General features: G+C 28.2%; 48 protein-coding genes, 1 tRNA gene and 2 rRNA genes (1 of these 51 running past the window's edge). 30 read left to right on the top strand and 21 right to left on the bottom strand.

Annotated features, from left to right (window positions below; translation table 4 throughout):
• From FJM08_RS00620 to FJM08_RS07285, 11 genes are all read left to right on the top strand, one after another.
• Window positions 1-127 (top strand): 23S ribosomal RNA (locus FJM08_RS00620); the annotation flags it as partial.
• Window positions 128-321: 194 nt separating this feature from the next.
• Window positions 322-1,407, top strand: coding sequence for a zinc-binding metallopeptidase family protein (locus FJM08_RS00625; RefSeq protein WP_140031288.1), 1,086 nt, complete (start codon window positions 322-324; stop codon window positions 1,405-1,407).
• A 13-nt stretch (window positions 1,408-1,420) separates the two neighbouring features.
• On the top strand, window positions 1,421-1,819 hold the full coding sequence (tsaE, locus tag FJM08_RS00630) for a tRNA (adenosine(37)-N6)-threonylcarbamoyltransferase complex ATPase subunit type 1 TsaE (protein WP_140031289.1): 399 nt from the start codon (window positions 1,421-1,423) through the stop codon (window positions 1,817-1,819).
• Window positions 1,820-1,821: 2 nt separating this feature from the next.
• Entirely contained in the window at window positions 1,822-2,370 is a 549-nt protein-coding gene (locus FJM08_RS00635) for a hypothetical protein (protein ID WP_140031290.1), read from the top strand.
• A complete protein-coding gene (tsaD, locus tag FJM08_RS00640) occupies window positions 2,370-3,299 on the top strand; it encodes a tRNA (adenosine(37)-N6)-threonylcarbamoyltransferase complex transferase subunit TsaD (protein ID WP_140031291.1) in 930 nt (309 codons plus the stop codon). The genes FJM08_RS00635 and tsaD overlap by 1 nt, the downstream gene beginning before the upstream one ends.
• Before the next feature lie 34 nt (window positions 3,300-3,333).
• On the top strand, window positions 3,334-3,888 hold the full coding sequence (gene yihA / locus FJM08_RS00645) for a ribosome biogenesis GTP-binding protein YihA/YsxC (RefSeq protein ID WP_140031292.1): 555 nt from the start codon (window positions 3,334-3,336) through the stop codon (window positions 3,886-3,888).
• A gap of 47 nt (window positions 3,889-3,935) precedes the next feature.
• A complete protein-coding gene (locus FJM08_RS07270; protein ID WP_140031293.1) occupies window positions 3,936-5,915 on the top strand; it encodes a GGDEF domain-containing protein in 1,980 nt (659 codons plus the stop codon).
• The gene (gene rplI, locus FJM08_RS00655) at window positions 5,896-6,333 is read left to right on the top strand and encodes a 50S ribosomal protein L9 (protein ID WP_140031294.1); all 438 of its coding nucleotides are present in this window, start codon (window positions 5,896-5,898) and stop codon (window positions 6,331-6,333) included. Before FJM08_RS07270 ends, rplI begins: the two co-directional genes overlap by 20 nt.
• 32 nt (window positions 6,334-6,365) lie before the next feature.
• Window positions 6,366-7,823 (top strand): replicative DNA helicase, encoded by a 1,458-nt coding sequence (gene dnaB, locus FJM08_RS07275; protein WP_140031295.1) that lies wholly within the window; start codon window positions 6,366-6,368, stop codon window positions 7,821-7,823.
• Window positions 7,824-7,829: 6 nt separating this feature from the next.
• The gene (locus FJM08_RS07280; protein WP_211331330.1) at window positions 7,830-8,930 is read left to right on the top strand and encodes a YitT family protein; all 1,101 of its coding nucleotides are present in this window, start codon (window positions 7,830-7,832) and stop codon (window positions 8,928-8,930) included.
• A gap of 88 nt (window positions 8,931-9,018) precedes the next feature.
• Window positions 9,019-10,512 carry a YitT family protein gene (locus FJM08_RS07285; RefSeq protein WP_306769757.1) on the top strand — a complete coding sequence of 498 codons (1,494 nt, stop codon included), beginning with the start codon at window positions 9,019-9,021 and terminating at the stop codon, window positions 10,510-10,512.
• A gap of 31 nt (window positions 10,513-10,543) precedes the next feature.
• Here FJM08_RS07285 and FJM08_RS00675 read toward each other — a convergent pair whose 3' ends face one another.
• A complete protein-coding gene (locus FJM08_RS00675; protein ID WP_140031296.1) occupies window positions 10,544-10,993 on the bottom strand; it encodes an RpiB/LacA/LacB family sugar-phosphate isomerase in 450 nt (149 codons plus the stop codon).
• A 12-nt stretch (window positions 10,994-11,005) separates the two neighbouring features.
• The gene (locus FJM08_RS07290) at window positions 11,006-11,473 is read right to left on the bottom strand and encodes an L-threonylcarbamoyladenylate synthase (RefSeq protein ID WP_140031297.1); all 468 of its coding nucleotides are present in this window, start codon (window positions 11,471-11,473) and stop codon (window positions 11,006-11,008) included.
• A gap of 40 nt (window positions 11,474-11,513) precedes the next feature.
• Between FJM08_RS07290 and mutM the strand changes: the two genes are divergently transcribed.
• Together mutM and FJM08_RS00690 are read left to right on the top strand one after the other, a co-directional pair.
• On the top strand, window positions 11,514-12,341 hold the full coding sequence (mutM, locus tag FJM08_RS00685) for a DNA-formamidopyrimidine glycosylase (RefSeq protein ID WP_140031298.1): 828 nt from the start codon (window positions 11,514-11,516) through the stop codon (window positions 12,339-12,341).
• Complete coding sequence (locus tag FJM08_RS00690) at window positions 12,342-12,590, top strand: Smr/MutS family protein (protein WP_140031299.1); 249 nt, start codon at window positions 12,342-12,344, stop codon at window positions 12,588-12,590.
• A 448-nt stretch (window positions 12,591-13,038) separates the two neighbouring features.
• On the opposite strand, the gene whiA is transcribed toward FJM08_RS00690, so the two are convergent.
• Window positions 13,039-13,878: a DNA-binding protein WhiA gene (whiA, locus tag FJM08_RS00695; protein WP_140031300.1), complete on the bottom strand. Its 840-nt coding sequence runs from the start codon at window positions 13,876-13,878 to the stop codon at window positions 13,039-13,041.
• Window positions 13,879-14,007: 129 nt separating this feature from the next.
• Window positions 14,008-14,112, bottom strand: a 5S ribosomal RNA gene (rrf, locus tag FJM08_RS00700).
• Window positions 14,113-14,336: 224 nt separating this feature from the next.
• Between rrf and parE the strand changes: the two genes are divergently transcribed.
• From parE to FJM08_RS00720, 4 genes are all read left to right on the top strand, one after another.
• The gene (parE, locus tag FJM08_RS07295; protein ID WP_140031301.1) at window positions 14,337-16,256 is read left to right on the top strand and encodes a DNA topoisomerase IV subunit B; all 1,920 of its coding nucleotides are present in this window, start codon (window positions 14,337-14,339) and stop codon (window positions 16,254-16,256) included.
• Between the two features lie 6 nt (window positions 16,257-16,262).
• Entirely contained in the window at window positions 16,263-19,064 is a 2,802-nt protein-coding gene (locus tag FJM08_RS07300; protein ID WP_140031302.1) for a DNA topoisomerase (ATP-hydrolyzing), read from the top strand.
• Window positions 19,065-19,314: 250 nt separating this feature from the next.
• On the top strand, window positions 19,315-20,853 hold the full coding sequence (locus FJM08_RS07305; protein WP_140031303.1) for an endonuclease: 1,539 nt from the start codon (window positions 19,315-19,317) through the stop codon (window positions 20,851-20,853).
• Window positions 20,854-20,937: 84 nt separating this feature from the next.
• Complete coding sequence (locus FJM08_RS00720) at window positions 20,938-21,246, top strand: hypothetical protein (protein WP_140031304.1); 309 nt, start codon at window positions 20,938-20,940, stop codon at window positions 21,244-21,246.
• Window positions 21,247-21,410: 164 nt separating this feature from the next.
• Here the strand turns inward: FJM08_RS00720 and FJM08_RS07310 are convergent, their stop codons facing one another.
• A complete protein-coding gene (locus FJM08_RS07310) occupies window positions 21,411-24,125 on the bottom strand; it encodes an MAG2960 family serine endopeptidase lipoprotein (protein WP_140031305.1) in 2,715 nt (904 codons plus the stop codon).
• A 201-nt stretch (window positions 24,126-24,326) separates the two neighbouring features.
• Here FJM08_RS07310 and FJM08_RS07315 point away from each other — a divergent pair, with 201 nt between their 5' ends.
• Window positions 24,327-25,637 carry a M20/M25/M40 family metallo-hydrolase gene (locus FJM08_RS07315; protein ID WP_140031306.1) on the top strand — a complete coding sequence of 437 codons (1,311 nt, stop codon included), beginning with the start codon at window positions 24,327-24,329 and terminating at the stop codon, window positions 25,635-25,637.
• Window positions 25,638-25,694: 57 nt separating this feature from the next.
• On the top strand, window positions 25,695-26,570 hold the full coding sequence (locus FJM08_RS00735; protein ID WP_140031307.1) for a diacylglycerol/lipid kinase family protein: 876 nt from the start codon (window positions 25,695-25,697) through the stop codon (window positions 26,568-26,570).
• Between the two features lie 36 nt (window positions 26,571-26,606).
• Here the strand turns inward: FJM08_RS00735 and FJM08_RS00740 are convergent, their stop codons facing one another.
• Genes FJM08_RS00740 through FJM08_RS00780 form a run of 9 tightly spaced genes read right to left on the bottom strand, consistent with a single transcriptional unit; the run spans window position 26,607 to window position 33,580 of the window.
• A complete protein-coding gene (locus tag FJM08_RS00740) occupies window positions 26,607-26,978 on the bottom strand; it encodes a F0F1 ATP synthase subunit epsilon (RefSeq protein ID WP_140031308.1) in 372 nt (123 codons plus the stop codon).
• 2 nt (window positions 26,979-26,980) lie between these two features.
• A complete protein-coding gene (atpD, locus tag FJM08_RS00745) occupies window positions 26,981-28,456 on the bottom strand; it encodes a F0F1 ATP synthase subunit beta (protein WP_140031309.1) in 1,476 nt (491 codons plus the stop codon).
• Between the two features lie 15 nt (window positions 28,457-28,471).
• Window positions 28,472-29,341, bottom strand: coding sequence for an ATP synthase F1 subunit gamma (gene atpG / locus FJM08_RS00750; RefSeq protein ID WP_140031310.1), 870 nt, complete (start codon window positions 29,339-29,341; stop codon window positions 28,472-28,474).
• Window positions 29,320-30,903 carry a F0F1 ATP synthase subunit alpha gene (gene atpA, locus FJM08_RS07320; protein WP_140031311.1) on the bottom strand — a complete coding sequence of 528 codons (1,584 nt, stop codon included), beginning with the start codon at window positions 30,901-30,903 and terminating at the stop codon, window positions 29,320-29,322. Before atpA ends, atpG begins: the two co-directional genes overlap by 22 nt.
• A gap of 13 nt (window positions 30,904-30,916) precedes the next feature.
• The gene (locus tag FJM08_RS00760) at window positions 30,917-31,450 is read right to left on the bottom strand and encodes a F0F1 ATP synthase subunit delta (protein ID WP_140031312.1); all 534 of its coding nucleotides are present in this window, start codon (window positions 31,448-31,450) and stop codon (window positions 30,917-30,919) included.
• A 3-nt stretch (window positions 31,451-31,453) separates the two neighbouring features.
• Window positions 31,454-31,987: a F0F1 ATP synthase subunit B gene (locus tag FJM08_RS00765; protein WP_140031313.1), complete on the bottom strand. Its 534-nt coding sequence runs from the start codon at window positions 31,985-31,987 to the stop codon at window positions 31,454-31,456.
• Between the two features lie 9 nt (window positions 31,988-31,996).
• Complete coding sequence (locus tag FJM08_RS00770) at window positions 31,997-32,293, bottom strand: ATP synthase subunit C-like protein (protein WP_140031314.1); 297 nt, start codon at window positions 32,291-32,293, stop codon at window positions 31,997-31,999.
• Window positions 32,294-32,307: 14 nt separating this feature from the next.
• Window positions 32,308-33,129, bottom strand: coding sequence for a F0F1 ATP synthase subunit A (locus FJM08_RS00775; protein ID WP_140031315.1), 822 nt, complete (start codon window positions 33,127-33,129; stop codon window positions 32,308-32,310).
• Window positions 33,107-33,580, bottom strand: coding sequence for a hypothetical protein (locus tag FJM08_RS00780; protein ID WP_140031316.1), 474 nt, complete (start codon window positions 33,578-33,580; stop codon window positions 33,107-33,109). The genes FJM08_RS00775 and FJM08_RS00780 overlap by 23 nt, the downstream gene beginning before the upstream one ends.
• Before the next feature lie 164 nt (window positions 33,581-33,744).
• Here FJM08_RS00780 and FJM08_RS07325 point away from each other — a divergent pair, with 164 nt between their 5' ends.
• On the top strand, window positions 33,745-35,886 hold the full coding sequence (locus tag FJM08_RS07325; RefSeq protein ID WP_140031317.1) for an ATP-dependent Clp protease ATP-binding subunit: 2,142 nt from the start codon (window positions 33,745-33,747) through the stop codon (window positions 35,884-35,886).
• A gap of 42 nt (window positions 35,887-35,928) precedes the next feature.
• Here the strand turns inward: FJM08_RS07325 and FJM08_RS00790 are convergent.
• The 3 genes from FJM08_RS00790 to FJM08_RS00795 form a co-directional block, all read right to left on the bottom strand.
• A tRNA-Lys gene (locus FJM08_RS00790) sits at window positions 35,929-36,004 on the bottom strand.
• Window positions 36,005-36,211: 207 nt separating this feature from the next.
• Window positions 36,212-36,514, bottom strand: coding sequence for a DUF4143 domain-containing protein (locus FJM08_RS08430; protein WP_503465695.1), 303 nt, complete (start codon window positions 36,512-36,514; stop codon window positions 36,212-36,214).
• Between the two features lie 433 nt (window positions 36,515-36,947).
• Window positions 36,948-37,196: an AAA family ATPase gene (locus FJM08_RS00795; protein ID WP_140031318.1), complete on the bottom strand. Its 249-nt coding sequence runs from the start codon at window positions 37,194-37,196 to the stop codon at window positions 36,948-36,950.
• 405 nt (window positions 37,197-37,601) lie between these two features.
• On the opposite strand from FJM08_RS00795, the gene FJM08_RS00800 reads away from it, so the two are divergent.
• Entirely contained in the window at window positions 37,602-38,933 is a 1,332-nt protein-coding gene (locus FJM08_RS00800) for a C1 family peptidase (protein WP_140031319.1), read from the top strand.
• A 528-nt stretch (window positions 38,934-39,461) separates the two neighbouring features.
• Window positions 39,462-41,075, top strand: a complete 1,614-nt coding sequence (locus FJM08_RS07330; RefSeq protein WP_140031320.1) for an ABC-F family ATP-binding cassette domain-containing protein — start codon at window positions 39,462-39,464, stop codon at window positions 41,073-41,075.
• 29 nt (window positions 41,076-41,104) lie between these two features.
• On the opposite strand, the gene FJM08_RS07335 is transcribed toward FJM08_RS07330, so the two are convergent.
• The 4 genes from FJM08_RS07335 to FJM08_RS07345 all read right to left on the bottom strand — a co-directional run bounded on the left by FJM08_RS07335 (window position 41,105) and on the right by FJM08_RS07345 (window position 51,728).
• Entirely contained in the window at window positions 41,105-41,794 is a 690-nt protein-coding gene (locus tag FJM08_RS07335) for a ribonuclease HIII (protein ID WP_140031321.1), read from the bottom strand.
• 2 nt (window positions 41,795-41,796) lie between these two features.
• Window positions 41,797-42,753 (bottom strand): Cof-type HAD-IIB family hydrolase, encoded by a 957-nt coding sequence (locus FJM08_RS00815; protein ID WP_140031322.1) that lies wholly within the window; start codon window positions 42,751-42,753, stop codon window positions 41,797-41,799.
• A gap of 217 nt (window positions 42,754-42,970) precedes the next feature.
• Window positions 42,971-50,170, bottom strand: coding sequence for an SGNH/GDSL hydrolase family protein (locus tag FJM08_RS07340; RefSeq protein ID WP_140031323.1), 7,200 nt, complete (start codon window positions 50,168-50,170; stop codon window positions 42,971-42,973).
• 10 nt (window positions 50,171-50,180) lie between these two features.
• Window positions 50,181-51,728 carry a TrkH family potassium uptake protein gene (locus FJM08_RS07345; protein WP_140031324.1) on the bottom strand — a complete coding sequence of 516 codons (1,548 nt, stop codon included), beginning with the start codon at window positions 51,726-51,728 and terminating at the stop codon, window positions 50,181-50,183.
• Window positions 51,729-51,921: 193 nt separating this feature from the next.
• On the opposite strand from FJM08_RS07345, the gene FJM08_RS00830 reads away from it, so the two are divergent.
• The 8 genes from FJM08_RS00830 to FJM08_RS00865 all read left to right on the top strand — a co-directional run.
• Complete coding sequence (locus FJM08_RS00830) at window positions 51,922-52,614, top strand: potassium channel family protein (RefSeq protein ID WP_140031325.1); 693 nt, start codon at window positions 51,922-51,924, stop codon at window positions 52,612-52,614.
• A gap of 17 nt (window positions 52,615-52,631) precedes the next feature.
• The gene (locus FJM08_RS00835; protein ID WP_140031326.1) at window positions 52,632-53,960 is read left to right on the top strand and encodes a C1 family peptidase; all 1,329 of its coding nucleotides are present in this window, start codon (window positions 52,632-52,634) and stop codon (window positions 53,958-53,960) included.
• Between the two features lie 108 nt (window positions 53,961-54,068).
• Window positions 54,069-54,371, top strand: coding sequence for a 4'-phosphopantetheinyl transferase superfamily protein (locus FJM08_RS07350; protein ID WP_140031327.1), 303 nt, complete (start codon window positions 54,069-54,071; stop codon window positions 54,369-54,371).
• A gap of 8 nt (window positions 54,372-54,379) precedes the next feature.
• Complete coding sequence (locus FJM08_RS07355) at window positions 54,380-55,177, top strand: lysophospholipid acyltransferase family protein (protein ID WP_140031328.1); 798 nt, start codon at window positions 54,380-54,382, stop codon at window positions 55,175-55,177.
• 7 nt (window positions 55,178-55,184) lie between these two features.
• The gene (locus FJM08_RS00850; RefSeq protein WP_140031329.1) at window positions 55,185-56,003 is read left to right on the top strand and encodes a segregation/condensation protein A; all 819 of its coding nucleotides are present in this window, start codon (window positions 55,185-55,187) and stop codon (window positions 56,001-56,003) included.
• Window positions 55,993-56,625 (top strand): SMC-Scp complex subunit ScpB, encoded by a 633-nt coding sequence (scpB, locus tag FJM08_RS00855; protein WP_140031330.1) that lies wholly within the window; start codon window positions 55,993-55,995, stop codon window positions 56,623-56,625. The genes FJM08_RS00850 and scpB overlap by 11 nt, the downstream gene beginning before the upstream one ends.
• Window positions 56,618-57,451: an RluA family pseudouridine synthase gene (locus tag FJM08_RS00860; RefSeq protein ID WP_140031372.1), complete on the top strand. Its 834-nt coding sequence runs from the start codon at window positions 56,618-56,620 to the stop codon at window positions 57,449-57,451. Before scpB ends, FJM08_RS00860 begins: the two co-directional genes overlap by 8 nt.
• A gap of 13 nt (window positions 57,452-57,464) precedes the next feature.
• Window positions 57,465-57,671, top strand: the 5' portion of a protein-coding gene (locus FJM08_RS00865) for a glutamyl-tRNA amidotransferase (protein ID WP_140031331.1). The gene runs 96 nt beyond the window's last position; only the first 207 of its 303 coding nucleotides appear in the window; its start codon is at window positions 57,465-57,467; its stop codon lies beyond the right edge, outside the window.

Below are 57,671 nucleotides of genomic sequence, written 5' to 3' on the forward strand. Positions count from 1 at the left end.
GGGAAGCCCCCTCAAAGATGAGTATTCCCTTTAAATTCCTTATAGACTATGAGGTTGATAGGCTGGAGGTGTAAGTGCAGCAATGCATTCAGCTGACCAGTACTAATAAATTGAACGGTTTAATAGTAAATTCTATAGTGATTTATCTAAAATTGCGATATTCAGTTTTCAGGGAACAAAATTTATTAGGCGCAATGCCTAATTTTTATTTCCCAATTTTTAAAAATTAAGATAAAGTTAGTAATTAACTTATAATTTATTTATTCTTAAATTAAAAAGTATTTTTAATTCTATTAAAGAATTAATGAAAGGCAAAATATTATGGCTAATAATTTGGAATTTAAAAAAAGATTAATAAAATATATGGAAATTGAGGCAATGTCACGTTATGAAGAGCCGGTGGCACAAGAATTAATTAATTCAATAACTAATAAAAATTTTGAAATAATAAGAGATAATTTTGGATCAGTAATTTTTCATAAACAAGTAAGAAGCAAAAATGCTCCTAAAGTGATGATTGCAGCACACATGGATGAAGTTGGATTTATGGTTAGAAACATTGACCCCAAAGGTCAAATTTTATTGTCACCAATGGGTGGAATATGACCCACTACTGTAATAGGGACAAAAGCTAAATTAGTGACTGATAGTGGAAAAGAATTTTTAGGTCTGTTTGGCCATACAAGTATTCATATTATGCAACCAAAAGAAATTGAAAAGGCAATTACTAATGATGAATTATATGCTGATTTTGGATTTAAAAATTACGAAGATGCAATTAACCAGGGTGCAAGCGTTGGTGATTTAGTATATATGAGTGGTGAAACGATTTTATTTGCAAATGAAGACTTGATTGGTGGCAAAGCTATGGATAATCGTGCAGGTATTACGACACTTGAATATATTGCTAAATCAATTGAAAATTTAGAAATAGATATTGATTTATATTTAGTTGGTACCGTTCAAGAAGAAGTTGGCACAAGAGGAGCAAGAACTAGCGTTTCAATAATTGATCCTGATGTAGCTATTGCATTAGATACATGCGCTTCACACGATACTATTGGAACAATTGCGGGTAACACGGCCTTATTTAAAGGTGCCGCTTTAAGAGTCAAAGATAAAGGAACATTAATGGATCCTAAACTTATTAAATTTTTTCAAAATATAGCGCAAAAAAATAATATTCGAGCATATAAATTTGTTGCAATGGGTGGCGGCACAGATGCACATGAAATGCAATATGCAAAGGGTGGAGCAGCTACATTAACTATTTCATTACCACAAAGATATTTACATAGTCCAATCGGAGTTTGCGCAATAAGTGACTTAGTTGCTGCTGGAAATTTGATTATTGAATTTATTAAATGTTTTAATAAACAAGAATGGGAAAACATTAAATATAAATAAAAGAGGTTTAAAAATGTTAACTAAAAAATTCTGTTTTGTAAACGGCGAAAAATTAGATAAATTAATCGATTATATTTTAAACATTAAAAATTTAGAGGCAATTTTATTAACTGGAGAATTAGGCGCTGGTAAAACTACGCTAACATCACAAATAGCAAAAAAATTAGGTGAAACCAAAGCGATTATTTCGCCAACATTTAATACAATTATAGTTTATGATAAATTAGTTCATATTGATGCTTATAAATTGAAAGGCGATTTGTTTGCATATGAAGATTATTTTGAAAATAAATTAGTAATAATTGAGTGAGCTAATAACGTTAAAACCAATTTTAGAAAATTTCTCGAAATAAACGTTACTCTAGATTTAAAAGGCAACCATATTTTCGAAATAATGAAAGAAGTATATTAGAAATGGAATTATTTGTTGAAACTTCACTATCTGATTTATATCTAGCAATAATTAAAAACAACAAAATTATCGATAAAATTTGTGAAAAAGATTTAGTTAAGAAAACCGATGAGTTTTATTTGAAGTTAAATTTATTGTTTGAAAGAAATAAAATTGATATAGATTCAATTAATGAAATCTATATTACTTTAGGTCCAGGCAGTTTTTCTGGAGCTAGAATTGGACTTTTATTTGCTAGAACTATCTGTCAAATTTCAAATAAAAAATTATTTATTGTTCCAACTTATAAATTATTTGAGATGCAAAAAAAAATATTGAAACAAGATTTCAATCAAATTAAAATTAAAGCAAATAAATACAATAATTATTTAATAAAATTAAATTCAAATTTTAGTTGTGAATTAGTAGAAAACAATAATGATTTTGATAAATTTGACTATCAATTATTTGAAAAAAAATTGCCTAAATATAAGAATATTTTTACGCAATGTCTTGATGTTAATGAAGTAGAGTTGCTTTATTTACATGAACCACAAATAGGAGGCAAATAATGCTAATATTTGCTATTGAAAGTTCACATGATGATACTTCATTTGCCTTATTAGAAAATAATAAAGCATTATGAATGAAGACAATTACACAAATTGAAATTCACAAACAATATGGTGGAACAGTGCCAGAAATTGCTTCGCGATTGCATGTAAAAAATATCGGTATTTTAATTCGAGATTTGCTTAAGGAAATTGATATAACAAAAATCGATTTAATAGCATACACAAAGGAACCAGGACTTATTGGCTCACTTCATGTTGGACATATGGTTGCAAATGCTATTGCTTTACAGTTAAAAAAACCAATATTACCGTTAAATCATCTTCAAGGTCACTTTTATTCTGCATTTATTGAAAGGGAAGTCGAATATCCTGCACTCGGTTTACTAGTTTCCGGAGGTCATTCTCAGTTAATGCTTTATAAGACCAAAGACGAATATGAAATTATTGGCGAAACACAAGATGATGCAGTTGGCGAAGTATATGATAAAATTGCCAGAAAATTTGAATTAGGATTTCCTGGTGGTCCACTAATAGACAAAATTTGGCAACAAAATTGTAATATTTATATTGACACTTTTACAATTCCCCAAACACAAAACGAGTTCAATTTTTCATTCAGCGGATTAAAAACGCATGTTATAAATTTATACAATAATAAAATAAATCGAAAAGAAAAAATTAACATTAAAGAATATGCTACCAAATTTCAAAATACAATAGTTCAATACTTAAAAAATCATATGCAAAAAGCAATTGAAATTTATAAACCTAAGTGTATAGCTTTAGTAGGCGGTGTGAGTGCTAATTTTGCTATAAGGGAAATGATGCTTACATTACATGATAAAGTTTATTTACCTGAATTAAAATATTCAACTGATAACGCAATGATGATCGCTAGATTAGCTTATGAAAAGACTAGAAAATAAGGTTTTATAGCCTTATTTTTGTATAATTTTTTACATGTGAAAATATTTAAAAAGTACTTCAAATGAAAATAGCTGGAAGGAATTTGAAAATGAAAATCAAATGATTTTTTGAGGTCGCTCTAATGTTGGGAAATCAAGTTTAATTAATTCATTAGCTAAACAAAAAATCGCCAAAACTTCTTCTACGCCGGGAAGAACCAAATTAATAAATTATTTTCTTTCTGATAGTAATAAATTAGTTATTGATTTGCCAGGCTATGGTTATGCCGCAATAAGCAAAAAAGAACAAGAAAAAATTGCTAGAATAATCGATTTCTTTTTTAGAAATAGCAAGGCTCAAAAAACTGTTTGTGTCTTAATTGATTGTAAAGTTGGTTTTATGGCAATAGATATAGAAATGATTAATTATTTATACTCTTTAAATATTAAAATAGATGTTTTTATTACAAAAATTGATAAAGCAAATCAATCACAAAAATACAAAGTAAAAAAACAAGCACTAGAATTAAATCCAGAGATTAATATTTTTATGGTTTCTTCAATTAAAGCGCAAGGCATCGAAGATATCATAGAATTTTATTCATTATAATAAGTGGCTAAACAAAAGGTCGTTTTTTATATTATAATTTATATATTATGCAAAAAAAAGATAAGTTTAAATTACGAATAATTCTTGAGGTTATATTTTTATTTATATTACCTTCAATTTTATTTTATACATTGATTTTATTGCCACAGATTCCAATAAAAAATTCGATTAGATTAACTCTATCAATCGTATTCATGGTTTATATAATTTGTTTAGGCATTTATTCATGAATTTCGTTAAACTCATATTTAAAGAAAGTTACTATTGCTAGAAATTCACTAAATTTTTATATTCAAAGAGAAATTGGACAATATGGTGTAGGAGCAATTAGCTTTCTTGATACAGGAAAAATAGTTTGAATGTCTTCCTTTGTTGAGTCACGTTTTACAACAAATATTTTAGGCAAAAACATTAAAGAAGTTTTTGGCATCAATGAATGAAATAATAACAATTTAGAATTTAATTTTAAAAAAGAACATTATGAATATGAAACTCATATTTCTTTTGAACATAATTTAGTACTTATTAAAGATATTTCAATTCAAGTTAATCTGCTAAACGATTATAAAAGACAAAGATGCGTTTTTGGTGAATTGAGTATTGATAATATGAATATTTATCAAGCAACATTATCTCAAGAGGAAATTTTTAAATTATATGCTGTTGTTATTAATAGATTAGATGACTTATCCAAAAAAACAAACATTATTTATCGTCAATACGAAAACGGTCGTTTCTTTTTAATTCTAAATCAAGAAATTTTAGAACAATTAGAAACTAGAAGATTTCACGATTTTGAATTGCTTAAAAACAAACAAATTATTAAAGGTGTTAATATCACAGTTTCAATTGGTTTTTCATATGGTTTATATAAATTTAGTGTTTTAGAGCAATTAGCAAAAGAAGCACTAATTCAATCACAGGCACGTGGTGGCGATCAAATTACGGTTATGACACAAAATGAAAAACCTCGTCATTATGGATCTAGTTCAGAAATCGAAATTAACTTATCGAGAACAAATGTTAACTATTTAGCTAAAAACTTGATTGCAAAATTAAAATCAAATCGAATTAGAAAAGTTATTGTCTATGGCCACAAAGATGCTGATTTAGATGCGCTGGGCTCAGCATATGGAATATATTCGCTTGCAAAATCATATGGAAAAGAAGCATATATTCAAAATAAAACATTTGACCAAACAACCAAAATTGCTATGAAAGGAATCGTTAAAGGAGAAAAAAATATACTATTTATTTCGCCTAAGGAAGCAACAAATCTTAATGACGGTTCAACATTGGTTGTTTTATGCGATACTTCTGATGAAATGAGAATAGAAAATTCCAATGCATTTTTAAATATCATTAAGGAAAATATATTTGTAATTGACCACCACCGAATTGCGCGAAATCCTTCTTATGCAATTCATGAAAATTCATATGTTGACTCTTCTGCTTCATCGGCTTCAGAAATTGTTACCGAAATTATTGCAATAACCAACAATAAGGACAGAATAAATTCTAAAGTTGCTCAAGCATTATTAGATGGAATTTATTTAGATACAAATAATTTTCAAAAACAAACAACATCCAAAACTTTTGCAGCTGCTTCGATATTACAAGAATGAGGCGCTAAAATTAATTTATCAGTTAATGCTTTAAAAATGAATGAAGAAATGTTTGAATGCGTTCAAAAATTAACGGAAACAATTTCAGAGGTAACTGATGGTTATTATCTAGCATATCAAGATATGGAAGTTCCAATTGATATTATTTCAATTGCAGCAAATGAAATTCTTCGTGTTAATGGCAGAAAGGCTGCTTTTGTTGTTGCTAAACTCCCAAACAGCAAAAAGTATAAATTATCAGCACGTGGAGTAGAAACTAATGTTCAAAGAATAGCTGAATTAGTTGGTGGAGGTGGTCACTTTAATACAGCTGCCGCCGAAACAGAAGAATCTTTAGACACATTTATTGGAAATATTAAACAAGCGATTGTGAGTGTAAAAAATGAAAGTAATATTAATTAAACAATACGAAAAACATAAAGTAAATGAAATTATTGAGGTAAGTGACGGTTTTGCTAAAAACTATTTAATCAAAAATGGCTTCGCCCAACCTATTAATAAACAAACATTAGCAAATTTAGAAAGAGTCAAAAATAATTTAGCAGAAAATTTAGCTGCCGAAATTGCTGAAGCTCAAAAAATTAAAACAGAAATAGAAAAATTAAATCTTATTTTTACTTTAAAATCAAACGGAAATATTGTGCATGGCAATATTACCAACAAAGCAATTGCAAAAGAATTATTGAAAAACAATATCAAGATTAATGCACATGCATTAAGTAACGAAGTTTATAACACCTTCGGCAACCATAAAATATTTGTAAAATTGCATGATAAAGTAACCGCAATATTAGCAATTACTATTATTGAAGAAAAATAAAGCACAAAAAACTAAATGCAGGAGGATATAACATGGCAAAATTAACGGAATTAACCGCCAAGGAAGTTGCAATTGCAAACAATGAGTCTTCGCTACTAGGTTTAATTATTAATCGCAACGATGCTTATTTAAAAATAAGTGAAACGATTAACTATAAAATGTTTCACTTTACTAATAATCAAATTTTATATAAAGCGATTTCAAATGTTTATGCCTCTTCAAATGTTTTTGATGTTGCTAACTTAATTAATTATTTAAGTAGCGAAAAAATAATTGATCAAGTGGCTGGTTTTGGCTTTTCTTCTATTGATTATATTGGATTTTTAACCCAAAATTCAGGACATATTGATGAGATTCATAAATATGCCAAAAGCATTATTGAACAATACAAGACTGACGAACTAAACAAACTTTTAGAAAAGAACACTAAACTTATTAATTCTAATAAAGAAAAATTTAATATTAACGATTTAATTGCTAAAATTCAAATTAATTTACTTAATTTAGATATATCTGAAATTAATGCTACATATGCCCGAGTCGGTGATGTGGCCGAAAAACTATATTCAGATATTATGAATAACGAACAAACTTCTACCGGCCTTGGCTTAATGTGAGGTTTCCCCAAAATTGACGAATTAATTTTAGGTTCAAATCCTGGTGACTTAATTATTTTGGCGGCTCGACCAGCAATGGGGAAAACAGCTTTTGCTTTAAATATCGCCGCTAACGTTGCAAAAGCAAACAAAACTGTATTGTTTTTTTCATTAGAAATGTCAACCGAACAATTAGTTCAAAGAATGCTTGCTATTGCTTCATTAACGCCAATTAATTTGTTACGAAAAAAAGAAATTAAAAGTGAGAATGCAAAATCACTTTATTGAACTGTTGAAGAAATGAAGAAATGAAAAATGTTTTTGTCGGATAAGGCCACATTGACAATTTCAGATATTACCACAATGGCAAAACGCTACGCCCAAACTAATAAAATTGATTTAATTGTTGTAGATTACTTGCAACTAATAGCTGATTCAGTACATTCAAATTCAGAAAATAGGCAACAAGAAGTAGGACGAATTTCTCGTGCTTTAAAGCAATTAGCTCGTTCGTTAGAATGTCCCATTATTTCATTAAGCCAACTAAGTAGAAGTGTTGAAAAACGAGAAGATAAAATGCCAATTTTATCTGACTTGCGTGAATCAGGAAATATTGAACAAGATGCTGATGCGGTTGTGTTTTTATATCGTAAAGATTACTATAATAAACAAAAAACTGATAATAGTCAAATTTCTAATGATTCAAATCAAGGTGGGTCAGAATCCTTAACAAATGTTATTGTTGCAAAAAATCGCCACGGTGCTACTGGTGTTGTCCAATTACTATTTCAACCTGAATGTAACCGCTTTTTCTATGAACCTGAAATGATTAAAGACAAACAAAATCAAGAAAAGCAAAAATTATTTGTTTCAAAACAGGAGGAAGGATATTAATAGATAATGAAATTACAAAAGCAAAAAAATAATTATATTGAGTTTGATTTAAATCCTCAAAAAATAAATTTATTAAACGTCTGGAAAAAGTATCCTAAAAAAGTACTTTGAATGTTTGTTAGTGCATTTTTATATAATATAGCGATTGCCGTATTTTTAAAAAAAGCTGCAACAATCGCAAGCGGAACATCTTCGCTTGCACAAATAGTAACTTTTTTAGCGCCCTCAACAGCTTCATATTATGGACTATTTTATGTATTAGTTAATTTACCACTGATGTTTATTTTTTGACGCAAAAACCCCCGCTTATTTATGATATTAACCTACTATTGAATGTTATTCCAAGTTTTAATTCAATTAATATTCATAAATTACAACGGAAATAGTCCAATTGTAAAATTCATAGATTCTGGTCTTTCAATTTATAAACCAAACGGTCCTGGAAGTTATTGGGATCCATTTGGTAGCACAGTGGCTGGAGCTAATGGTGCAGTGTGAAATCGTGAAACTTGACCCGTTATTGTTTATGCTGCGCTAGGTGGTGTGTGTGAAGGATTTGCCTCAGTTATTGCTTGAAGGCAAAAAGGTTCAATCGGTGGTACATCTGTAATTTCAAACTATATCGCTTATAAAAATAAAAAACCAGTTGGAAACGTATTTTTAATTGTTGCATTATGTTTTTCATCAATTTCAACAATAATTGTGGCTTCACTTGAAGCAACCGGAAACATTGCGGGCCGCGAATGACGTAGTGAACAATTTATTGTAAGAATCATGGGAACATTTATTTATCTATTTATCTTTACAATAATTGTTAATAAATTCTATCCAAAATACAAAAAAGTGAAAATTGATATTTATACAAGAAAGCCAGAGCTTGTTGCGGAAGCATTCAAAAAATCAGGATATGTTCATTCATTTAACTTATTTGCTGGCGTTGGTGGATTTTCACATATTGAGTTTGGCAAAATTGAAACAGTTGCTTTATATCTTGAACGAGACATGATAATAGAGGAAGTTAAAAATGTTGATAAAAACGCCTGAATTACAATTTCAAATATTCACGGAATTGTTGGCGAATTTGATACCTCATATGTAGAGGTTTAGAAATTGCAATTGTTGCAATTTTTTAGTATAAAAATTGAAACAGATTTTAAATTAATATTTAAAAATAAATGTAAAAAGCATTTTAAAAATGTTATTATTTTATTTACAAGAGGCAACTATGATTAGCAAAAATCCTGACCACGAGCAAAAAACTAATTCTATTCATAAATTACTTGGAAACGATGAATATAAAGAATTAAAATACATTGAAAAATTAGCCAAGAAAAGAAATAAAACAGGAATACAAATTGATCCAAAATCTATTAATCCATATAATTTAAATTTTTTTAATATTTGAATTAAATTTCCAAAAAAAATGTTTTTTATTTTTGTTTCGGCAATTTTATATAATGTTGGTGTAGCAACATTTTTAGCAAAAGCAGCCACGGTAGCAACTGGTGTTTCAGCACTTGTACAATCAATAACTTATACAATTACTGTTACCGCGCCATATTTTGCCTATATATACTTGGCGTTTAATTTACCTCTCATAATAATTTTTTGAAAGAAAAACTCTCGCCTATTTATGCTTTTAACAACTTATTGATTGTTATGACAAGTCGTTTTTCAATCATTTTTACTTATTCCTTCAATTAGAGATTTTTTTGATAAGATATCAATTTATTATATTAATTGATATTCGCCTAAATCAGGGTATGGAAATTCTTTAAAAGCTCTAATTTCTTGAGATGTTTATGGAAATTATGCAGTTAAATATCAAGAATTGTTTAATAATTTGCCTTCTTCAATAATATTTAAAAATCATGACACATATTCAATATCAGAAATTCAATCAATTATTCAAGCATATGCAAATAAAACTTCATGAAACTCGCTTAGCTTTGAAAATGTAGCTAATTTATGAGAAGAAATGAAATCAACTAAACATCCATTAGGCAATTTAGGCGAATATACAATTTTAGAAATTGCACAATTAAGCAAATTTAAACTAGAATTAGCAAATGGATTTAATAATCCAACATGGCCAATTATAGTATTTACGGTTATTGGTGGGATTGCTGCTGGTTCGGCTGGGGGAATTGCCTGAAAAAACTCAGCAAGTACAGCGGGTAGCGATTTTATTGTCTATTATGTTTCTAAGATGAAGCAAAAAAGTATTGGCCAAATTTCTACCATAGTTGCATTATGTTTCGCAGGATTTTCAATACTTTTAATTTCGGCGCTAGAAATAGCTGGAGTACTATCAAATGGTAAACCAATTAATTACGGAGCATTACTGTTAAGAGCTATTTGCACAATTGGATACATTTTCTTATATAACTCATTACTAGAAATTATTTATCCTAAGTATAAGAAAATTAAAATTGAGATTTATACAAAACGTGCCGATGATGTGATTAGACACTTTAAAGAAATTAATTATTGACACGCTTATAATATTGATCATTTAACGGCGGGATATACTAATACAGAAACAGTGAAAATTGAAACTTTTGCCTTATATTTAGAACAAAATATGATTCGTTACGAAGTTTTAAAAGCAGATCCTGACGCTTGAATTACCGTTACAAAAATTCATAATATTTTTGGCGGACTCGATACTTCAAAAATTGAAATTTAAAAAAAGCAAGCTTTTATATGTTTGCTTTTTTTTATTCACCAACTTCATCTAATTTATTAATTCGAGGAATATGTCTATTACCTTCAAATTGGGTTTTTTCTCATTCGTTAAATATTGCTTCAATTTCATCAGAAGTTAATAATCTCCCACCCATGCATAATACATTAGCATTGTTATGCAATTTTGCTAATTTAGCTTCTTGAACATTAGCAACTCTCGCACATCTAATTTTTTTAAAACGATTTAGAGCAATGCTAATTCCGATTCCTGAGCCACAAAAAGCAACATAGCGATTATTTTGAAAATCATTATCAGCAATAATTTCTTTAGCGAAATTTATTCCAATTTCTGAATATGAAACTGAAGTTTCTGAATTTTCCGATCCTCTTAATTCAACTTCATATCCTTTAGCTTGAAGACGTTTAGCAAGTTCGATCTTTGCTAAATGGCCACCGTGATCACTTGTTATTTTAACCTTCATAATATATATCCTTTATTTTCTTAGAATTTCTCCGGTTTCGACACGAATAACTTGACTTGCCTGTTGTGTCATGTCACCAAAATTATATATGTTATCTATTTCAGGAAATAATTCTCTTGCGTTTTCTATAGTTTTGCAAACTGGTGCATTTGATAGATTACAACTAGTCATATATACTGGTCCATTTTTTTCTAAATAATCCAATAATCCCTTTTGGTTTGGCATTCTAAATCCTTGATCATTTACCACTAAGGTAGTGGCACCTGGTCAATATTTTTTTGCCAACATTTCAGCTTGTGAATTTCATTCCTTAAATTTTCTAGCTTGCGTAATTGAGGAAACTAAAATTATAAGTTTTTTTCTACGATCTCTCCCCTTAATTTCGTAGATTAAATCTTTAACCTCATTACATACTTTTCCACCTATTCCAATGACTGTGTCAGTAGTGGAAATAAATAATTTATTATATTTATTTGGCATATTTGTATTATAACAAACTATATACATATATAATGAATATATGCCAGAATTACCAGAAGTCAAAGTTGTTTGCAATGCATTAACTAAAAAAGTGTTAAATAAAGAAATACAATCGCTAAATATTATAAAATCCAAACTATTTAAAGAATATGATTCAAGTGTATTTGCAAACACCTTAAAAAATAAAAGAATACTAAAAATCACTAACAAGGCCAAATATATAATTTTCGAGTTATCAGATGAAATAATTTTGATCTCACATCTACGAATGGAAGGAAAATATCGCTATCTTTCTTCACAAACTTCAGAAATCCCGAGACATCTTATGGCTTATTTTATTTTTTCCGATCAAACGATTTTACAATATTTAGATAGTAGAATGTTTGGAACTTTTTATTTACGAGATAAAAGAGATTATCTAAATAAACTTCCACTATCAAAAATTGCGCCTGAAGTGAATTCTTTGTTCGCAAAACAAGTTTTCGATAAAATCAAAAAATCAAATACTGCTATAAAAACAAAACTTTTAGATCAAACAATTATTTCTGGTTTTGGAAATATTTATATTGATGAAGCGCTATTTACAGCTAAAATTAATCCATTAACACCATGTTCTCACTTGTCAGAAATTGATGTAATTAAAATTCTTTCTGCTGGAGAACAAATAATGAATGAAAGTTTTAAAAAAGGTGGAACTACTTTATTTTCATATGAAAGTTTAAATAATCAAATTGGCAATTATCAAAATTTTTTAAAAGTTCATAGTGATAAATTAAAATTTTGTAGAACTTGCAACACAAAAATTCTAAAAATTAAAGTAAATGGACGTGGCACATATTTTTGCCCTACATGTCAAAAGGAGCGATAAATGAATTTTGATTTTTTTCCAAAACAAATTGACCTTCACGGTCTTAGAACATCCGAAGCAATTTCCACTGTTTTAAACGCTCTATATGAACTTGAAAACGATAGTCCCAATCAAAATTATCTTGACATTGTTGTTGGTGTTGGAACGGGTGCACTTAGATTATCAGTTGAAGAGCTTTTAGATAACGAAAGCTACAGATATGAATTTACCAATTCAAATAAATCTTCTATTAGAGTCTATAAAAAATAAATAGTTAAAATACTTCAATAAATTAATGACAACTTTTTTTGTTTGAAACGAAAAAAAATTGCTTTTTTAAAAATTTCCATTTTTTTTCTATAAGAAATATTTCGTTAAATATCATTTAAATATATATAAATGAAATGAAATAAAAAATATTAGAAAATAACAAAAAAATTTTAAATTGCTTTAGCTACGTTACGATTTTGCCTATTGCTTTTGTAGCCGTAATATCAGCTAAAATTGAAACAAGCGCGAAAAATAAAAAAGTCGAAAACCAACAAAAATTTATTGAAAAACCAAAAAAGATTTTATATGTAATTTTTATGAAATTCAGAATCGGTCAAGATAAGACTAAACTATTACACAAAATGAGTTTTTTTGGGGGGCTAGAATGTAATATGAAGCGCAATAGTGTGCTTCGTATTACATTCTAGGGCACTATACAAATAGTGCTTTATTTATTTTTAGTGTCAAATTTTTCGGCAATTTTCTTTAATTTCATTAATGTGTGGTTAAAACCGGAACGTGATTTGTAAATTTTTTGCTTTATTGCAAGCTGCGTCAATTCAGACAAACTTGAATCCAGATTTTCCTTTTTAATTTTAAAAAAACGCAATTCTTCCGGACTAAATTTTTCCTCTAAATTGTTTTCCTTAATAAATTTCAAATTATGTAAAAATAAAACATTGGCCTGAGCAATTCTTTCTTGATTATAAATATCAAAATTAGTTATTCGATTTATATTATTTAAATAATCCCTTTCAATTTTTGAAACTTCAAATTCATAATATGAGTCAATAGCTTCAATTGCTTTTAGAAAGTCACAAATATCTTCTAATTTTTTGACATAAGCAATATATTTGCTACGTCTTTCAATAATCTTAAAATTTAGATTATGATCATTTAAAATCTTGACAATCGCTTTTGCGTTTTCTTCTTCAAAAAAGTTTAATTCTAAATGATTATAGACACTTTTAGAATCACTAATTGATCCACTTACTAAAAAGATTCCAGCAAAGAAATCGCGTTCTTTTTTTATCTGTGTGCTTTCAATTAAATTTATATCAATATCTATTGAATTTTTTTGACTAACTTCAAAATTTATTTTTAAGCTTAGCAATATTTTTTTTAAAAATTCATATATCTCTAAATTATTTAAAATAACGTGTGCTTGATTATTTTTAATTTTGGCGCTAGTGACAATCCCATTAAGTAAATTTAATTTTTGACTTTTATTTAATTGGCGCGCCATTATTTCTTTCTTGATATTTAAGGTAAATGATCCACTATCCATTTTGTGCCGTCCTATTATTAAGTTTAAATAAATTTATTGCCTATTTATCCTATATTTAAATTATAGAAAAATATTCTTGCAATTAATAGCTTTCATATTTTTTAACTTAAATTAAGAATAAAAAAATAAAAAAAGCAATGACCTATTTTCCCATACGGTATCGTCGGCACTGAAGGGCTTAACTGCTGAGTTCGGAATGGTATCAGGTGGAACCCCTTCGTTGTGATTGCTTATGTTTAATATTATATACATAAAAAATTTTTTTGCATAAAAAAAATAAAAATTTTTCTCCTCATAGCTTTTTTAAAATAAAACAAAATTTTCGTTCTCAAAAATAGCTTAAAATATATTTTTTTGAAATTTGTATGCTGATTTTATATTTTGGATTTAATTCAAATTTTCACTTGCTTTTCACTATTTTTTTATTATATTTTATAACTAATTTATAATTAATTATTATGAGCATGAATAATTACGACGCAAATGATTTGAAAGTACTAAAAGGACTAGATGCTGTAAGAAAAAGACCCGGAATGTATATAGGTTCAACTGATAGTACTGGTCTTCACCATTTAATATGAGAAATTGTTGATAACTCAATTGATGAAGCGCTTGCGGGCTTCGCTACAAAAATAAAAGTTGTTTTAAAAGAAGATGGCTCGGTAATAGTAGAAGATAATGGCCGCGGTGTTCCGGTTGATAAACATGAATTGGGCAAAAGTGGTGTTGAATTGGTTTTTACTGAACTTCATGCCGGCGGTAAATTTAGTGAAGGTGCATATAAAACGAGCGGTGGGCTGCATGGTGTTGGTTCCGCCGTTGTTAATGCTTTAAGTTCTAAACTAGAGGTTACAGTTTATCGCGATAAAAAAGAATATTTTACTTCATTTGAACAAGATAAAATAATTGACAAAACTAAATGTTTGGGTGCAACAACAAAACAAGGAACAATGGTTAGGTTTTGACCTGATGTAGCAATTTTTAAGAAGTCAAAATTTTCATCGGAAATTGTAAAAGAAAAACTGCGTGAGTCAAGCTTTTTAATTTCAAATATTAAGATTCACTACATTAATGAATTGACAAACGAAAATATTATTTTTGAAACCGAAGAAGGGATTAAAGAATATATCAAATTTGTCGGTGAGGGCAAACAATTTATTAGTGAAATTTTTTATGCTAAAGGACTATCAGCTAATGGAATTGAAATTGAAACTTCGTTGGTTTATACCGATAATTACAACGAAACAATTTTTAGCTTTGTAAATAATGTTAAAACTCGTGACGGTGGAACACATGAAACCGCCTTCAAAACAGCCTTAACTAAAACTATTAATGAATATGCCGTTAAGAACGGAATTTTAAAAAATAAAATAACATTTGAAGGTAATGATATTCGTGAAGGAATCATCGCTGTTGTATCACTAAAAATTCCTGAAAGCATATTGGAGTTTGTTGGTCAAACCAAAGATAAATTAGGTACACCAGAGGCTCGTGAGGCTGTGGAGAATTTTGTTTCTGAAAAATTTACTTTCTTTTTGAATGAAAAGAAACAAGAGGCTGACAAAATTATTCAAAAAATAAAAAAAGCATACGAAGCTAAAATTGCGGCTCGTAACGCTCGTAACGAAGTAAGAAAAGCAAAATCAAAACTAGAAAACAGAAAAATATTATCAGGTAAATTAACGCCTGCTCAATCAAAAAATCCCGCACTAAAAGAATTATTTTTAGTTGAAGGTGATTCGGCAGGTGGATCTGCTAAATTGGGACGCAATCGCGCTACGCAGGCTATCCTTCCATTACGAGGAAAAGTTATTAATACTGATAAGGCAAAAATAACAGATGTTTTAGGAAATGAAGAAATAGCAACAATAATTAACACAATTGGTGCTGGTATTGGCGAAGATCTTAATTTAAAAAACTCGCAATATAACAAAATCATTATCATGACCGATGCGGATACAGATGGTGCTCATATTCAAGTGCTTTTATTAACATTTTTTTGAAGATATATGAAAAAACTTATTGAAGCTGGCATGGTTTATATAGCATTACCTCCCCTATATAAAATTTCGATTAAAAATGCTAAAGGCAAACAATTTTATGCCTGAGATGACGATGAATTGCGTGACATTACTTCTCAATATACTAATTATGAAATTCAACGTTATAAAGGACTAGGCGAAATGAATGCTGATCAATTGTGAGAAACAACAATGAATCCCGAAACACGTTCAATAATAAAAGTTACAATTCAAGACGAGGGTCTTGTTGAAAGAAATGTAAGTACACTCATGAGTGACGACGCTACAAAACGTAAATCATGAATTAATTCACATGTTGATTTTTCAAACGAAGACGATTTTAAAATTAATAAGTAGGCTCATATGAATAAAAATAAACGAGAAGAACTAGAAAAAATAATGCAAAATGTTATTGAAAAAAACATGGTTGATATAATGAGCGACCGTTTTGGAAAATACTCAAAATACATTATTCAACAAAGGGCTATTCCTGATTCACGCGATGGATTAAAGCCAGTTCAAAGAAGAATTTTGTATGCAATGTGAAATTTAAAACTAAAAAATAAAGAACCATTTAAAAAATCGGCCCGCATTGTTGGTGATGTAATTGGTAGATATCACCCTCACGGTGATTCTTCGGTATATGAAGCACTAGTCAGAATGTGTCAAGAATGAAAAAGTAACTATCCATTAATTGAAATGCACGGTAATAAAGGTTCAATTGATGATGATCCAGCTGCCGCAATGCGTTATACTGAATCCCGACTTGAAAAAATTAGCGAATTAATGCTTAAAGATTTGGATCGTAATGTTGTGCCATTGGCACCTAACTTTGATGACTCAGAATACGAACCGATTGTTTTGCCTTCGTTATTTCCTAACTTACTAATAAATGGTGCAAAAGGTATTGCTGCGGGATTTGCGACCGAAATTCCTCCTCACAATTTAAATGAAATAATTGATGCGATTATTCAATTGATAAAAGAACCAACTACAAAAATAGAAGAATTGTTGCAAATTGTAAAAGGACCCGATTTTCCAACTGGCGGAATAGTTCATGGGCTATCCGGCATTGAAGATGCGCTTAGAACCGGACAAGGAAAAATCTGGCTTTCTTCAAAATACAATTTTGTTTACAATAAAAGCAACAAAATTACCGCGATTGAAATTACGGAAATTCCTTTTGGTGTTGTTAAATCAAAATTAGTTGCTGATATTGACACAATCGCAATAGATAAAGTTATTGCAGGAATTAAAGAAGTGCGTGATGAATCCGATCGTAATGGTATTTCAATAATGCTGGAACTTGAAGAAGATTCAAATCCACAAGCAATAATTACTTATTTAATGAATAAAACCGATTTACGTATTAGTTATAACTATAATATGGTCGCAATTGATAATAATGCACCTTGTTTATTAACTTTAGAATCCGCTTTAATAACCTATTTGCAACATTTAAAAGCAGTAAACACAAACGGAATTAAATACGATTTACAAAAATATAAATTAAGACACGAAATTGTTGAAGGATTTATCAAAGTCGCTGAAATATCTGATAAAGTTATCAAAGTTATTAAAGATAGTGATAATTCGAAAAAAGGTGTTATTGCCGCTTTAATGGCACATTTTGAGTTTAGCGAAATTCAAGCAACTGCAATTGCTGAATTGAGATTATATAAATTATCACGAATGGATCAAATCGAATTTCAAGAAGAAAAACTTGAGCTTGAAAAGAATATCGCTCGTTGCAATTTACTTCTAAACGATTCACGCGAATTTGATAAATTCATAATTAGTCAACTAAATGAAATTAAAAAAGAATATGGAGCGGCTAGAAAAACCGAGATTTCATTAGATAAATTAAAAACTGAAGTTGACCATAAACTACTTACGAAAAATGAAGATTTTTATTTCTTTATTTCGCAACAAGGCTATATTAAAAAAATTAGCCTTAAAATGTTTAATTCTAATGAATTTAGTACTTATAAATTAAAAGAAAATGATTCATTACAATACTATGACAAAATTAATTCACTTTCAAAATTAATTTTCTTTACGAATTTGGGAAACTTTTTTATAATAGAAGCTCATTCATTGCGAGATAATTCTTGAAAAGAACTCGGCGATCATATTTCATCATATAATTCACTTGAATCAGATGAAAGAATTATTCGTGTAATGGAAATTACTTCATTTGATAGTTATATTGAAATTGTCTTAATTTCTAAATATGGTTTTGGAAAAAAAGTTAAAATATCAGAATTTAATAATAAATTAATTTCAAAAAAACGTACTTGTATGGCTTTTAAGAATTTAGATGATGAACTTATTGATGCTAAGATTGGAAATGGCGAAAAAGACATTTTTGTTTTATTAAATAATGGTTGTTATTATCTAATAAACGAATCGATTTTTAATAGTTCTTTAGCTTTAAAAGCACAAGGCATAAAACTATTTCCAAAATTGCAAACTAAAGATAAAGTTTTCGTTTCTGCATTCGCAACCACTTTAGTAATTAATTCGGTTATTTTATTAACCGAATCAGGTTACGCAAAACAATGGAATATGCGCGAAATTCCTACTGTGCAAAGATGAGGCCGCGGCTCTAAATTATTTAATATATTAAAAAACGTAAATTTAACTCCAACATCATTTGAAGTTAAAACAACTAACTTAGAACTATTTTATACAAATAAATCAAATGAACTAATGCAATTGGAATTAGAGGATCTTAAAAAAGATCGTACTAAAGGTGACAAATTAATAAAACTCACATATGATTTTGAAAACTCGGGTTCTCTAATCCAACATATTAAAATCAATGAATTAAAAGACCCTGATTTAGAATCACAACTAGAAATTAGTAACGAATTTTTGCGTCAAAAAGAATCGGATAAAGACTATTCTTTAACAGTTGAAACTTCACTTTTGAAAAGATACTATCAATTGCCAGTAAAACAAGAAGACAAGGAATATCAAGATATTGAACAAGTTACACTTTTTGATCCTGATTTTGTTGAAGCAGATATTGAAAATAATGAAAAAAGCCAAATTAATGAACGCAAAGAAAGTAAACTAACTTTTAAAGAAAAAATGCAAGCCTTAGATGAAATAAATGTTGACGATTTGCTAGAAAAAGTAAAGCAAATTAAGAAAAAATAGATATAATTGAATAATTATTTACAACATTGTTGATAAAGGAGCAGTCTATGAGAAAAGATGTTAGATTAGCTAATAAAGTTAAAGCTGAAAAAAGACAACATAAATTAGCACTTGAAAAAGCTAGAGATGCTAGAAGAGCTCAAAAACAAGCAGCTCAAGGAAAATAATTGAAATAAGCAAACGAAAGGAAAGAATTATCAATTCTTTTCCTTTTTATTTTGTACAATTCTAATACTAAAGGAGAAAAAAAATGAAATTTAAAAAAATGCTCTTAACATTAGGGTTAATTACTACAATGCCATTGCCTATTTTCATGGCTTCACGCTGTCAAAATACAAAGAAATTTTTAGAAGATAAAATTTTAGATAAAAAGAATGAAGATTCAAAAAAGGATAATGAACAAAACCAAAAAGAAAATGATTCGCTACATAAGATGCCTGAAAATGACGGCAATTTATCAGCACAGGAAAATTTAGATGTTTGAGCCAAATATGCTAATAATATAATCTCGTTAAATTTCAATGCTCAGGAAGAAATAAAATCAGCAATAAATAATTCCAAAAATTTATATTTTTCGTATAAAAAAAATCAGTTGGCTTTTTCTAAACAAAACCCAAAAGGTAAAAGGAATTGAGAAAAATTGAATTATTGTATGTCAATAAAAGTAACTTTACCCCAAAACTATCAATTAGTTTCGGCTCTAGAACCTCAAAAAGAAAATAAATTAAATTCAAAATTAGAATGAAGTTACGATAAAAATGAAAACAAGTTAATTGTTGAATACAAAATTGCCAAATTTGACAAGAGCGGCAATAACTTAATAGCAAAAGAGAAAAATATTTCAAGTATAGTAATTGATTTTAATTCTACACCTAATCCTAATCCCAACGAAGAAGAAACACCTAAAATTGATGATACGACGCCTTTTGCCGGGCAAGCACCAACATTAGATAATGATCACCGTTTGGAATATGATAATTCTAATGATTTTTATAAGTCGCTTGATGGTTTAAGCGGCCAAGAACTTCGCAATAAATTATTTAAAATACAGGCCAATAATCGATACACTAGTCTAGGATATGGCGATTTATTTAAAACTTATAAAGATGCTTTTTTAGACAAATATTACGAAAAAGATAATTCAGTTTTAGATATTTATGGAGAAAATCCAAATGGAGATGATCCTTTTGTTTTCTATCACGGAAATTTTCAGGATACAGGTAATACAGAAGGCAAAGGAATGAATCGTGAACATTTAGTTCCTCAATCATGATTCGCAAAAGAAGATATGATGAGAAATGATGCGCATCATGTTTGGCCAACAGATAAAAAAGTCAATGAAGTGCATTCAAATTATCCATATGGAACCGTAAAAGAAGTGAGATATATTTCTAAAAACGGCACAAAAATAGGCTTATCAAATGAAGATGGACAGAAGGTATGTGAACCAATAAATGAATTCAAAGGCGACGTTGCTAGAGCTTATTTATATTTTGTATTTACATACGGCGATAAAAATTTAGAACAAAATTCTCAAGCAAGTAGAATTTTTCAGAAACAAAATGGCAAAGAAACAATTAAAAAAGCATTCCTAATAACACTATTAGCATGAAATTATAAAGATAGTATTTCACAATTTGATTTAGATAGAAACAATGGAATATATAAGCATCAAAAAAACCGCAATCCGTTAATTGATTATCCTGAACTTGTTAAAGTGCTTTTCGAAAATGATGATACTTTTGTGTTTCGTAACAAAGGTGTTGCAGTTAAGTTGGTTTCTAAGTAAAAATTTTTGCTTTTGTTTAATGAGGAAAATGTTATAACGGAATTTTCAAATTCTAAGATTGAAGAAATAAATGAATAACTTAAGTTGCAGTTAGATCCATTTGTTTTTATTGCAGCCGAAAATATTTCGCCATTAAATTTACAAAATGTCAATATTAAAATAATTGAACACAACCAAATTGAAATAATATTTAATAAAAATAATGTTGATTACTATTTATTACTAAGGCAGTTAACTCAATACCGAAAACTTCAAATAACGACAAACTATTATTTGTTTAAAAAAATATTTGATAAATATTGCATTTTAAATAAATTAAATGCAAATTGCGAAATTGAAAATTTATTAACTCGACAAGTTCAAAATATTACAGCTTCACAAAAATTTATATAGCCAATCTAAAAAATAATGCAAAGCGCAATAGCATGCTTTGCGTTTTTTAAAACTTTAGAATTTCAACAACTACTACTTATGCATATTTTAGTTCTTTTAAAAATTTTATTATATAAAAATGCAAACACTTTATTCAAGTGTTGCACTTTGTATTACAATGCATTTTAATTATTATTTAATTTAACTGTTTTAAGATTTTCATTTTTCAATTTCTTTAATATGTCTTCGCGAATGTTGCCTGAAAAATTTTCATATTGGGTATGCGAATTAAGTAATCCGATTCCATTAGAAACATATTTTGCTTTTCCACCTTCTTGTTCTGAAGATTCTGATTCAAGAAAAGTAATACCAATCAAATTGAATTTACTATCAATAGCCATTGAACCGCTAGCTCCACCAGTTAAAAGATCATGATGATTTGGAACATATGTTCTTAAAATTGATGATTGAACCAATACTTCTTTTTTCATACCATGAAGATGATCATCACGGAAAGGTTCAACATAATCCTTCCATTTATCATTTAGCGAGTTTCAATCTTTATTTTCTTGCTCGTTGTATTTAACTCATAATGCTTGTACATAAGGGTCAACACTTAATTTTCTATTTTTAGTCAATATTGTACCGCCAACAGATTTTTGTCCTTTAAATTTAAATTCACTAACATCATAATCATAAGGGAATCCAGCCAAGAATTGTGTTTGATAAGCTGAAAATTTTTCATCATTTCCTACTCCAACATATCAATCTTTTTCTTTAGGCGTTCCTAATATTTTGTGTAATTCGGGAAATAATTTTTGAATCATATTTTTGTTTATTTCTATTTTAAATAATACAAGATCCATCCCCCCATTGTTAGTTGAGCCAATTCTTGTTGATGCATCAAAGTTATTAAAATACATTTTTTCATAATCAACTTGTTCAAATTGAATTCCCGATGATTTAAATCTTGGAGTATATCAAAAAATATCATTATATGTTTTTGCAATATTAGTATAACCTAATCTTTGTGTTGGTTTTCCGGTTGCATCTACTGAATTTTCATCATTGCTTTTCTTGTAGTGCAAATAAGCAGCATAATTTTTTTCATCTTTTCTTACTAATCTATTATAGCTTCTTTTCCCATCGGGCAATCAATGATGGAAAATCGTATCATTATCTGCATAATTTTTTGGATCATTTCCTAAACTATGAGTTGCCAAACCGCCATTTCAACCAGCCGATAAAATATTTTTTATTTTTGAAGCATCATATTTTAAAAATAGTTCATCATTAGAAAAGTATTTGGATTTATCATAATTTTCCACTCAGTTCAAAACGTGAATATTTGTGGCTGCTAAAAATGTGTAAGTATCTTTCTTTTCTTTTTCTTCATCTACAATTCTATCTACTAATCAAGCTGTTGCGCCTGGAAATTCTTGGCGAATGTGTCAATCAGGATCAAAACCTTCGTGAACTCATTTTCATAAATATGCTTGCACATTAAAACTTCTTTGATATATATAATCATAAAAGTCGTCATCCTTTTTAAGGTTCGAAAGATTATTTTTATCAAATTTAAATATATATTTTTGGTTAGAAGAGTCTGTTAATAAAAAGTCAATTTTTCCCTCTTTATCATTAAAATTGGCTTGAATATTATTTAAATTTGTAATATTGAAGATCTTTGCTATTTCATCTAATTTCATTCAATAAAATAGCTGACTTAAATTTGATGGAAGAAAACCAAATTTATTTTCCAATATAATTTTATTAATTTTTTCAAATATTTCATTTCCATTGATATAAGAAGACGATTCAGAATTTTCAAATTTTTCTAGATATTTTTGTTGAGTGATAAATTCAGAAGAAAGTTGAGGATTAAAAAATCTTAATTTTTCTTCATCAGTTGTTCCTTCGTCGCCGAAAATACCAACATCTTGCAATTCTTCAAAGAATTTAGCCGACATTTGAAAATCAGCAGGTCTATTTAAAAAGTCCATACCATTTGTTTGGTAATTTCTTAAAATTCATTTGAAGTTGTTAAATTTTACTTTGTATAGTGGGGTTTGCATTTGTAATTCAAGAATAGAATTTTTTGCTAATTCTTCATGAGTAAACAAATGTTCTGATCTGAAAAGATCAGGATGTTTACTTTTTTCGTAATATTGACTTCCATCAAATTTTCCGTTTGGGTTAGGATTATTTTCTCATTTAAAGCCGTTGATAACAATTTTAGTTTCTTGTGATATTTTATTATTCTTTTTGTTTTTTAATGAAAAAGTAACTTCAATACTAAAGCTATATTTAGTAAGTTTGATATTGATAATTTCATGTTCAGTTGGAATGTTAGTAAATTTTAAGTCACTTTCAGTTATTGATGATGCTAACTTATTGCTTTTGTTTTCAACATCGGCAGTTACTTTTTTTGCTAATTCATTTAAAATTTCTTCTTCAGTTTGTTTGTGTTCCAAATTATTTAATGTAATTGATTTTTCGCTTGAAACTTTTAGTGAAGTTTTATCTTTAATTTTAAAAGTTACGGTTAAAATATTGCCATTAACTTTTAACTGCAAATCAGTAACTTCATATTTAGTTGTATCTAATTTATCGAAAATTAAGTCATCTTTTGTAACTTCTGATGCTTTTTTGTTTGTTTTTAGTCTAATGCTAATGTTACTTAAATGAACATTGATATCTTCAATTTCAGGCTTTTTAGGTTCTTGACCCTGATCTTTTGGATTTTCTTTTTCCTTATTTTCATCTTTTGGCTTATTGTTTTCATTTTCTTTTTCATTATTTGGGTTCTGGTTTTTTCTACCGATAACACATGATGAGCTTAATAAAATTGGCATAGCTCCCCATAGTATAAATAATGATTTAAATAGTTTCTTTTTCATAGTGGCACAATTATACACCATAAAGCAACATAAATCAAATATTGTAATATTTGTGCATTTTTTAACTATAAATATTAGTAAAACAATATTTTTTATCGCAATTTTATAGGAATTTTCAAAAAAGCTTAGTTTATTAAATTTAACTATCTTTTATAGTTATAGACGTTTAAGTCTATAATTAAACAAGAAAGAGAATAAATAATGAAAAAATATGTCAAATATAATCAAAACACAAATGAATTTGAAGAAATGATAAAACATATGGCTAATTTATGTGCCATTCCTTCTATAAGTATTGAAAATGATTCAAAATTTCCGTTTGGAAAAGACACTGATAGCGCCTTAGAATATGCCTTAGATTTATCTAAAAAATTTGGATTTAATGTTTTTAAAGATCCATTAAATCGTTATGGATTTGCCGAAATTGGTAGTGGCGAAAAAATCATTGGTATTTTAGGTCACCTTGATGTTGTTCCAGCTGGCGATGAATCGCAATGAAAAACAAGCGCGTTTGTTCCAGTTATTACTGAAAATGAATTAATTTGTCGCGGTAGCTTAGATGATAAAGGACCAGTTATTATTAATATGTATGCAATGAAATATATTTTAGATAATAATTTGCTGGGTGATGAATGAAAAATTCGTTTAGTATTTGGAATTGCTGAAGAAACAACAATGCAATCAATGAAGTACTATTTAAAAGATTTCGGCGACCCATATATTTCATATACACCTGACGGTGAATGACCACTTATTTACGCTGAAAAAATGGTTTATCATGTTGATATTTCATTTCCACGTATAAAGAATTTATTTATTAAAGCTGGCGATGTTGTTAATCAAATTCCTGATTCCGCAGAATATGAATATAAAAAAGCTAAAGCAATTGTAAAAGGCATAGGCGGTCATGGTTCAACGCCTGAAAAAGGCGATAACGCGATAATTAAGACAATCAAATTATTAGCAAGTCAAAGTAAAGAATTGCTTGATGAAAAAATGTTTAAATTTATTTTTGAAAATTTTCCAGAAGAAAATTACGAACTAAAACATATTTTTAATGATTATAAAGATTTCTCGGGCAATTTGTCGGCTAACTTAGGCATGATAAAAACTACTGAATCTGAACATGTTTTGTCATTTGATTTGCGTGTTCCTGTCACTCATAGTATTGAAAATGTCACATTGGATTTGAATAATTATTTGAGAAAATTTGGAAATAATGTTTATTCAACATTAATTAACTCAAAAGTTCCAAAATATATTGATAGAGAATCCAAATTGGTACAAATATTAATGCAAACATTCAATGAGGGAATGAATACAAATGAAAAACCACTAGCAATTGGCGGCGGAACTTATGCTAGATTGATCGACACATGTGTCGCTTTTGGGTCAACAAAATATATGCACTTAATGCACGGTCCCAATGAATATTTCACTTTTAAAGAAATTAAAGAATCACTAGAAATTTACATAAACGCATTAATTCGTTTACAAGATTATGAAAAATAGACAAAAATAAGGGTATGCTTTCTTTAAAACATACCTTTTGTTATAATTTTTAACATAATGCTATATATTTTTTTTAATTCATTATCAAAATCAGGTTCTCGACAATCTAAAATTTATCGTATTGTTGCAAAATCAATTTCAATTTTTCAAACTGAAGGTGTTGAAATTCGCGACATATCAAAAATAGCAGATCCCAATAAATTAATTAAGTCACTTAGCGAAACCGAAGATATAGTTTTAATTATTGGCGGTGACGGTACATTAACTCACATTATTAATAAAATTCACAGTATTGAAAATTTACCAAAAATTTACGCTTATCGCGCCGGAACAGGCAATGATTTTTTACGTGATTTAAGTAAAATACCGGGTACAAAAATTATAAAAAAACGTTACTTTTTGATTAATCCATATTTTAAGAAACTGCCGACTATTGTTTTAAATAATTCACATGAACGTGCCTTTATCAATGGCATTGGTTTTGGTTTAGATGCATATATAGCTAATTATGTTAATACAAAAAAGGCTAAAAAGGGTTTTGCTTCATTTTTTATTGAAACAATTCGTGCTTTTAAAAATTTTCGAACATATGAAAATTGCCAAATTATTATTGATGGTAAAGAATATAATTTTGAAAAAGTCTGACTTGTTTCAATAATGAATGGTTGCTACTATGGCGGCGGCATGAAAATTGCACCAAATGCTAATCGACTTTCGGATCAACTATCAGTTATAGTAATTCACAAAATTTCTAAAAGAGTTTTACCTCTACTATTAACTAGCGTTTATACTGGGAGACATTTAAAATATAAAAAAGCGGTAACCGAATTAATTGGTCAGAATATTTACGTAAAATGTGACGATATAAAACTTATGCAATTAGATGGGGAGTCTTTTGCTGCTAAAAAAGAAATGCAAATTTCTAAAAAATAAAAACAGAAAGCATATTATGAGTCTCTGTTTTTTAATTTAATTTTTATTGCTTTCAGCGATTTTCTTTTTAAGAATAAGTTCTTCAATTAGGCGATATTTTGTTTCTTTTTTAGCAAAAATATCTTTTTCGTTTTCTAAAGGATTTTTGCTAATTTTATTAGTGATAAGCGTTAATAAATTATTATTGAAATAAGCCATTCCTCTATCAATATAATATTCTTTTACGTCTGGCGAATTTTTAGAATTAATATATATTTTTGACGGAATAATCGCTGTCATAAATTGGGTTGCATCGGCCATAATACCGATTTCTCCAGAGTTAGCTCTAAAAGTACAAATTGGAGTTTCCATATCTAAAAATGTACCATAAGGAGTAGTGATAACAACGCGGATATTTTTATCAGCCATTTCTAATTTTTGCTCATTTCTATGCCAAGTTTTTGTGCCTTAGCGACAACGTCTTCAATTGTACCGACATATAAAAATGCTTCTTCTGGCAACTCATCATATTTTCCACTTAAAATTTCTTTAAATGAGCGAATTGTATCCTCAATTTTGATATATCTACCTTTGATGCCTGAAAATTTTTCAGCAACAAAAAAAGGTTGTGATAAAAAGTTTCTAATTCTTCTTGCTCTAGCGACAACTTTTTTATCTTCTTCGCTTAATTCGTGCATTCCAAGAATTGCGATTATGTCTTGCAATTCCTTAAATCTCTGCAAAATATTTTGCACTGCTCGAGCTGTACTATAATGTTCTAAACCAATTATATTTGGATCCATCATTCTTGAATTTGAGCCTAATGGGTCAATTGCTGGATAAATACCAAGTGCAGCTATGTCACGATCTAATACTGTTTTAGCATCAAGGTGAGTAAAAGTGGTGGCAGGAGCAGGGTCAGTCAAATCATCAGCAGGAACATAAACAGCTTGAACGGAAGTAATAGCCCCTTTGTTTGTTGATGTTATTCTCTCTTGCAATTGTCCCATTTCAACAGCAAGAGTTGGTTGATATCCAACTGCTGATGGCATACGTCCTAGCAATGCCGAGACCTCTGATCCGGCCTGAGTAAATCTAAAAATATTATCGATAAATAAAAGTACATCTTGACCCATTGTGTCTCTGAAATATTCAGCCATAGTTAAAGCTGTGTAAGGCGCACGCATTCTAGCTCCGGGAGGCTCATTCATTTGTCCAAATACTAATGCGGTTTTATTTAAAACTCCACTCGCTTTCATTTCATGATATAAATCATTTCCTTCACGAGTACGTTCGCCTACACCGGCAAAAACAGATAGACCGCCATGTTCCTTAGCAATATTATTAATTAACTCTTGAATTAAGACAGTTTTTCCAACGCCGGCTCCACCAAATAAACCAATTTTTCCACCTTTTATATATGGAATTAATAAGTCAATTACTTTGATGCCGGTTTCAAAAATTTCTAAAGTTGATTTTTGTTCTTCATAATTTGGTGCAGCTCTATGAATTGGCATTTTTTCATTAAACTCTCCACCTAGTAGGTCAATAGGTTCGCCTAAAACATTGAACATTCTAGATAAAACATTTTTACCAACTGGCGCAACAATTGGCGAATTTAAATCCAGCACACGCATTCCTCTTTTTAATCCTATTGTTAAATTCATTGCAATGGTTCTAACTGTTTCATTACCAATGTGTTGAGCGACTTCTAAAATTTGCTCACCACATTTTTTGCTGTCAGCATCGACAACTTTTAATGCATTTAGTATTTTTGGGCTTTTGCCTTCATCGAATCTAACATCAACAACCGAACCTAAAATTTGAGTAATAACACCGTAATTAGGTTTTTTTGTTACATTATTAGAAGACACATATGCTTTTTTATTTTCTGTTTTATTAGTCATTAATATTTCCTTCCTTTATGAATTTGAACCATTAACAATTTCCGTTAATTCTTGAGTAATTTTTGCTTGTCTTGAACCATTATATTCAATATGTAAATCAGAAATTAGGTCTTCTGCATTATCAGAAGCTGTTTCCATAGCGGTTCTCCGTTGGCTCATTTCCGATAATTTTGCATGCATCAAAGCGTTATAAATGGATGCTTCAAAAAATAAGGCAAAAGAGTTTTTTAATATTTCTTCTGCATTAGGTTCAAAACTGCTTGAATCAATTTCATTTTGTAATTCTTCCGACTCTTCAGTAATTTTTTCATTCGAGATTGGAAAAATTTCCTTAACTATTGGCGTAGTGTTTATTGGGTTTACATAATTTGTATAAATTAGTTTTACGGATTTAAGCAAAGAAATTTGCAAAACATCGTAAATTTTAGTTGATATTATTTTGGCAATATCATATGAGGGATCATCGCCGATCTGTATTAATGTTTGAATTATATGAAATGTTTTATCGCGTTGAATTAAAGAAAGTAATTTATTGCCAATAACTATTAGCATATCTTCAGTTTTAACTTCTGCCTTTATTTTTTTAAACATTTCTGAGTTATATGATCCACATAGTCCTAAATCACTTCCAAAAACTATGTAAAGATTTCTTTTAGCAGCGAACTTGTATGCGCTCTCGTTTAACAATTTATCGATATCTTGGTCGATATTTTTAACTAAATTAATAAATAAATATTTAACGCTTTTATAATAAGCTTCAACATCATTTTGTTTTCGTTTTATTTTACTAAATTTCGCAGCCGCAACTAATTGCATTGCCTTTGTAATTTTTTTAGTGGAATTAACCGAATAAATTCGATGTTTTATTTTTTGCAAGCTCTCCATGGCAATTCCGGAACTTCAAGATATTGATCTTTATTATAAGAAGGTATATTTTTAATGAATTCCTCATTAAATTTAATTATAATATCGTAAATTTTTTCAATAATTGAATTGTTTCAATCTAGTGATTCGTTTAATTCACTAGCAATTTTTGTAGCCTTAGGATTGATTTTAAAATATGTTAATAAGTTATTAATATATTTTGATAATTCTTTTTTAGGAATGGTATTAATTAAACGATATTTCGTAGCAAATAAAATTATAATTTGTTCTAGATTAGAATATGGTGAATATTGTGGTTGTTTAAGAATTTCATATACTTTAGCACCATGATCTAAAACGTTTCTAGTTGCTTGATCTAGATCACTTCCAAATTGAGCAAATGATAACATTTCGTTATATTGTGCTAATTCTAGTTTTAAACTTGAAACAATTTTCTTCATCAATTTAGTTTGAGCAGCGGAACCAACACGACTAACTGAATAGCCAATATCAATAGCAGGTCTTTGGCCTGAGTTAAATAACGATTCTTTAGTAAATATTTGACCATCTGTTATTGAAATAACATTTGTAGGAATGTAAGCAGCAATATCTTCTGCCTGAGTTTCAATAATCGGCAAAGCAGTTATTGATCCGCCCCCATTGTTTTCATTCAATCTAGCAGCACGCTCAAGTAATTGTGAATGTAAATAAAATACATCTCCAGGATAAGCTTCACGACCAGGGGGTCTTCTTAGTAATAACGATAGTGTGCGATATGCTACAGCATGTTTTGATAAGTCATCATACACAATTAAAACGTCTTGACCTTTTGCCATTCATTCTTCGGCAATTGTAATTCCAGTATAAGGTGCTATATATTGAAGAGGAGCACTTTCCGATGCTGATGCGGTAATAATTGTTGTATATGAAAGTGCATCATGTTTATCTAATTGATCAACAATTTGTGCAATGGTTGAATTTTTTTGACCAATTGCAACATAAATACAATGCACATTTTTATACTTTTGATTTAGTATTGTATCAATTGCAATCGCGGTTTTTCCAGTTTGCCTATCACCGATTATTAATTCACGTTGACCTTTTCCAATTGGAATCATTGCATCAATGGTTAAAATTCCTGTTTGTAAAGGTTCGGTAACTTCCTTACGAGTCATTACTCCTGGTGCAATTTTAAATATTGGTCTCACTATTTCATATCCAATTTTTCCCTTACCATCAATAGGTTCAGCTAATGCATTAATTACACGCCCTAATAATTTGTCGCCAACAGGAACAGAAATAACTTGTTGTGTTCTTGTAACAATACTATTTTCAACAATATTGCGGTCATCACCCATAACAACAATTCCGACAAGGTCTTCTTCAAGATTTAATGCCATTCCAAAAATACCACATTCGAATTTTACAAGTTCACCATGTTCAACATTTGTAAGTCCACTAACAAGTGCAATTCCATCGCCTACAGTAATTACTTTTCCGATTTCGTCGTATGAAATATGTTGGTTAAAGTTTGCTATCTGTGATTTTATTATTGCGGAAATATCTGTGGGTTTCATAGCCATAATTTCCTCCTCTCTAATTTACTAACTTTCTCATTTTTTGAAGTTTTCCAAAAAATGAATTATCAATTAAAAAATCATCAATTTTAATTTTTATTCCACCAATTAATTTTTCATCAATTTCATTAGTTAAATGAATATCAGCATTTAATTTTTTTGAAAGTTTAATTTCAAATTTTTTAATGTCTTTATTTTCTAGTGGATAAGTCGTAAATATTATTCCATATTTAATATTCATTTTTTCATTAGTAAGTTCAACAAATTTATTTAATATGCTAATTAAATATTTAATTGTATGTTGCCGAATTGCTAATTTTATTGTATTAACTATATATATATGAAATTTACCAAAAGTTTGATTCACTAAGTTAAATTTATCTTCATCGTTGATTTCATATGAATTTAACAAACTTAAGTAATTTTTGTTTTTTTTGATTATCTTAACAATTTTTGCTGCTTCGTTAGCAATTGCATTTAAATTGGTTTCGTTTCTTGCTAAATCAAATAACGCAAAAGATCAATTGTAAATTAACTCATTTAAATTTGCCATTTGTTAATTTTCTTCATTTAATACTTCTTTAATCATTTTGATATTTTCGCTATCCTTAATTTCGCGATTTAAAATTTTTTCAGAAATATTAATTGCACTTTCCATAATTAATTTTTTTTGCTTTTTGTTAAATTCTTCTTGTTTTTTATTGATTAGTATTTGTGCTTGATTGATAATCATTTCAGCCTTCTTTTTAGCTTGTTGTGAGCCACTATTAATAATTTTTTCACTTTCGCTTTTAGCTGCATTAATTATGTTATTTGCTTGCAAGTTGGCATCCATAATTTTTTTATCATTTTCTTCGCGAATTTTTAAAGCATCTTCTTTGGCTTTAATTGAATCATCGATATTATTTTGGATAAATTCTTGGCGCTTTTTTATCATTTTCTTAAGTGGTTTGTACACTAAAAAAGTTATTATTAAAACAATTATTCCTAATGTAATTAGCGAAAATACAAAATATGGTCAATTAAATGTTAATCCGCTAAATGCTTTATTTAGTTCTTGGCTAACATCGTAGTTTATTGAATTATTCATATTTTCGTATTAAACAAAGATTAATAATAAAGCAATAATTAAACAATAAATTGACGCTGTTTCAACAATAGCTAATCCAAGGATTAATAATCCCCGAACTTTTGAGATTGCTTCAGGATTTCTTCCAATTGCTTCGCAAGCTTTTGCCACTGCAATACCTTGTCCTAAGGAAACAATTCCTGCGCCTGCAATAGCAAGTCCTGCGCCTAACATTGTTAATCCATAAGCAATTGGGTAATTTCCTGCTGCCTTTGAAGCTTTATCAGGATTAAAAGCGTTTATTAAAGTTTCTATTTTTTCGTTCATATCTAACTCCTTTTTTATATTTTTATTTCGTTTTGTCTTTCTAACTTATTGTTTTCAACAATTGTTTCTTTAATTTCTCTAATTTTGTTTTTATGTTTTTCCTTAACAGAAGTTTCAGAAGCTTGGAATCAATATGATATTGTTAAAACCATAAAGACACCAGCTTGAATTAAATCGCCAAAGATATCAAAATAAATGTTAAAAGCGGGTAAAATCAAAACTCCAAACGGGTTGATTTGTGCCGCAGCACTTTCTGCACTAACGCCTAAAATTTTTGCCCAAACATTATTTAAAAATAATGTTGATAATGTAATTAATACAAGTCCACCCAATACATTTCCAAACATACGAAATGTCAAGCTGATGATCGGCGAAATAGTTGATACTAATTCCAGAGGATTTAATAATTTGATGATGTGCTTAAATTTGTTGTAAATTATGCCAATGCTCATAGTACCAATTCATGTAACTGCTGTTGCACCTAAAACTGCGGAAATACTTGAACCGATTGGTGCAAATCCAAATAGTGATAGCACATTTCCAAAAAAGAAAAATGCAAATAACGATATTAAATATGGATTTGCTTTATCAAATCTTCCTTCGTGAGAGTCACTAATAAATTTATCTCCCATTAAAATCACACTTTCAACAATAACTAAACTTTTATTAGGTGCTTTATTAATTTTTTGCCTTTTAACAGCGATGTAAATTAAAATTGCGAGCACAAAACAAGTGATAATTAACGCAATCATTGTAAAAATTAAATTATTATTTATGTAATTTGGCGCGTCATTTTCGGGTGCTCCCCATCAATTAAGATTTAATATTTTGTCCATTTTCCTCCCTTCGTTTTAGTTTAATGTTAGTAATATAATTTTTCAAAAATGCAACTAAAGTTTGGATTGAAAAAATTATATATGGTGTCGGTATTACAAACAAATTAATTGGTGAAATCATTGTAATCTTGATTTCCTTGATAGTTGATACACCATAATTTATTAATCCGGCTAGTGTGATTATTAGCAAATTGCAAAGACTAAAAATTAAAAAAAGCATGACAGCATACGCTTTCATTTTTTTTGAACTTTTAGCGTCGTTTTTAATATTAAACATAAAATTTGTGGGAATAACTATTGACATTAAAAACACAATAAAACTTATGATCCCAATAATGTGTCCAGTTACTATTTCATAACTAATAAATGAGAAAGCAAAGTATCCCATTAAAGCAATAATGTTTAAAGTAGTAAAAACCACTCAAAATTCTCTATTTAATATTTTTTTCATTTCTACAAAAATCGGTTATTGAATAACCGCTATTATTATAGAACATTTTTTATTTAAGATATATACGAAAAATAATTTAACAACAAGTGGCAAATAAATATTTTTAGCACTCTTTTAATTCAAGTGCTAAAATTATAGTATAATGATACTGAAATGGAGATAATATGCAAGCAACTTGACAACCAAATTCTGAAAATGAAGATCACTTAAAAAAATACGGTAGAAATTTAACGGAATTAGCATTAAATAATAAACTAGAACCCGTTATTAATCGTGATGAAGAAATTCGTTCTCTAGTTAGAATTTTAAGCCGTAAAACAAAAAATAATCCTGTTTTAGTCGGTGAACCAGGAACAGGCAAAACAGCTATTGTTGAAGGCTTAGCACGAAAAATAGTTGAAAACCAAGTTCCTGAAAATCTAAAGGGTAAGCAATTAATTGAGCTTGACATAGCAGCTTTAATTGCTGGTACACAATATCGTGGGCAATTTGAAGAACGCCTAAAAGGTATATTAAGTGCTGTTGAAAAAGCAAATGGCGAAGTGCTTTTATTTATAGATGAAATTCACATGATAGTAGGAGCTGGCGAAACCGGCGAAAGTAATATTGATGCCGCTAATATGCTAAAGCCAATGATGGCGCGGGGACAGTTACATTTAATTGGTGCAACAACACTAGACGAATATCGCAAATATATTGAAAAAGATCCAGCTCTTGAAAGACGTATGCAAAAAGTTATGATTTTAGAGCCATCAGTTCAAGACACAATTACAATTTTGCGTGGTGTTAAAGAAAGATTTGAATCATATCATGAAGTAAAAATTGAAGATGAGGCGTTAGTAGCTGCTGCTAATTTATCATCGCGCTATATTTCTGATCGATTCTTACCTGATAAAGCAATAGATTTAATTGATGAAGCCGCTGCAAATATTAAAACCGAAATGAATTATTTGCCTGAATCACTTGAAAAAATTAATTATGAAATTGCTAAGCTTGAAATCGAGAAAGTTGCCTTGATTAACGATTCTGAGAAGCAAATGCCACAAAAAAATCATCAAAGAGTGAATGAAATAAATAAAATACTAGAAAAGTTAAAAAATGATAAATTAGCAATTGAAAACAATTGAAAAAGTGAAAAAGATGATATTCAAAAATTTGCTGCCATTAAGGAAAATATTGAAGAATTAAATAGACAATTACCGCTTTTACAAGGTGAAGGAAAATACATTGAAGCTTCGAAAATAATGTATGCACTTTTGCCGGAATTAAGTAAAAAACGCGACGAACTAGAAAAGAAAATTCAAAGTCGAAAAAATCGATTAATTAAGGATTCAGTTGATGCTGAAGAAGTGGCTGATATTGTAAGCAAATGGACAAAAATTCCGGTTTCAAAACTTCTTGAAACTCAAAAAGAAAAACTTTTAAATTTGGATAAGATTTTAACAAAAAGAGTTAAAGGACAAAATCAAGCAATAAAATTAATTACTGAAGCAATTCAAAGATCAAAAGCAAATATTAACGATCCCAATAGACCAATTGGTTCATTTCTATTTTTGGGCCCAACAGGAGTTGGAAAAACCGAACTTGCAAAATCATTAGCTGAAGCTTTATTTGATAATGAAAACCATATTGTTAGAATTGATATGTCAGAATATATGGAAAAACATTCAGTTTCTAAATTAATAGGTTCGCCTCCAGGATATATTGGTTTTGATGATGGCGGCCAATTAACTGAAAAAGTAAGACAAAATCCATATTCAATTGTTTTATTCGATGAAATTGAAAAAGCTCATAGCGATGTGTTAAATATTTTATTGCAATTACTTGACAGTGGAACCTTAACTGATAGTCACGGCAAAAAAGTAAATTTTAAAAACACAATAGTAATCATGACTTCCAATATCGGAAGTGAATTAATAATAAAAAAAGAATTGGATGAAAACAAATTGCGTCCTTTATTATTAAAGCATTTGAAACCAGAATTTATTAATAGAATTGATGAAATTGTGGTGTTTAATTCACTTTCGAAAGAAATTGTTTATGAAATTGTTAAATTAGAATTGGATAAGGTTATTTGGCGTATAGAAAATGGCTACAATATAAAAGTAGCTTATGAAGATGAAATTATAAAATTCATTGCTGATAATGCTTATGATGAAGCATTTGGCGCGCGTCCAATTAAAAGATATATCCAAAAGAACGTCGAAAATAAATTTGCAACATATTTAATTTCGGAAATTGTTTCAGTTGGAGACACAATTCAACTTAATTTAGAAAATAACTCAATTCAAATTCTTAATCAATAAATTTTATAAAATATCCAAGCAATTTCGCTTGGATATTTTATATGGTACATCCTGTGGGGTTCGAACCCACGACCCAGGGATTAAGAGTCCCTTGCTCTACCTACTGAGCTAAGGATGCGTTTCCGTTTAAATTTACAAGTAAATTATAAACAAATATCTTAAATATGACTAAATTTTATAGTAACTTATCATTCTTTAAAAAGTTGAATGCAGATATTAAAGTAATATAAAACGTTGTTCTAGTCTAATAGCTTTTCGTTTTTGCTTTACACAAGTTTAGAAATGTCTAAATTTATAATTTCTGATTGATCACTTTTTGAATTATTTATAAGATAGATCATGTATACAGGCAAGTATAAAATCTTGTCATTCTTTTGCCATTTTTATTGCATAAAACACAAGCAATTTGATAATCGAAGTTTTGGTTATGTACCAATTGATTTAAAACAGAGTGTCTTTTATAGTCCTTTCCGAATATTACCTCTATCGAAATGACTTTATTGTTTAATTCAATTAAAAAATCTATTTCTCCTCTCTTTTTATCATTATTATAATATGATTGAAATCATGAACTATTAGTTCTTGTGCCATTACAGCTTCATATATTGCTCCATAATTTAAAAAAGATTTACAGTTTAATATTTTTATTTGTTTGCTGCTAATAATTTATAAGTTAATAATCCAATATCACTTAAAAATAGTTTAAATAAGCTTCTCTCTTTGCTAACAAGCAATGGCTATGTAGGATTATCAACATTATGAACAAATGGCCCAATACCACTTTTAGTCAAGCAAATGATGTTTCATATTGAAAGAATCTAGTCTTGGCATTCAATTTTTTTAATATAAATCTTTTATTTTGAGCGTTCAATTCGCTAGAAATTAAATCATATATTTCTTGAATTAATAGTTTATTCTTATTTTGATATTTTGTTATATCATGTTATAACCATGATCTATATCACTCAAAATTCTATTTACATTACTAATATTATTAGATTTAACAAATTTTGCTACAGCTTTAGGAATTCCGCCGACTACAAGATAAGTATTAAATAAATTTACATTTGTTTATGGACTATTTCATCGATTTTGTTTTGATTTATAAAACACTCTTCCAAATAATTTAAAGTGTCTTTTGAAATCCCGATGATTTTGCTAAATTCTTCAAAATCCATTGGGTACATTTGTAAAATAGTTAAAAAACCTATAGGTATAGATGAAATTTCTTTCATTTTAATGCCTAATAATGATCCTAAAAAAATAAATCTGTATTTAGTGTTTTGAACCAAGAATTTAATAGGTATAATAGCATCCTCGGTTTCTTAAATTTCATCAATAAAGATAAAATTTTGCTTTTATTGAAATTGGTTTTAGCGAGAGTTAATAAACGCAACATTAATTGTTCTACGTTAAATGAAGTGTTAATAGCTTCTAATGCGAGTTTTTTTCGATAAGTTAAATTCAATAAAGCTAATTTTTAGTTTAAAAAATTTCTAATAGTTGTAGTTTTGCCAATTTGTCTTGCATCATCAATTAATAATGCGGTTTCATTTTTTTAAACCAATCACTTATAAAATTGGTATTTTTTCTAACATTTTTTTCTTGCTATTATAGTATCACGAATATGCATTTTTTCCAACTATATTGTTTTGGAAAAAATGGTAAATAACATAAGAGTATAATTAGAATATTAAATTTAGAAAGGATTTAATATGATTGATAAAAAACTAATAATGAAATTTCAAGAAAAATATAACTCTGATAAATGTAATAAGTCAGTAGAAGCCGCTGTGGCTCAAGTAGGGATTAGATTAGCATCTCTAAATAGAGATGCGCTCAAAAGGCATAATTTTATGTTTTCGGAAACAACAAAAAAAGGACAAGTAACTGAACAAAACGCTAGTGGAAGATGTTGAATGTTTGCGGCTTTAAATACCGCCAGAGTTGATACTATGAAAAAATATAATCTTAGTTCAACTGAATTTTCTCAGGCATATACTTTATTTTGAGATAAATTAGAAAGATCTAATTATTTCTTAAATGCTATTATTGAAACAGTTGATGAAGCCACTGATTCAAGATTAATAACTCATTTATTATCTCATCCTCTTGATGACGGTGGTCAATGAGATATGTTTAGTGGAATTTTAAATAAATATGGAATAGTTCCTAAGGATCATATGCAAGAATCTTATAATTCGTCTAATACTTATGAATTGAATAGCATTTTAATAAGCATGTTAAGATATTTTGCCTTTGAATTAAGAGATACTTATGCCAAAACCAAAAATCTTGAAACATTAAAAGATTTAAAAGAAAAATATTTATATAGCATTTACAATATTTTGGTAAAAGCCTTGGGCCAAGTACCGGAATATGTTGAATATGAATATGAAGATAAGGATGGAAAATATCATAGATTGCCTAAAATGACTCCAGTTGAATTTTTTAAAGAAGTTGTAGGTTGAAATTTAGATGACAAAATTAGCTTAATTAATGCCCCTACTAGCAACAAACCATACAATCATCTTTTTAGCATTAAATATTTAGGAAATATTGTTGAGGGTAAGAAAGTTAAACATTTAAATGTTGAAATAGATAAATTAAAAGCAGCTGCTATTAAAGCAATTAAAAATGGCGACCCAGTTTGATTTGGTTGTGATGTTGGTAAAATGAGCTACAGCAAATTAGGCATTATGGATCATAAAATGTTTAATTATGAAGAAGTTTTGGGATATATACCCAAATGAACCAAAACTCAAAGACTAGAATATGGCGAAAGCCTTTTAACACACGCTATGGTATTTACTGGTGTTAATTTAGATAAAAACGGCAATCCAATTAATTGACAAGTAGAAAATTCATGAGGTGAAAAAATTGGTAAAAATGGTGTTTTCTCTATGAGCGATGAATGATTTGATGAATTTACTTATCAAATTATGATTGATAAAAAATACTTGCCTAAAGAATTAGTAGATATTTATGAAAACGATCAAGTTATCGAATTAGAACCTTGAGATCCTATGGGTGCATTAGCAAAATAATAAAATTGTTATAGTGTAATAGAAGTTATATTGCAACTTAACTACAAAACCCCTAGATTGTAATATGAAGCATACTATTGCACTTCATATTACAATCTTGAATGCCTTGCAAAACTTGAAAGGCATTGATTATTGCAGAAAACCTCTCAAGTATAAAATATAGATTAAAATTTTTCACTACATTAATTAATAAAAATGTCTATAACTATATTTTCAATAAATCGCTATAAAAGAAACAAATTTCAAAAATTGTCCTGAATTAAATATACTTAAAAGACATTGAATGAAAAATAAATTTGTCTGAAATGAAAATATATTATTGTTTTATTATTAATATTTTAAAATCTAACATCATTAAAATACATAGATGCTTTTGGGTTTAATGATCCAAAAATGATTTTATATAATTAATCAAATAACGTTACTATAAACAAATAAAACAAATTTAATCTTGTTATTATTAAAAACGTCTTAAATTAATATAATTTAGTAAAATTGTTTTAATATCTATTTTTATTGGAGTTAATTATGTTGGATGTTTGTGGTATAAGTAAAATTTTTCCCGATAAAAAATTATTTTCAAATGTTAATTTGAAATTTTTACCCGGAAATGTTTATGGAATAATCGGCGCTAATGGCGCCGGAAAATCAACATTCTTAAAAATACTTAGTGGCGAAATCGAAGCAAGCGAAGGACAAATTATAAAAGAAAAAAACGCTAGAATGAGTGTTTTGTCACAAAATCAAAACGAATTTGATGAATTCATAGCTACAGATGTTGTTATAATGGGTAATAAAGAAATGTATGAACTAAATATTCAAAAAAATAAAATATACGAAGACCCAAACGCAACTGTAGAAGATTATGAGAAAGCAAGTATGCTTGAACAAAAATATGGTGAAATGGGCGGCTGAAACGCAGAAAATGATGCCCAAATTTTACTTTCGAATTTAGGAATAGCTCCTGAAAAATGAAATGCTAAAATGTCAGAATTACTCGCAAATGAAAAAGTTAAGGTTTTATTAGCAAAAGCACTATTTGGCAACCCAGATATTCTAATAATGGATGAACCAACTAACCGTTTGGATTTGAAAACAATTAAATGACTAGAGAACTTTTTAATGGATTATCAAAATATTGTTATTGTTGTTTCTCACGATAGTGATTTTCTAGATACTATATGTACTCATATTGTTGATATTGATTATTCAGAAGCAAGGTTATTTACAGGTAACTATAGTTTTTGAAAACAATCAAGTCAATTAATGATAGAAATGCAACAAAAACAAAATCTAAAAAAAGAAGAACAAGCCCAAAAATTGCGTGAATTTATTGCTAGATTTTCAGCTAATGCTTCAAAATCAAAACAAGCTACAAGTAGAAAAAAATTACTAGACAAAATTGTCATTGATGAACTAAAACCTTCATCGCGAAAATATCCTTTTATCAAATTTGAACTAAATCGAGCTCCCGGAAAACAAATTCTAAATGTTCAAAATTTATCATATGTAAATGATGCAGGTGAAACGTTATTTGAAAACGTTAATTTCACAATCAGGCCCGGAGATAAAATGGTTATTATTGGTTATGACGATATTGCTAAAACAAGACTTTTGGAAATTTTAATGCATAAAAGAAAACCTACAACCGGTACAGTTGAATGAGGTATCACAATTAAACCAAATTATCTTCCAAATAATAATAGTGAATATTTCTCTGAAAATAAAACCATTATTGAGTGAATTAGTAAATGGCCATTAAATAATTCGACCCAAGAAACAAAAGATAATAGTGATTCAAGAATGCGCGCATTTTTAGGCAGAATGCTATTTTCAAACGATAGCGTATTTAAAAATGTTACAGTAACAAGTGGTGGTGAAAAAGTAAGATTAATGATGTCAAAATTAATGCTTGAAGAAAGCAATTTCTTAATTTTTGATCAACCGTTAGATCATCTAGATTCTGAATCAATTGATAGTTTAATTGATGCAATCAAATCATATAAAAGTTCTTGTATTTTTACAACATACAATCGTGCAATGATTAAAGAATGTGCTTCAGTCATTTTAGAAATCAAACCTAAATCAAGCTATTTATTTTATGGTACGCTTGATGAATATGAAGAAGCCATGGGATATTAAAAAGCAACTTGTTCCAAACAAGCGCTTTTTTAATTTTTATTAATTATTTTTTGAGTAGTTTTAAAAGAAATTTTCGCAACTTCAATTAACTTTGCGTGGCCATATATTTCAACAAATTCTCTTGCGTTTTGTTCGACTTTTTGGCTTGCGCCTAATTGAAATTTAAAATTAAATTTCTTTTCTTGCTCTTTCATGTAATCAAGTAATAGTTTGCGAGCAATTATTGAAGCGGCTGCAACAGAAATTGATTTGTCTTCAGCCTTGGTTTCTAAATAAATTTTTCCCGTTGGTTTTTGAAATGCTAATCATTCTATATTTTGCAATTTTATAATATGTCTTTCAAATGTGTTGATTGAATTTGTGTATTGATCAATTATGATATCTACCTTATTATTTAAATAATTTTCTAATTGTCTAATTGAATTACAATGAATTAATGTTTTGATTTCATTGTTATTAATGTTTTGTTTAATTAATTTATTATAACCTTGTTGTGAAAGCAACGTCTTTTTTCAAATCACTAAATGATTTAATTTATTAAAAAATTGAATAATTTTTTTATCAGAAAATTTCTTGCTATCTTTTATGCCTAATTCTATTAAGATATCAATATTTTTTTCTGGCACAAAAACTGCGACAGAAACAACAGGCGTAAAGTAATCTCCCACGCCAGTTTCATCAACTCCAATCAATTTATTGTAATCAATTTGTGTAATCATTTTTATTTTTCGTCTTTATTGTAAAAATTATCAGCTTTTACAGTTTTTAAATTTTTTCTTTCTAACGCTTTTTTCTCACATGCTTTTTTGATGTATTTATCAGGATTATCTAAAAATTCATCAATAAAGTATCCAACCGCGCCTTCTTTGTTGGTTTGTTTCATTACAACTACTGATTTTTTCTTAATCATTGGTTCAGCATTAGCTGGAGCAACTCCAACGTTTCCTACTTCATACATACTTAAATCGTTATATGAGTCGCCAATAACAACAGTGTCTTCAATGTCTATGTTGTAATATCTCATCATTAGTGATATAACCTTACCTTTGTCGACTCCAATTGAAGTTATATCAAAAACAGGACTTAATCCTTCACCTTTTGATCAAGATGAAAATTCTCCTAAATCGCCATATCTTCTTTTTAAATATGTTAGTAATTCTAAAACATCGGTATCAGGTCTAGCATCAAAAACAATGCCTGTTGGTTTTAGAGGAATTTTTTCTAGATTAATTGATTCTCTAAATTTAGTTGCTTGGTTGAAACCAAAAACTTTTTCTAGATTTGGGTCTCTGTGCATTAGTTGAACCCAGTCTGGGCCTTCAATTGCGTAATTGGTAATTTCCTTTTTAACCTTTTCATCACCAAGAATATATAGAACTTCATTTAAGTCTAAATAGGAAATTGTTGGTATAAAAAACGGATCAGCAGGGTTATGTATATGCGCACCGTTATAGTTTCCAACGATAGCATTTAGGTTTAATCTTTCATATACTGGCTTAGTACTTCTTCAAGGTCTACCCGTGATGATTGAAACAATATGACCTTCTTCGACTGCTCTTTTTATTGCTGATTCGGTTTTTTCATGCATTGTTCCAGCTGAAGAATCAGCTAAAAGTGTACCATCTAAGTCAATCGCGAAAAGAAATCTTCTTTTGTCCGAATCTTTGTTGTATGCCATTTTTCTCCTTATTTTATAAATTTAAAATTTATTTTATTATCTTTATATATTTTATATTTTTTTGTTGAAAATATTCATAAACTAAGAATAAACTCAAAAAATAAGGCGGTTTTAAACATTCACAAATTGGTTTAAATAAACTCAAGTAAAAATTAAAAACATAAAATAGTTAGTCAACAATTTGTAAAATAAAAACAGCGCTTGCTGTTTTTTTGAATTATGAATTAAATTTTACTTTATTCATTCCGCTTCATTCGTGAATAGAAATTTGTTTATTAAGTTTCATAAATTTACCATAACCGCCTTCTCTTATGGTTAGTAAAATATATTCACGTTTTGAAACTTTGGTTCCCTTATCATCAATTTTGTATTTAAATTCTTTCAATTTATTTTTTTCAGAACTATGGTATCCACTTGATGTAATTAAATAGATAATTGAATCAGGAGTGTAATTACTTTCTTCGGCGTATTCGTAGGATGAACTTATTCAACCCTTTTTTTCTTTCGCACAATAGTTAGTGAATTCGCGACGAATATTTGCATTTGTAAAATGTTTTTTCATTCCGGCAAATTTATTGCCAACTCCAGGAATTCAATTAATAGTAGAAGCTTCCTGAATTTCCCATAATATAGCTTTCGAACCCCTATATAATGTTACAGATGCAGATAGGAAACTTCCCTTATCTCTTTCGCTTTCTTTTGTTTCTCTACCAAACATTTCAAATATTACTCAATTTAATGTTACAAATAATCTATATGTTGCTTGGTATGCTGGTTGTTCATATCTAGCAAAATAATCGTTATTATAATTGTGAATTTTTTTAGATTCAGAATCAACTTCTTCTGCTAATAATTGAAAGATAGTATCTGCTAATTTTAGATAGTCTACGTTAGGAGAAATATTATCTTCATCATTTTTTGATGCATTCACTGCTTTAGCTTTTTTTCCTAATCCAATGCCATCTTTTATCATTTTATTAAGCGATGCTAGATTTGTTCTTTCGCCTTCATTAGCATTCATATTTATGTTATTCAATGCTTTCATTATAAATGAATCTGGCGATTTACTTTTTCCTAGTAAAAGATTAATTAATTTAACTAATACTTCACCGTTAATAACCTTATCTTTACCGATTAATTCTGCGGCTACCAAAACATCTGTTGCGCTTAATACTGACGCGAATTCTTTGATTGCGGCTGTCACCCATTCGCTTGGTTTTTTCAATGAAAAGTTTTTAGCATTTTCAGCAAATTTAGTAACTAATCTGTTTAATATTTTGCGTTTATAAATTTCAGTTTCTAAAAATTTCGGAACGACTTTTCCAATAAAATCCGATAAGAATTTTTTATCTTCTTGATTGACATTTTCTAATGATAAATATTTAACAAATTCTTCAATTAAAATGTTTACAATTTCTTGATCTTGAGAAAATTTGGTAATAATCCTTGTTACATTGGCTTTTAATTTGTCTCCAATTTTTAAAATTGAATTACTTAAAATATCACCTAATTTATTACTATTCAAATTATCTTGAGATAGATATTCTTCGACAGCAGACTTAATTAATTCTCTTGTTTCTTCATAATTTATAACTTTTTCAATTACTTTTTTAAGTTTATCTTTATCAACACCTGGAATATTAATTTTAGAATAATCAATTTTTTGAGCTTGATCTTTTAAAATATGTTGAGCAACTTCAACTATTGCTTGCTTTGTATTTTCGTTTTGTTTAAATACTTCACTGAATGCTTTCAATGCGTTTATAATAGCTTTTTCGATGTTATTTCAGAAATCGTTTGAGTTATTATTTTCTTCAATAACTTGTCTAACTCTACTTATTTTTTTAGATTTTTCAGTTTTTTCTATCTTATTTCCTTGGTTAATTAACTTAGAAATGTTACTTGAAATGTATGTATACAATGATATTAATTCTTTATATAGTTGTTCTTTAGAAATATTCTTCCCAAAAACATCTTCAAATAATTTCTTTAAATTTTCAGTTGAAAATAATTCATCAAATTTGATCTGTTTAACTGATTTTAAAAGACTTTCTTTAATTTCGTTTGGATTTATTTTATTTTGTTCATTAAAGATATTGACATTGGCTAGTGTGTCAATTGTAGAACCAATGATTTTTTCGGCAATATTTTTAGTTCCATCACTTAGAATTAGTCTCGAAAGTAATGATTTAATATTATCTTGATCTATACCAGATAAAGTTAATGAATATTTAGCATTAATTGCGTCGATTACATAAGCAATAATTTCCTTAACTTGTTCTTCTTTTAGTAATTTATCAAGCAATTTTTTTGATAGCTCCTTTAAGCTTTCTTTACTTTTTTCAAAAACTAATTTGAATATATCGTTTATTGATTTAATTTTATCGATTTCTTCATCAGTTAAGTTAATTAGCAAGTTGCCTAAATCAATCATAAACTTCTTAGTTAGGTCTTCACTAAAAATTATTTCATTTAAAGCTTGTGCTACGTATTCAGCAACTTTTTGAAGTTTAGGATCAGACTTAATTAGAGTTTGTTTTAAATTATTTAAAGCATTATTAACAAGATTTTTAACGTCTTGTGATTTTTGAAATTTTTCTACTAGTGAAGTTAATAAAGTCTTAATTTTTTCCTTATTTTCATTTGACTTTAAAATCTTAAATCCTAATTTGATTATTGCTAAAACTTCCTCAAACTTAAATATTTCGGTTATTTGGTTTATTGTGCCTTGGTCGGAAAAGTCAATGCTTTGTTTTAAAGCATCTAATAATTTTTTAACAATTTCCTCAGATTTTGCTTCTTTGTTAAAAGCTTTAAATAAATTATCGAATAATTCATTAAACAATTTTGTTTCAGGGATTTTTTCAAATATTTTTTCGATAAATTCTTTAATTTTGGTTTTGTCTTCTTCAGAAATTTGAATATTCGCCTTAGTTTTTAGATATGCAAAAAGTCAATTTGAAATTTCTGTTGGCAATTTTTTATTTTTTCAAATTTTTGAAATGATATTTTTAATTAAATCTTTATTTTCTGATCTCAATATTTGCGGTACAAATGATAAAAGTAATTCAGCAAGTGATTTGGCATTATATGGATTAGCATCTTTTAAGCTGATAATTAATTTCTTGATTGATTCTTTATTTTCGTTAGCTAATATTGTATTTAAAATATCTTTAATTAATGTGTGAATGTGGTCTTCAATTGAAGAATTATTACCAGCAATTTCTTTAGCGAAATTTTCATCTCATTTTTTAATAGCTTTAGCAATTTCACTTGAAAGTAATTTAACGATTTTTTCGTTATCTTTTAACTCAAATAAAATGTCGGCTATTTTTTCTAAAATTAGCTTTTGACTTTCAATATCAAGTTTCTTTCAAATTGCTTGAAATAATTGGACTATTTCGCCTTGTGAATATTGTGGAACAATTGACGTGATAGTTTGACTATTTTCTTGTTTTAGTGTAGCGTTTTTAGAGGCAGAATTTTCTTCGCCTAACAATTTTTTAATGATAAAGTCTTTATTATCGAAAATTAAGTTAAATATTAATAAAACGTCTTCTTTTGATAGATAGTTAGTGATTGCCTCTTTTAATGTTTCAAATTTAAAGACGTTTTTTAAGCTGCCTAATAATCCAGGAAGCAATTTGGTAATACTTTGTAAATTAAAAGTTGTATTTTTATCTTTTAATAAACTAATAACATTTTCAAGCACACTAGAAACAAGGGTTTCAAAAATGTTTTTTTCTTTTGCAAATTTTAGAATATGAGCCAAAAAGTCAACCAATTTACCTTCATATTCAGCTTTAATATTAAAACCAGGAAGTAGCGAAGGTAGAAATGTTTTTAGCAATGAAACTATGGCTTTAATATTATTTTCATCAGATGATAAAGAGTCAGCTGTTACTTTACCAATTAACTTAGCGATTTTTTGCTTGTTTAAAGCGATAATTTCTGTTATTAATTCTGTGACATTATTTGCATTATCTAATTTATCACTTGAAAATGATGAAACAATGATATCGTTTAATTCGTTTAGAATTTCATCATCTCAAACGGATTCGAGATGTAATTTTAGACTTGATAGAATTGTTGAAATATGTTGTTGCAATTCAATGCCTGATTCACCAGGTTTAACAATAAATGAATTTAATTGCGAAAATAGTACATTTTTAAGATCTATTTTGCTTAGAATTAATTCAACAATCTTTTTATTGCCTAATAAAATTTTTAAGGATTTAACGAAATCTTTAAATTCAACTTTGCTTTGGCCATCTTTATTTTTAGCTAATAGTAAGTCAATAACATCATTTGCAATTCCTTGTGATGCAAATTTTGATAAATTAGTTAATAAATAGTTAATAAATTTACTAAAATCAGCACTATCATCTGATTTGACGCTTTCTAAAGTTTTAATGAAATATTCAATAAATTTGTTGTAAATATTTGAATTAGGAATGTTTTTAATAACTTCAGTTAAATATTTTTTAAATGCTTCGATATCTTCATTTTTAATGTTCAAATTTAAATCTTTTTGAGCCAATGAAATAGTTACATCTAAAACATCGCTCAATATTGATTCGTCTTGTAAAATCGAAGAAATAGTTGAATTTACAAACTCTAAAATCCCATTGTTTTTTATATCTTTTAATAAGTCAATAGTGAAAGTTGTAATCGTTTCTAAATTATAATTTTTGCCGTTTTCAAGAATATATGAAAAAATCTTATTAATTTTTTCTGAATTGACATTTGATTTAAGTATTGCAAAGATTTTTTCTCAATTTGCTTCAATAATAGAATCAATAGTTTTTTCATTAATTTTTTCGCTTTGAAGATTTTTCTTATTTAACAATTCAAAAATCGGCTTGACAATTATTCCTTTTAGTAATGACTTAATTGTATTTGAATATAGCGAATCTTCTTTCATTACTTTTTCTATAATGCTAGAAACAATATCGTTAGCAATTTTTTTGCCATCAGCTGTTAATTTTCCATTTTTATTTTTTAATAAATCAAGCATTAATTTTGTAATGGTTTTAGTTGCTGAATTATTTAGAATTGAACCTAAATTCTTTGGATCTAAAATATTATTTTGTTTGATATATCCAAATATTGTTGCTTTTAGGCCTTCAATAAATTGAGCTTGTTCGGAATCATCTTTTCCAAGTTTAAGCGATATTATTGAAAAGAGTAAATCGTGAGCTCCAGATTTACTATCAATAGGATATTTATCACTAATTGCATTATTAATGCATTTTGAAATGAAAGTTTCAAAGTTCATTTTTTCATTATTTTTTTCATCAATGAATGTATGAATGCCAAGATATAGTAAATCAATACCTTCATCAAATTTGTCTAGATTATCTAAAAAAAGTGAAGTAAATTTTTTAACTTGTGTAGTTTTATCCGTCTCAATATTATTTAATTTGATTAATATGGCGGTAAATTTGTTTGCTACTTCTTCAAATAGAACTTTATCCTTCTTTAGTAAACCTATTGTGGTTTTCAACAATTCTTTTAATTCAGATTTTGTATCTTTTACTAATTGACTTAAAAAATCAACATATGAATCACTTTCAAAGTATTTTTCTGGCTCGTCAACTAATAAAACCGTGATTTTTTCAGCAAGTGCTTTTATTGAATTTACAAAGCTTTGATCATCAAATATTCTTTGAAATTTTGGATCAGGATTGCCAAAAACTTTTTTATAGGTTTTATTGACTAATATATCGTTAATAAATGCATTTATGAAATTTTTAACAAGTTTTTTTCCTTCACCATTTTTTGATAGTTTAGTATTTGCAATTTCTTTTGTTAGTAAGTAAATATTATTAATTGATTGGAATTCACTTTTAAAAATTGTCATAATGTCTTTCAATTTGATTGAATATGATTTTTCTAAAATTAAATTATCAATTTTTTTAGCAACAGAAGCAATATTATTTTGCAATGTTTTGCTATCTAATAGTGAATTTATAATATTGATTAAAAACTCACGGTTTTTAGAATTTTCTATTTCTTTTTCCATAAAACTTAACAAGTTTTTTAATTCGTTAAGATCAATGTTAACTAATTTTAATAAATCGCCTAAACCATAAATTAGTTGTTTATTTGTTATGTTTTTGCCATTATTAAAACTTAATTTAATGTTAGATAAAATATTAAATTCTCTTTTTGAATCAATTAATTTTTTATTATTATCTAATTTTTCAAATGAATAGCTTTTTGAAAAAGTATCAATATTTTCACCTACAAGACCTAAAATATTTGATTTAATAGCGGTTGCGTGTGTTTTAAATAGTAGTGCTTGGCTATATGAATTATTATCCGAGTCATTAGTACTATTTTTTGAAATCAAAGCTTCGTAATCTTTTTTAGATAGCGATAATTTTACAAAAATATCTTGTGCTAATTTTTTATAAGTATTGTTTGTTGGCAAAAAATCTAAAATTGAATCAGAAAATTTATTAGTATTTTCTGAAATCATATTTTCATTTTTAAAACTTACGAAATTTACCTTAGCATTTTTAGATGCTTCTCTAAGGCTGCTGTTAAGCTTTTTAGTAATATCACCTATATAATCATGATTAATTTGATTTTTTAAAATTGCAGTTAAACGTAAATAAGGACTAGCATATCCAATTACATTAATATTAGCGTTTGGATTTATTTTTCTAACTTCGCTTAATAGTGTTACATATTTAGCTACAATGGCGTTGCTTTTTTGTTCGTAAACTTTTACAATTTCCTTTAAATTGGCTTCAAGTTTTTTTGTATCATCATTTTCTCTTATTACGTTAAATAGAATTTGAAATAAACTATTGCCATCAAATAAATCATTAAATCCCAGTGAAATAGTTAAAAGGTTTGCATTTTTTATTTCATTTCTTATTTTTTGAAAATCCTTATCTTCAAATTTGCCAAAAAGATTCTCAAGCTTGTTTGATTTTGCTAATTGCATTGTTTTTTGGTTATATAATGTCATGGCATTAAAATCATCGTTTGCTTGATATTTTTTACTGTCTAAAATATGCAATCAGTGATCAATTGTTGAACCTGATAGTCCGTAGTTTTTATAAAATACTAATTTAGTTTTGGCATCATTTAATTCATTGATTGCATTAGCTAAATATGAAGCATAAGAAATACCGATAATTTTCTTTTTTGCTTCATCATATTTGTTTTCGGCAAAATTATTAAAACTTGAATTATTTCCAGCTGCATAATCATCGCCAAGAGCTAAATATTTAACATTGCCTTCAATTATTTTTTGAGAATCTGCATTAATCATTTCGTTTTCATTGTTGTTTTTTTTGTTTTTTGTAATGCAAGAACTTGATAGTAAAGAAGCTACTCCTAGCGCAGTAGAAGTAGATAGCGCAACTATTGCTTTAGTAATTTTTCTATTTTTTGATTTCATTGTAAAACTCCTATCCGATTGATACATCTTCGTAGATGTAACGATATTGTTCGGGTGTTGATTTTGTTTTTCCTCAAATCTTGATTGTTTGTGGAATGCCAAATTGACCAATTATCATAATTAAAATTAATGTAAGTTTTCCGACTGTTTTTACTGAACTTGTTAATCCAGTTGTTAATCCAGAGTTTCCAAACGCTGAACAAATTTCAAATAATGTAAATGTCATAGGAAACTCATCGCCTTGTATAGTTTTAGCAGTGGCGGGTATTGTTGAATATGTTAGCAATGTTGTCACGGTTATAATTAATATTGCTATTGAAAAAACATTAATTGCCTTGATTAGTGTTTCTTTACCGATTTGTCTTTTAAATGCGTTAATGTTTCTGCCACCACGAATTGTGGATAGAACACTTAAAAATATAACTGCAATTGTTGTATTGCGAATTCCTCCCGCAGTCGAAACAGGTGAGAAGCCTATAAACATTAAAATTGCATGACAAACAATTGTTGGTTGAGTAAAGTTATAGTAATTTACAGTAGAAAATCCAGCCGACCTTGTTGATTTTGTTTGAAAGTAAATAGCGAATAATTTATTTCATACATTCCCGTATTCGGATTGATTTCAAAATGTATTTGGATTTTTTGATGATGTTTCAAATAATACCGTCAAAGCCAGTCCAAAAATTGTTGTTATTAAGTAGGTTATTAACGTAAATTTAGTAAATAACGATAGGCGATGTTTTGAATTATTTTTGTTAACCGAAATGATTTTTAGTCATAAATCATAAATAACAGGAAAACCAATGCCGCCAATCACGAAAACAATAAACGTAACAACTTGTAAACTATAATCTTTATAAAATGGTTGTAAGCTTTTATCGCCCATAATATCGAAACCGGCATTATTTATTGAGCTAATTGCATGAAAAATGCCATATCTCAATGAAAGTGTAAAATTTTGATAAGGGTTATATTCTGAAGTTACATACGGATTAAATTTTTCACTTTGTGGAGCAAGCGCCTTAGCATCATCAAAATATTGGCTTGGGTTAAAATAAAAAAGTAAGGTAAATATTAACGAGCTAACAACAGTCACAATGATTAAAAAACTTATTGAGACTTTTATCATTTTTCTTGTTTCAACTAAATTATTTGAGCCACGTTCAGTTAGTGAAACTTGGCTACTAAAAATGTTTGATTTAAATCCAAGTAACGATTGAAACAAATAAACTTTAAAAGTAAAAATTCCAATTCCACCGACGACAATGGAAAGAGCAATTAAAGCTTGTCCAAATTCATTAAATACTTTTCCAATTGTTATCGTTGTTAGACCGGTATCACTGAAGGCAGAAGATGCTATAAAAAGCGCATCTAGATAATTGATATGGTATTTTATACCTAAGTTATCTCTAGCATGCGTTGTGTTTCAAAAAAGTAGTAGCGACATCAATGTCACAAATAAAACATATATTAGAAATATATATCTTATCGTACCTATACGTTTTAGAAATCTAAAAAATATATTAGAGTGCTTTGTATTTATCTTTCCACTTTTCATAGATAGAAATTTTACCATAAACCCCAAAAAAAGCAATTTTCTAAAAAATGTACTATGTTTTTACAATTTTTATTGCCTTAACGGTATTATTCAGTGCGTTTTATTTAACATTTTTATTATTTTTTAGTGTTTATTAGACAAATTACTCGCCAAATGGTAATATTAATTATTATTGATTAGCAAGGGAGCTTAAATGAAAATTTTTAAGAAAGTACGTGAAATTTGTATTATTGGAGTGGGTCGTTACGGTTCCGCTATCACTAAACAATTGCTTACCGATAGGGAAAATAATTTAAGAATTATTTTAATTGATTCTGAAGAAAAACATTTAACACCATTTAAAGATGAAGTCGAGATGATTTACGTAGCTGATTGCGCCGAACAAAAATCATTAGAAGCTATTAACGTTAAGGATTTTGATGTTGTCATTGTTAGTGCTTCAAACAATATTGAAATTGTTGCGGCATTATGTGAACAAGGCGTTAAATCAATCATTGCACGTGCGACAACACGCCGTCATGCGCAAGTTTTGCGCCAAATTGGCGTGCATACAATTATTTCACCAGAAGAAGAAGCAGGCAAGAAAACTGCTATGCTAGTTTTGAATCCAACCTTATCACTTTATTCGGAGAATATGGTTGAATTACAAGATGGTTTTGTTAGTGCATCCATTTATGCGCGTTCAAATGAAATAATTGATAAAAAAATTAGCGAATTAGGATTTAGAAATAAATATGGTGTTGTTATCACTATGATAAAAAGAGAACATCTAACATACATTCCAGAAGGTGATTTTAAAATTCTTGAAAATGACTTAATAACTTTTATCGGAAGAGTTGAAGATGTTACAAATGTTTTTAAATTTTGCACTAATAATAAAAAATAAATAACAGGAGAAAATATATGCACAATATTGATAAAAATTTATTAAATGAACTAGAAGTTCAATATAACAAAAATTCTGAAAATGCGATTATCGAAAATTCAATTTTCAAAAATGGAATTAAACAATCATCACTTAATAATGAAATTGTAAAAAAACATAATTTTGAATTTTCAATTGAAACTAAAGTTGGCGGAATTACTAATCAAAAACAAAGCGGCAGATGTTGAATTTTTGCTGCCTTAAATTCAGTCAGAGTAGAAATTATGGAAGAATTAGGACTTGAATCATTAGAACTTTCACAAAACTATATTCACTTCTTTGATAAATTAGAAAAGACAAACACATATTTAACTTGAATTGTTGAGAACGGATTAGAAATTGATAATGAAGACAGATTGTTTAGACACTTTAATCAAGATCCGATTTCAGATGGTGGTTATTGAGAGTTTTTTGTTAATTTAATTAGAAAATACGGTATTTGCCCAAAACAAGCAATGAACGAATCGTTTCATAGTGAAGCTACAAATGATATGGTTACGCAAATTAATTGAAGATTGAAAGCTTATACTGTACAAATGCGTAACGAATTTGCAAAATCAAAGGATTTAAATAAAGTTATTTCTTTAAAGAAAAAAGCATTAGAAGATGTATACAATATACTAACAAAATCGTTAGGAAAACCACCAAAAAACTTTACATTTGAATATCGCAATAAAGACAAAGAATTCAAACGAATTAATAACATTACTCCTCTTGATTTTTATCAACAATACGCTAAAGATTTTTTGGTAGATAAAATAGATTTGATTTCAGATCCTAGAGGAATTTTTAAAGAAAACCAATTAATTGTATGTCCACTTGTAAAAAACGTGACTGAAGGCAATCCTTTAACCATGTTAAATGTTGATATTAAAACCATGAAAAAAGCAATGATTGAGCAATTAAAAAGTGGTGAAACTGTATGATTTGGTTGCGACGTTTCAACTTTTTCATCAAAAGATGGTATCATGGATCCAGAATTGTATTCGTACGATTTAACATTAACTAAAACACCAGAATTTGATAAAAAAGCGCGTTTTGAATCAAGAGCGTCAGTAATAAGCCATGCTATGAATATGGTTGGTGTTAATTTATGCGATAAAGGTCATTCTTTAACTTGAAAAGTTGAAAATAGTTGAGGTGATAGTGCTGGTAAAAAAGGATACTATTCAATGAGTGACACATGATTTACGGAATACAATTACATGGCGATTGTTGACAAAAAATTTTTACCAAAAGAAGTATTAGAAGCATTGGATAAAAAACCAATTGAAATTTCTCCATTTGACCCTTTATGTGAAGAATAATTTTAAAAATTAAATCCGCAATGTGCGGTTTTTTTTGTGTTTTTTGGCTTCATTACACGCAAAAATCAATATTAATGTATAATCTTAATATTAATTAAGGATTATCTTGTGATTGGAATTGATTTGGTTAGCATTAGTAGATTTAAAAACATAAGTAAACGGGCAATTCGCAAAATTTTACACCCTAATGAAATTAATGAATACATTGGTTTGAGTGAGGAAAGAAAAACAATATATATTGCCAGTAGATGAGCAATTAAAGAAGCTCTTTTTAAGGTTGATAATCAATTCATTTTTTTTAATAAAATTGAAATTTTAAAATCACAACATGGGAAGTATTTATTTAAAGATTTTGAAATTTCAACTTCAAATGAGGATAATCTAATAATCGCAATTGTATTAAAAAAATAGGAGCAATTATGAAATTAGCAACACGAAGAAATTTAAGAATCTTACCATTATTGTTTAATATTTTATTTTTAAGATCTAAGGCAAATAGACAAAAGAAAATGCCCGATTACTATAAAGTTGCCGAAAGAAATTATTTTCTGCAAAAGAGTCTTTCAAATATTTTAAGACATTTGAATATCAAATTAGATGTTGAGGGATTTGAAAATGTACCAAATGGCCCATGTCTTTTGATCCCAAACCACTCCACTTATGCCGATGCACTTATAATGTGATCTGCGCTATGAAATCATGGTGACGGTAAAAAGCAAAGCAAAATAGTTAATTTTATAGCACGCGAAGAAGTTAAAGCTAAAAGAACTATTCGTCAAATTGCTGAATTAGGGGACACTTATTTTATTGATACAAATAAACCAATCGCGGCTATGCAAACTTTATTGGAATTTGGTAAATTTATCAAAAAAAATAAATCTTGTGGTGTTATTTTTGCCGAAGGCACAAGAACAAAAGATGGTAAATTAGGAACTTTTAATACCGGGGCTGTACGTTTGGCACAATCAACATATTTACCTATTATTCCTGTAACAATTAATAATGCTGTTAACGCATTAGATTGAAAACGTGAGGGCGAATTAATTGTAAAAGTAACATTTCACAATATGCTTAAACCAATCCAATTTCAAACCGTTGATCCTAAAAGTTTAACCGAAAACATTAAAGAAATTATTGCATCAAATTATATTGATCAAGTGGTAACTTCTAAAGAGACAGTAAAAAATTCATATACTTCAAGAAAAACAAAGAAATAAATAAATCATGTACGAAAACGACAAATCAATTATTAGAGAAATTTCAATTAAACCAGAAGAAAATATTGAAGCAAATGAAATTACTACCGAAGCAAGCGAAAGAAGAATTTTTAAACTGGGAAATTTTGATGGCCCTTTAGATTTATTAGTTACATTAATAAAGGAAAAAAATATAAACATTTTTGATGTTGATTTACTAGAACTTGCAAACCAATATTTAGAAATTATAAAAAACTTACAAGACTATGAATTTGATATCGCATCAGAGTATTTAGTTATGGCAGCTACCTTACTACAATTAAAAGCTCGAATGATTTTAAAAGATCCAGAGGTAGAAGAAGAAATCAAAGAAGAGAAAAAACGTCTATTAGAGCAAATTGCTGAATATGAAAAATTCAAAGAAATTTCGCTAGTTTTACGCGAACAAGAAGAAAAACGTAAAAATCTTTTTGAAAAAAATCCCGAGGAAACCGATGAATTTGAAAGAGAAATCGATAGTAGTGTGCTAGACGGTCATTCAAATAGTTCTAAATTAGTTGTAACATTGCGAAAAATGTTCGAACGAACTTATGCTGAATTGATTAGAAATGTTACAATGAGCACTGTTGCGATTAGCCCTGAAGAACAAAAGAGACGTATCATAGCTTTATTTAAAGGTAAAAAAGAACTTAAATTTGAAGAAATATTTAACGTTCCAAGTATAGGCCACTTTGTTATTACTTTACTTGCAATATTAGATTTAGCTAGACAACAAATTGTAATATTAGAACAAAAAGAAGATGAGGGTATAATCACTTTTAGAAAAGGAATTGAATATGAAGAATAAAATAATTGAAGCATTGCTTTTTATTCAAGGTAGTGAAGGATTAAGCTCTGAACAAGTCAAAGATGTTTTTAAACTTAATACCGTTCAAGAAGCAAGGAGAATCCTAAAAGATTTTAAGGAGTTTTTTAATAAGCAAGAACGTGGACTTAAGGTACATGAATTTAACGATGTTTATAAACTTCTAACAATCGAATCAGTGAAAGATTATATTTCTGAGTTAGTAACAATAACTGGAAAACAAAAATTGTCTAATGCTGCTATTGAAGTGGCAGGCATTGTTGCATATAAGCAACCAATTACAAGATCTATGATTTCAAATATTCGTGGTGTTATTAGTGACGGAATTGTAGCAAGTTTATTAGAAAAAGGAATTATTGAAGAAGTTGGAATAGCTTCTACTCCTGGCAGTCCAATTTTATATGGTATAACCAATAAATTTTATGATTATTTTAAAATTAAAACATTGGGTGAATTGCCACCATTTCCTGAATTTAATCGTTACCACGATGAAGATGAAGAAATGCTGGATAAAGACTTTAACTTGTTTGATTCGCAAAGACAAGATAATGCAAATGAAGACGACAATGTTTTATTAAGTAATGAAGAGGGTAACAATGATTAAGTTCATTGCTAAAAAGGATGACGTAAACCGTATCCTTTTTAAGTTTTTAATTAAGGTTTGTGATAATGTTCCAATTTCTAAAATTGAAAAAATCTTTCGCGAAAAAGATATCAAAGTAAATGGTAAAAGAACAAATGATAAACAATATAAATTACAACTTGATGACATAGTCGAAATTTACGGAATTTCAGATCCATTTAAAGAAAAAACAGAAAATACTTCAACAATTAATTTCAAGGTTATTTACGAAGATAAAAATATCATTATTGTCGATAAAGCGGTTAACATTGCTATGCATTCAGAAGAAAATTCGTTGGATAATCAAATTTTAAAATATTTGAACTATCACAAAACTTCTTCTTTTAAGCCCGCATCAATAGGCAGATTAGACAAAAAAACAAGTGGATTGGTAATTTATGCAAAAAATTATGCTGCTTTAGTTGAATTCGAAACAAAGCAAATTAATTTCGAAAAAGTATATCAATTCGTGTCTGATTTTGATGATGATATGCTTGACATAACTGTTAAATTAAAAAAAGACATTAAAAACGAGAAAATGATTGTAGATCAAACATTTGGCGTAAAAGCAAGAACAATTTTTTACAAAGAAGGCATGCGCAAGTATGCACGTATTATTACTGGAAAAAAACATCAAATACGCGCAACACTTTCATATTTAAAATATCCTATTCTTGGCGACATAAAATATGGTGGAAAATTTGCAAAACGTTTATTTTTACATTCATATTCAATAAAACTAAATAACCTAGCTAATGGTTTTGAAGAATATAACGGACAAATTTTTATTTCATATCCACACTGATAAAATTGGAGGAAAAATGAACAAGGTAGAAATTAAAGAATTAGCTAATAAATTATTTATAGAACCAAGTGATGATGTTATTAATTTAACCAATGCATTATTAGATTCAATTGATGAAGGTTTAAAAGACTTAGAAGAATTTGATTTAGAAACTTGGCGCCCGCAATCTCATATAAACGAAAAACCGATTAGTTTTTTTGATTTAAGAAAAGATGAGGTTGAT

The sequence above is a fragment of the Metamycoplasma equirhinis genome (genome assembly GCF_006385185.1).
Lineage (GTDB): Bacteria > Bacillota_I > Bacilli_A > Mycoplasmatales > Metamycoplasmataceae > Metamycoplasma > Metamycoplasma equirhinis.